This is a genomic window from Micromonospora sp. CNZ322 (assembly GCF_007827755.1).
The window spans coordinates 57672-115342 of the sequence record NZ_VITD01000020.1 but is presented as its reverse complement, the minus strand read 5'-3'; the positions used below and the strand labels follow the sequence as shown (position 1 = coordinate 115342).

The window sequence follows — 57671 nt, the reverse complement described above, 5'->3', positions numbered from 1 at the left end:
GTCAACGGCGTGCTCACCGGTCGCCGGGTGGCGGTGTTCCACAACCGTACGGTCCTGTCGTCGCCGGCAGTGGCCAGCAGCCTGCCGTCCGGGCTGAACGCCACGGCGGTCACCGCAGCCGTATGTCCGGTGAGCGGAGCGCCAACAGCCTGACGTGTGCTCGGATTCCACAATCGGACCGTCCCGTCCGCTCCGGCGGACGCGAGCAGTTTCCCGTCAGGACCGAACGCCACAGTGGTCGCTTCGTTCGTATGGCCGGTGAGCGGAGCACCAACAGCCTCGCGCGTGACCGGATCCCACAGCTGGACGGCCCCGTCCGCTGTCGAGGACGCCAACAGTTTGCTGTCAGGGCTGAATGTCACCGACAAGATCGGCTCGAGGCGATTGGGCAAGGGTATGTCCGCTGGATCCGCACCGGTCAGGGAGGTCAGATGCAAGCTTCTACTCCTCGCCACGACCAGGAGCTTCCGATCAGGACTGAACGCGATCGGGACGGAATCGTCGATTCCCGGCGGCAGCTGGGTAGGCTTGCCGATCCGCATTCCGGTAGCGGTGTCGAACACCTGAGCTTTCTCGTTTGCCACGATGGCCAGCAGGAGACCATCGGGGCTGAAAGCTGTTCTATCTACCTCATTCGTCAGGACCCAATCCGGGCGGAGCGCGGTTTCATAGTCACTAGTGTCTCCGGTCCGCTGTCCACGGAGGCGGTCGCCGCTCAACGGACGCCGGAGCCGCACCGCCTCCTTGCCCAGATCAACGCTTAGAAGCTTCCCGTCAAGGCTGAAGCCCAGGGATCTGACACCGTGCGAGGTGTTGGTCAGCGGGCCAGCGGCTGGATCGAGGGTGGCGGGGTTCCACAACCGCACGGTCTCATCATCGCTTGCTGTCGCCAAGAGCGCACCGTCGGGGCTGAACGCTGCCGCCCTGATGGTGTCCGTATGGCCCGACAGGGAACCATCCACAGGAGCCCGGGTGGTGGTGTCCCACAGTTGCGCCGAGTTGCCGCTGGCGGTTGTCACCAGGAGTTTGCCATCCGAACTCAGTGCTATCAGAGGGTACTGGTTTCCCTGAGAGCTGAACGGCTCGCCGATACGCTCTTTCTTCAGCAAGTCCCACAGTTGCACGTGGCCTTCGCCAGCAACAACGGCGAGGCGGTCGCCTCTTGGGCTGAACCATGCTGATTGGTATTCCTCATCCGAGCGCGTAACGATCTCATCACGCGGCTCCTTCGTGCGGTCTCGGACCGAGACAAGGAGTTTTCCACCGCCGCGCGGAACGGCCAACAATCTTCCGTCAGAGCCGAACATCATCGCGACGTACGCCGACTCTTCCATTGACACCCAACGGAAGCGACCGGTGGACACGTCCCAAAGTTGGCTCCGGGAACTGCTGGTGGTCGCCAGAAGCCTGCCGTCCCGGCTGAACGACATCGTGGTGATCCGTCCCCCGTCGGGAGCGCCTGGAGGAATATCAGCTACATCACCGGTGGCGAGGTTCCACAACTTGGTGTCGCCCTGAAAACCTGCGGCGGTGGCCAGAAATCTTCCATCTGGACTGAACGCCATGGCGTAGATCCGCTCCCGGTGACCAGTCAGTGGTGCGCCAACGGGACGGCGTGTGGCGACGTCCCACAGTCGAATCGTGCCGTCGCGCCCGCCTGCGGCTACCTGCCTGCCATCAGGGCTGAACACCACGGAATAGACCGGCGAGACGTGACCGATGAGGGCGGATCTCTGCTCGGTGATGAGTGAGCTCATGCTGCTGCGAGCCTCGTCCGTCGGAGCGACGGCCCACGCCGACAAGGCGAGTCGCCGGGCTGTCACCGGATCGTCCTGGCGGATGCTCTGACTCTGCGCCGCGAGCTGGCGGGACAGTGCAACAGCGCGTTGACGGTCGGCGTTCACACCGTAGGTGACCGAGGCGACAGCTCCGATGCAGGCAGCCAGGGCGAGAGTGACCAGGCCGGCTGTGATGGAATGCCGAATCCTGCTGCTCCGTCTTGCCTGGCGGTCGCTGGCGGCGAGGAAGTCCTGCTCCGCCAGAGTCAGGGCAAGGTGCGGGCCGTTACCACCGCTCCAATCGGCGGCGGCACTGTGCACCATGGCGAGTTGGGCCCCGCGATAGAGGAATGAGGCATCGTGGTCGCGTTCCTGCCAGGTGGCCGCATCCTGTCGGAGCTGGGCGTGGATGAGCCGCTCGTTGCGATCGCCCTCCAGCCACTCGCGCAACCGCGGCCAGGCGAGCAACACCACGTCGTGGGCGATTTCGATCGACTCGTCGTTGGTGACGACGAGCCGCTTCGCCGTGAAGGCGTCGAGTACTGCCTCCACCCGCCCACGGTGCTGTGCGTCGCCTACGTCGACGAACAGGTCCGCGCGGGCAAGCTGTCGTCGGGCCGGCGACCCGTCGGCACCCACCGTAATCATTCGCTCCAACAGCCGCCGAGCGATGTCCCGCTCCGGTTCGGTCAGACGGCTGAATGCGTCTTCCGCACTTGTCGCGATGACCTCACTCACTCCCCCGGTGGCGCCGTAGTCGCGGCGAGTGAGCCGATTGGACTCACCTCGTTGCCAGGTCAGCAGCATGGTCTGGGACAGCAGTGGCAATGCTCCGGTGGAAAACTGAGCGGCGTCGGGCAGGGTGCGCAACTCCGCCAGGATCTCCTCGGGCAGACCGTCCTCGATCTGAACTCCGCACGCCACGGCCGGACCGGTGATCGCACGTCGCAACTCCGGCATGCTCATCGGCCCGACCACGAACTGGCCGTCCTGCAACACCGGAACCAGGTCGGGATACACGGCGCACCGGTCGAGGAAATCACCACGGACGGCCAGCAGTACCAGACCGGGTGGTTGGCCGGTCGCGGAGTCCGCCGTGGCAATGGCGACCAGGGCATCGATGTACACCTGCCGGCACGCCTGCGCGTCGTCTGGGTCGTCGGTGAGCGTGAACAGCTCTTCGAACTGGTCCACGACCAGCACGAGCCGGCCACCTGCCCGGCATGCCTCCCGGCGCTCGACCGGCAATCGGGCCGCGTGCGCAAGCACCGCCTGTCGGGCCAGTAGCCGCGCCTCCGTCGGCCGTTGCCCGATCGTAGAGCGAAGCGACGCGGCGTCCACCCCGGCGAGCGTGGCCACCTGGGTCACCAGTTCGTCGATCGCCGCAGCGCCGGGCGTGACGACCAGACGGGGCCAGTCCGTCGAGCCCGGTAAGGCCAGCTGACCCCGGGCGATCGCGGGCAGCAGTCCGGCACGTACGAGGGAGGACTTTCCCGCACCGGAGGCACCTGTCACCACGAGCATCCCGACACCGGACAGTCGTTGCTCCACTCGCCCGGTCAGCTCGGCGGTCAGGCGCTCCCGCCCGTAGAACACGCCCGCCTGGTCCTCCTGGAAGGGCCACAGACCACGGTACGGGGCCTGATCCCCGTCGCAGACGCGATCAGTGTTCTGCTGAGGGCGGGTCCGCTGCTCGATGACCTGCAGCCCATCCCGGATCAGCCGCAACTGCGCGGCGTGCCGGAGGTGGTGGTCGCGGTCATCACGGCGATCGGCAGCCTGCTGATGGAGGTCACGTTGCAGCCGAGTGGTGATTGCGCGTACATCGCCGACCATGAGACCGAACTCCGCCAGGTCCTTGGCCAGACCCTCCAGACCGGCGACAAACTCCGCGTGCTGATCGCGACCGAAGCCGACCGCCGTGGCCGCCACGCCCTGAAGAGCGGTGATCTCGCGCAGCGCCGCGGCGGTCAAACCCTCATCCCGCCCGTTCGTGTCGCCGCCGACGCCTCCCGTTGCCGTCGAGGGATCACGCCGGGTGCCGGTGGTCGCGTCTCCATGACGACCCCGCACGTTCTGGGCGCCCGCTTGCAGCCTGGCATCCGTGATCCGCTCCCACGCCTCAGCCCACGGGCGTACCTGTGCTGGGTCGACCCCCAGGGCGACCACCAGGCGATCCAGCACGTCGGCCGGCATCACCGTCCGTCCGGTCAGATAGTTCGCCAGACTGCTCTTCGGTACGCCGCTGACCACCTCGAGATCCTGCAACGAAAGACGTACCTTGCCACGATGGCGAGCGGCGGTGATACGCAGCCGGTTCAGTTCGTCCAGGAGATCCTGCTGAGTACGCATCGCAGCAAGGTCACGCGGCACAGTCTCATCGTCAGTCACGAATGCAAGCCTCGTCCACGAATCCTTGCGGGGCCTAGGTTTCTGTCGACCATTCACCACGGCGTGACGTTTGTGGCCGGAGCACATCATCGACACGGGGTTACCCGACGGCAGTGCCCTGTCGCGGCAGAGGCGAGCTCGCGGGACGCGGTGCGGCGGCAGGATGGTTTACCCGGGACCTGCCCGCGCCGAAGATCGCACGGAGGACCCGGATGGGTTCATGCGGTGGCGAGATCGGACGACGTCTCCGCCTGTCGCATGCCGATAAATGCCAGTCGCGCAACCAGTCCCAGGTGAGGCAGTGTTCGAGGGCCGACGCCCCGAGGTTGGGCGTCCATGGACGTCCAGGTTTCGGTGTGACGGCTTCTGCGCCTGGCATGGTCGTGACATCGCTTGGAACGTGAAGGACGGCACCCGTCCTCATGTGGAGACGGACTCGACACGGGGATCGAGGTGAATCGCAAGGATTGATTTCTGAACGATCGCTCATGGCGGAATCGTTGTTGACTGCCCGATTACCCCGCTCACGAAAGGAAGGTACTGCTCTTGAAACAGAACACTTTCCGACGCATCGCTACCGGCATGCTCGCCGTCGCCTTGACTGCCGCGCTCCTCTCCACCGTCACCAGCGCGCCCGCGTCAGCTAGCCCGTCGACACCCTTTTTCGGGCCCACGATCGATCCCTATGCCGTCTATGACGGACAGGACACATGCGACCCGACAGCCAAGCCCGGCGTCGTCGATTTCAAGGACATGCTTGTCGATACGTACGGAAGCGAGGCCTGGGGAATCAGTCGCAGCTGCAGCGACGGTGGCACCAGTGAGCACAAGGAAGGCAGAGCGCTGGACTACGGCTTCGACTACAACGACACCGGAGATCGGGCCGATGCCACCGACCTGCTCAACTGGCTACTCGCTACGGACCGCTACGGCAACAGGCACGCCATGGCCCGCAGGCTGGGACTGATGTACATCATCTGGAACCGGCAACAGTGGAAATCGTACGAGGCGTCATCGGGGTGGCAGCCGTACAGTTGCGACGGCACTCCGAACGACTGCCACACCAACCACATCCACTTCAGCTTCAGTTGGGCCGGAGCACAGCGGCAAACGACCTGGTGGACTGACGGCAGTGCTCCGGAAAGCCCACTTCTGGTTCGCGACATGGGTTCACCAACGACCGTCCTTCACCGCTGGCGCTCCACCGGAGCGTCCTTCACCGGCCGCTCCACCGCTACGTACTCCCCCCTCGACATGGCCAACGTGAATGGCCGAGTCGCGGCGGGTGACGTCAACCTCGACGGCAAGGACGACACCGTCATGGCCCACCAGAACAGCGACGGCAAGTTCTCGTTCAAAGTCCTCCTCAACGGCACCATCGCACCCACCAACTGGCACACCACCCCCGGGCCATTCGATCTCGAGCCATCCGTAGGAAACCGGCTCATCGTCGGAGACTTCATTGGCGACGGCAGGGCCGAACCCCTCCTGGTTCGCGATGTTGGCTCATCCACGATCGTGCTCTACCGCTGGGGTTCCAACGGCAGCTCTTTCACCGGCCCGAGCACGGCCACGTACTATTCGCTCAACCTGGCCAACGTCGGAGACAGAGTCGCAGCCGGTGACGTCAACGGCGACGGCAAGGACGACACCGTCATGGCCTACCAACACAGCGACGGCAAGTTCTCGTTCAAAGTCTTCCTCAACGGCACCATCGCTCCTGTCGACTGGCACACCACTCCCGGACCGTTCGACCTCGATCCGTCGGTAGGAGGTCGGCTCATCGTCGGAGACTTCAACGGCGACGGCAGGGCTGAACCCCTCCTGGTTCGCGATGTCGGCTCATCCACTGTCGTCCTCTACCGCTGGTTCTCCAACGGCTCATCCTTCACCGGCCCCAGCACGGCCACGTACTACTCCCTCGACCTGGCCAACGTCGGAGACAGAGTCGCGGCCGGGGACGTCAACCGTGACGGCATCGACGACACCGTCATGGCCTACCAGAACAGCGACGGGACCTTCACCTACAAAGTCTTCCTCAACGGCACCATCGCACCCACCAACTGGTACACCTCCGGCGCATTCAGCCTCGATCCGTCGGTAGGAGGTCGACTCATCCTCGGGTCATGGTTCTGACCTAACAGCCAGCGCGCGCAGGGCGACCCGTTCGGGTCGCCCTGTTGCCGTTTCGCCCCTGCCGAAGCCCCCGGGTCCCACCTCTGCGTGTCCTGGGATCGTGGGCAGAACTCGGTGACCTGGGTCAGCCTGTCGCCCATGTCGCAGAACCGGTCCCGCATGCTCCGGGTCCCACCGTTCTGCATGGCGTGCTGACAACTGCCGGACTACGACTGCACCTTCGCCGAGCCACCCTCACCGATTTCGAGGCGGCCAACCATCTGCACCGCTGGGAATGCTCCGCCGAGAGCCGCAGGGCCCGCTACCAGGGCTGATCGGTCTCGCCCACCTGTTGCTGCAGGACTGCGGACCGCCCGAGATCGCTCTGTTGATCGCCGACGCATGGCAGGGCCCTCGAGTCGGCACCGCGGTGGCCCGGCACGTGGCCGGTCTCGCCGCCGCGCACGGCCACCCCGTTCAACAAGCCCGGATCATGTCGGGGAATGTTCGGGCCGCCCGCCTGGCGAGTCGCCTTCGCGCCATCGTCGACGATGCGGCCTGACACGCGGCGGCAGTCGTGGTGGGTGGAGCCGCCGCGTTCCCTGGCAGCGAAGAGTTCCTCCACTGCGCGACGCTAACGCCTTCGTCAGGCCCTGCCGTCACGCAACGGACAGGAGCCGATCGTCACGGCCGCCACTGGTCATCGCGACCGCACGCAGTAGCTGGCGCGCATTCCGTCGGCCGTCCCAGATCCCCGGCGTGGCCCCGCCTCCCTCCAGCGGCGGGGCCACGCCGGTGTCCGATCAGGGCTCGGGAGTGCCTGATGACGGCGCTCGCGCCCGGCGGGAAGACCAGGCGCAGGACGGCCTCCACGCCTTCTGCAACCGCGCCATCGCGGACGGCTGCGGGCGACGGGCGGCACGTCGGGCTGGTGTCGCGCTCGTTCACGGACGGATCTATGCCGGCTCGCGCACGCCACCGGCGTTCCCGCCGTCGTCCGGCATCGGTTCGGCCGGGGCTTCTGGCAGTTCGTCCGGCGTGCCGGGCAGCCAGGGCTGGCCCGAGCGCTACCGCCCGCTTGCCTCTGCCCTTGGGTGACTTCTCGACCACCCCATTGCTGGTCGTGGTGCGCTGCCAGTGCAACAGCAGCACTCCGCGATCCAGATCCACGCGGGGCCACTTCAGACCGGCCAACTCCCCACGCCGGGTGCCAACGACAATCGCCAGCACCCAGGCGGCACGTAGCCGGTGATCGGCGTGGTACTTGAGGAACTTCGCCGACTGCGCCGGCGTCCACACACCCTTGCGGCCCATCGTCTCCCGCTCGGCCTGCCGAGGTTGCCGCACACCATCGACGTTGACCCCGAGGTCGCTCAACGCTTTCATCATGACCCGGTGCACGATCCGGACGGTGGTCGACGACAGCGGGCCGCCGTTCTTACCGCCACCCTTCAGCAGCTTCTTGTACAGCTCGTGGATCACTCGCTTGTCGAGGGCGTAGAGCTGCCGCGCACCGATGTGCGGAACCACGTAGCAGCGCATGATGTCCCGATAGTTGCCGAGCGTCGTCTCCTGGACATCCGGTTCGCGCTCGTTGAGCCAGCTCTCCAACTCGGCAGCGACGCTACCGTCGGCGCCGAGGTCCGCTCTACCGTAGGCAGCGCGTGCGTCTTCCTCAGCCTTGAGGGCAGCGGCCTGATTGGGGAACCCCTGCCGCTTGTGCTGATGGCGCCGCCCGTTCGCATCGGGCGGGAGGTCGATGATGAAGAACCAGCGGGTCTGGCCGTTGGCGAGGCGGTAGTTGTAGACAGCCATGAGGCTGCACCTCCGAGGTAACGGGATCGAGGGATGCAGCCCACGTTAAGCGATCTCCGTTACCGCCAGATCACACATGATCTTCTGTATCCGCTGGTGAATACCAGTCGGGACGGCCGGATTCGAACCGACGACCCCTTGTTACCAACAGTAATCGAAACAAGCTTGTCATTGATTGCCGAAAGTGGTCGCTGAGCTGCGGAGACACCGTCAGGCGCTCATCATCCCTTGTCACCCTTCGTCAACGATCCGGCGGGGTTTTCGGGGGGTAAATGGGGTCCCACACCGAACGCCGCCAGGTCTGACCGCCCCCGCTAGCCCTACCACCGTGTCGCGCCCGCCTCACGGCATGGGTGCTGACCGAATCTGTGGCAGCCCTTCTTCGGTCAGCGCAACCGTCAGAGGAACCTCACGCGACGGTGCGCTCTCGATGCTGTCCCGCAACGACCGGTGCACAGGGTTCCAGCCCGTCGTCGAGGTACCGACCGAACTGGACCCAGCCCGCCGCGTTGTCACGCTCGTCGGTCCGATCGCTGACTGACCACTGGTGTCGTACCTGGTCGGCCGGACGCCCTCTGGATGCACCCGAACGTTACCGACCTGACCTGCTCGCACTCCCCCGACAGGGGCGTTATGGCTGTCCGGCGCGGTTCAGTGCGGCGATGACCTTTCTGAGCGCCGGTTGTTCGAGCCCCTTGCTTACACTGCGGAAACGTAGTGGCTGCAGGTGAGTTCCGCCGCCGGGCCGCCGCGAGATCGATCCGTCAGTTCGGCGGTTGGGGTCGGGAAGGCTTTCGATGAGGCCGAAGGCGGCGAGCTGGCGGTGGCTTTCGTAGACGTCGCGGCTGATGCCGTACCAGCCGAGGCGGTTGGGATCGGTGACGAAGACGCCCCGTTGAGAAGCCCGCGGGTATCGCGTTTCCAGGTCGCGGATCATCAGGTAGGTCACGATCTCAGCCGCTGACAGGACGTGTACCCAGCCGTTGAGGAAGAAGAACGCGGGCAACCGTAGCGCCTCTGTCTGACCGTCCTTGGCAGCCGGCGCACCGAAGGGGTCATCCACATCGGTGTCGTCTGCTGCGGGGATCGTGTAGCGGCCCGGTGTCCATTCCCCCGAGCGCCAAGCGTTGAAGGCTGTGCCGGCTTCGTTACGTAGCTGGAAGCCTTCATATCGGTTGCGTATGCCGGCCCGGCCTCTGAGTTCGACCAGGTGATAGTGGACCAGCTGGGTCAGTGCTCTGGTCAGTTGTCGTCGCATGCCGGCCGTGGTGTCGGCGGTGACGGTTGCCGCAGGCAGCAAATCCACCCATCCGCGCTGCTCATTAGTGGTGTAGAGCGGTCTGGTATTACGTATCTCGCTGCCGACCGTGCTGCGCGTCTGCGCTTCAAAGAGGGCGATGAGGTAAAGCGGCAGCGCCGAGCCCTTCTGGGTGATCCAGGCTGACGCAGGTGAAAATTTCGCGTCCTGGACGGTCTCTGCGTTTGTGCGGCGTTGAACGAAGCTGCGTCGGATCAAGAAGCGTGATCCGCTTCTTTTGCCCTCGCTGTGAACTTGGTGCAGCGCCAGCCGAGCAGCGCGGTATCGCTCGGCGTGGCGCCGTAGCTTCGTTGCTCGCTGCTGCTGTCGCCCGAGGTCTCGCGTGCCCATGGTTTTCCACATCTGCTGATGACAGCGACCAAGCGCAAAATATCGTGACCGATCCGCCCGCACAAGAAGTCCTGATAGGGGCTAGAGATACGGGCAGAGTCGGAGCGCTCGAGGTCACAGGCTCGACGGGTGAGGCTTCGGTGCGGGCGGATCGGTCATCGCACGGCCTGACCACGGCAGAACCGGCGTGTGAATGTAGTCGGCGTCGGAGCACAGTGCCTCGACCATTCGCCAAGGAAGGTTCTCGCAGTGATCTCGCAACCGATCGTCGCCCTGTGGATTCTCGTCATCGTCATCGTCGCGTTCCTCATCGGCACTGGAGCTGGCCTGCTGTCATGGCTCGACAGTCGCCGGACAGCCCGGGCGATCCTCGTGGGCGGTTCGGCCGCTGGCGGAACGGTAGCGATCGCTGCGGCAGTCGCAACCGTCTTCATCTGAGCTCCGGTCCGCACCGGAGTCCCCTTGGATCGTGGTCTTGGTAAGGGATGCCTCGTAACCCTGGCGTCTGTCTATTGAGGATAGCCGGGCAGGATGCCGGGGTGCAGGTGATCACGGCAGCTCGCTCGGAGTGGATCTTTCCGTTCACCGGGTTGCAGCCCGCTCAGTTCCGCAAGCTAGTCCGGCTGATCGCCGAGCGTGGCGGTGAGGGCATCGCTGATGGCCGGCCGGGCCGGCAGTGGGCTCTTGACCTCGCCGATCGGGTGTTGCTCGTCGCCGCGTACTGGCGAACGAACCTGACGATGCGCCAGATCGGTCCGCTGTTCGGGGTGTCGCACTCCGCGGCGCATCGGGTCATCGACACCCTCGCGCCGCTGTTGGCCCTGGCGCCGGTGCGCAAGCGGCCGGTCGAGCAAATCGCGATCGTCGACGGGACTCTGGTCCCGACCCGCGATCACCGACTGGCCGCCCGGAGCAAGAACTACCGGTCCTCGACGAACCTGCAGGTCGCCATCGACGCCAGCACCCGCCTGGTCATCGCCGTCGGCGACCCGCAGCCGGGCAACCGCAACGACACGATCGTCTACCGCACCTCGGGCATCGCCGAGACGTTGGACGGGCGGCCGGTGATGGCCGACGGCGGCTACCGGGGCAACCCGGAGGTGATCGTGCCGTACCGCAAGCCCTCCGACGGCAGCTCGCTGCCGGACTGGAAGGAAGCCCTCAACGTCGAGCACCGCACCGTTCGAGCAGGGGTAGAATACGCCCTGGCCAGGATGAAGAACTGGAAGATCCTGCGCGACTACCGCCGCGCCGGCCACACATTGGCCGACGCCGCTTCCGGCATCGCCAACCTCCACAACATCATCCTCGTCGGCTGACCACCGGCCCGGCCCAGGGCAACGCCTTCACCCAGTTACGAGACGTCCCTTAGAGGTGGTCGCGGTGCTGGTGGTGGCCTTCAACACCCAGCTTCGTGAGCTCTACACGCGCACAGACCGGGTCAGGGACCGCTCTGATTCGGTCCAGTTCCAGAAGCAGGGCCGCCCCGACGAGGTGGAGGGCGGTGCTGGCCCCTGACGACCGAACAAACAGGACAAGGTCGCCGTTGCGGACCGTCCGGTCCGCAAACATTCAAGGTCAACGACGACAAATAGGTTCCCGAACGGCTGACGTTTCTCTCCGCCCACGGCATGCAATCGGATTGGCTCATGGCCGTCGTCCAATTCTTGTTCTCCTACCGAAACTGATCGGGCCGACGGACTTGTGGGCGCTCGCTTTCGGCGGTGGCCAGGTAGTCGCGCAGATGGACGTGCCGGAACTGGTAGACGGCACCTTCCTGACGCAGTACGCCGCGTCGGTTGGCGTCTGCCAGGAAGGCGAGCAAGCGGACGGGCTGACGGCGCGTTAGCGTCAACGGGACACGTACGAAGATCAGCCAGCGACCCCAGGGTCGGGTTAGCAGCGCGTACGCGAGACCGTAGCCGACGCCGACCATGCATCCTCGCCAGAACGCCAGACCGACCGACGGGAATCCGGGGGTGACAGCCGCAATCCCAGCCGCGAAGAATCCGACGACCGAACCGGTAACGCACGCCACCAGTATCGACTCACAGATGGTGATCCACCGGTCGACGGCGAGCACTCGGACGGCGGACCTGGCGCTCCGGCGACCGTCCACGCGTAACCGCGCACGCTCACGGAACACGCGTGCGCCGAAGATCCACCCGATGACCAGAACTCCCACGAGGCTGAACGAGAGCAGCCGAGACTGGGCTGGGAGCGACCACGGGGTCGAGCCGCCCATGCTCACCGCACCAGCAAAAAGTGCCGAGGCGAAGCCTATCCCGCAGGCCAGGAAGCTGCCGACCCCCCATTGCTTCAGGAAGGCCCGGAGTTGGCGCAGGTCGGAGGTCGGTGGGCCGCTCATGAACCCACGCGACGGTTCGGTCAACTGCGTACCGGTGCCCGCGCCCAGCAGGCCGCCGACGATCAGGACCACGGCGATCTCGACCCCGCTGAGGAGATATCCGATGGCGATGACCGGCAGCAGTCCGCAGACCAGACCGAGTATGGCGGCGCCACCGAAGAATCGGACGGCCAGGTTGGTCACCGTCTCGAGCTGCCACCAGGCGAGGTCCGATCCTTCGGTTCGTTGAAGATGCCGGGCAAGGAATCCCAGCCACGCCTCAATCCGGACGACTGGATGACCGCCCCTACTCTTACGCCCGAACCAGGTGCGGCGGCGGGCATCGGATCGGTAGAGGGAGGGTAGGTACGCGTCGAGCAGGTGGCGCTCCACTTCCACTCGGGTGGTGAACTGTCGCAGTGCGTCCGGGTCGGTGTCGACGGTGGCGTAGGCGGTCCGGGCCAGATAAATCATCAGCGGCGTGGACAAGGCCTGGACCAATGGGCCGTCGTCGTCGGACTTTAGGTCCGCGACGACGCTGGCCCAGCGGTTCGCCGCGTTCAGCTGCCCGGCGGGCAGGTATCGGGCGGCGAGCCGTCGGTTGACCGGTTGCAGCTCGACCACGGCTGCCCGGGGCAGTGGTAGGCCAACGGTGGCGATCGACTGCTCGTACTCAGCGGTGGTGCAGGCCACCACCATGGGCCGCTTTCCCGACTCCTCCGAGAGTACTCGCAACGCCTCCGGCCGCAGCTCCGCGCCCATCTCGTCGAGGCCGTCCAGCAGCGGAAGGATCCTGCCGTTCTCGATGAGCCGTTCGGCCAACGCCCGTCCGGCGCCCTGCCGATCCAGCACCTCGGGGAACTGGCCCGACAACTCGTCGGCAAGCCACTCGTCGAACGGCTGGTGCGGGTTCCACCGGGGGAGCGCGAACAGCACCGGCACCGGCTCGTCCTCCTCCTGCGGCTCCAACATTTGAGCGATCAGCAGGACCAGGGCCGACGTTTTGCCGGACTCGCGCTCACCGAGGATGACCAGCCGTCCGAAGGGCAACTGCCGGAACAGCCCGGCGAGATCGGCGACATCACCGGGCGGAGGCAGATCAGAGTGGCTGCCATCAAGGATCTCAGACACCTCGGCAACGATCGGCCGCCGCGTGTACGCCAGCGGGATCCTCAGCGGTTCCGGCCTGGTGAGCCCTCGATTGTCTGCTTCGCGCTGCCACTGTGCCCGTAGACGACGCCTGAGATCGGCGCTCACCTGCTCGGGAACAGACCCGTCGTCGTTAGCCCGTACGCGCTGGATGGTGACGATGCCGGCCATCAACGCCAGCACCACCGCGACGATGAAGTAGCTCCAGCGCCAACGGCCATCGTCGATCACGAGGTTGATGACCACGCCGGTAGTGACCGTCAGAACCGCGCCGCCCAGTGCCTGCCGGGCATTGCTCAGCCGCATCCGGCCACTATTTCATCGTCGGCGTACGCCGACGGGTTCGTGGAGCGGGCGGAAGTGTCGCGCTTTAGACAAAGACTCACCATGCCGCTGGTACGGAGCAGCGACCCCGCCGGGGCCAAAGGCCGGCAGCGGATGCCGGTTCAGGCCGCCCGTTCCGCGATCACCTCCAGGGCACACAGGATGCCTACGGTGCCGGCTATAGCCACGTTGGACCGCTGTCAACGACTTCCTCGACGAGTGGCTGACAACCGCCACAAGGGACGTAAAGAAGGCCACCGCCGCCAATTACCGCGATGCGCTGCTGTCGGTCCGCACCCGCCTTGGCAGCAAGCCACTCCAGGACGTCACCGAGGCCGACATCGAGGATCTCATCGACTGGATGCTGACGGAGGGCCGTGCCACCCTGCCTGGGACCGAGGAGACTTGAACCCACAACAACCTCTTGTGAAGTGACCCCTATCGGCCGGACACCTCGATATCTGTCAGGGACTCTCGGTGGATCTTCTCGTAGATGTCGGGGCTGACGTTACCCAGACGGCGGTGCCGACGCCGAGGGGTGTAGAAGCCCTTGATGTAGGAGAACACCTCCAGCTCCAGTTCGTCACGGGACGGCCAGGCGCGGGTGTAGACCAGTTCAGTTTTGAGGGGCGATGGATGAGCTGGTCCCGGGCCGGTCGGCGGTGCTGGATAGCCATGCCGACGGCGTCGAGGATCAACTCGGTGCGTAGGTGGTCGGCCATTGCCCAGCCGACGACGCGGCGGGGAGTAGGCGTCGACCACGACGGCGAGGTAGAAGAACCCTTCCCGGTGCGCAGATGGGAGATCGGCGACCCACAACCGGTTCGGTGCGGTCGCGGTGAACTGCCGCTGGACCAAGTCCGGCGCGGTCGTGGTCGACGCCTTGCGGCGAGGCTTACCGCGCCGCCGGCGGTGGGCGCCCTCGATACCGGCCAGCCGCATCAGTCGGGCCAACGCCTTGCGGTTCCACCGGTGACCACGTTCATGCAACTCGGCGGTGAGCCACCGGGCGCCGTAGACACCACGGTGCTCCGACCAAGCCCGCTGGGTGACCTCGGCACGTGCCTGGTCGTGGCGTTTCCGCCCAGCGGCGCGCTGCCGGCTGGCGCGCAGCCTGTCGTAGGGACGCTATGGCCGACGCCGAGGAGCCGGCAGAGCAGACGGACCGGGTAGGTGGTCTTCTCCGCATCGATGAACCGGTAGACGTCGGTCCGGTTCACCGCTCCGTCTCGCGTGCGAAGAAAGACCGCGGCTCTTTCAGGATCTCTTTCTCCAGCTCCAGCTGGGCGACCTGCCGCCGCAGCCGCACCAGCTCGGCCCGCTCGTCCACGGCCAGGTCGTTGGGCCGGCCGCCGTCGCGATCCTGCCGCATCCGGTCGCCCCAGTTGCGCAGCGTCTCGTGGTTGACACCCAGCTCCCGGCCCACGTCACGGATCGTGCGACCGGAGTAGAGCACCAACGCCGCGGCCTGGCGCCGGAACTCCTCGGGGTACTTGCTCTGTCCAGCCATAGCGTTTCCTCCTCCTCGGCAGGATGCCAAGTCAGGAGGTGTCCGGTCTCAGGGGGTCACTTCACCCGCACGCGCCGGAAACCCCCAGCCGATCGGCTGGGGGTTTCCGGCCTCGGCAGCCGGCACGGCGCGCCGACCGATTCCCGACTCATCCCGGAGCCCGAGCCCGGACCCCGCGTCGCGCCGGCTTGCTAGCGTGGAAATGCCTCGATTCCTTCGGATGAGGAGGAGAACGTGGATCTCGGTTGGCTGGCGGGGTTGGGCGCGTCCGCGGCGGCGGTCCTGGTGCAGGCGGCCGCGACGGACGTGTGGCAGGGGGCACGCTCCGGGTTCGCCCGGCTCCTCGGCCGCGGTGACCCGCGACGGGAGACCGCCGCGGTCCGGCGGCTGGACGCCCTGGCCGCGGAGGTGGAACAAGCCCCGCCCGCCCAGCGTGACCAGGTACGCGCACGGCTGTTGCCGGCCTGGCAGACGCGGCTGTCAGACCTGGTCGAGGAAGACCCGGTCACCGCCGACGGCGTGCGTGACCTGCGTGACGAGTTGGTGACCCGGCTACCCACCGCGCAGCAGCAGTGGATCCAGCACATCACCGCGACCGCCTCCGGCGCGACCGCTCAGGGAGTGATGTTCGGCAGCATAGTCAACCACCCCACCCCGCCGGAAGCTGACCCGAGCGGCCCGGTGCCCGACCCGGGTCAGCCCCGATGACCGTCGACCCCCTCCTCGTCCAGCAGCAGGTTTCCGCCGTCGCCGGCACCGCGTACGGGGTGATCGGCGGCGACCTGCACGTCTTCGGTGACGGGACGCCGCTGTATCTGTTGGAGGAGCACCGCCGGCCCGACCCGCCGGACTGGAGCTGGCTGCGCGAGATGCCCTCCCGGATGCTCAACGCTCACGCCCGCGTGGTCCCGTTCACCGGCCGCGAGTCCGAACGGGACGAGCTGCGCACCTGGCGGGAGACCGGGCCGCGACTGGCGGTGCGCTGGCTGCACGCCCCGGGCGGTCGGGGCAAGACCCGGCTGGCCGGCCACCTCGCCGCCCAGGCCGCCGACGAGGGCTGGAAGGTCGTCACGGCGGTGCCCCACGTGGGCACGCCCAGCGCCCTGCTGGGCAGCCAGGATCTGCGGCTGGACCGCCACCGGGGAGTGCTGCTGATCGTCGACTACGCCGACCGGTACCCGCTGTCCAGCCTGCTCTGGCTGCTGCGCAACGCCCTGCTCCACCGGGCCGACAAACCGGCACGGGTGTTGATGGTGGCACGCAGCGCGTCCACGTGGCCGGCACTGCGCGCCAACCTGGACGATCCCCGCGTCCAGGCCGGCACGTCCGAGCAGTACCTGGCCCCGCTGCCCGACGACGAGGACGCTCGGCGGGCCATGTTCACCGCCGCCCACGACAGCTTCGCCGCCGTCTACGGTCTCTCCGGTCCGGACGCCGTCCCCCGACTCCCCAACCTGGGTCATCCGGAGTTCGGGCTCACCCTCACCGTGCACGTCGCCGCGCTGGTCGCCGTCGACACCCGCGCGACCGGCGCCCAGCCGCCCACCCAGGTCACGTTGCTGACCCGCTACCTGCTCGACCGCGAACGTCAACACTGGACCCGGCTGTACGAGGGCCGCGCCCGCGGGCTGAACCACGGCACGCCCGACGATGTCATGGCCCGTACCGTCTTCACCGCCGCCCTCGCCGGCCCGCTCCCGCACCCCGAGGCCGCCGGGCTCATGCGCCGCGTCGAGCGGGAACTGCCCGCCGAACGGATCATCAGCGACCACAGCCACTGCTACCCGGCCGCCGACCCCCATCGGGCCACCGTGCTCGAACCGCTGTACCCGGACCGGCTGGCCGAGGACTTCATCGCTCACACCCTGCCCGGCTCCGATCACCCGGCCGACCCGTGGGCCCCCACCCGGCTGCACGACCTGCTGCACGAGCAACCGTCACCAGCCTCGGGCCGCCCCCGGCCGCCGGCGACAGCCGCGACGTACACCGCGCGGGCGGTCACCTTCCTGACCGCCGCCGCGGCCCGCTGGCCCCACCTCGGGCCCGCCCACCTGTTCCCACTCCTGCGCGACCGGCCACAGCTCGCGATCATCGCCGGCAGCGCCACCCTCAGCACCCTGGCCGGCATGACCGACGTCGACGTCACCGCGCTGGAAGCGGTCGAGGCGCTGCTGCCCGGCGACCGACACGTCGACCTCGACGTCGGCGCCGCCGCGGTCGTTGACGTCCTCATCACGCGCCGGCTCACCAAGTCCGACGATCCGGCGGAACAGGCCCGCCTGCACGCCACCCGCTCCTGGCGACTGGCCAACGCGGGCCGCTACGCCGACGCCCTGGCACCCATCTCCGAAGCCGTGGCGATCCGCCGGCGACTGGCCGACGCCGACCCCGCCACCCACCTGCCCGCCCTGGCGAGATCGCTGCACAACCTCGGGCAGGTGCTGTCGGAACTGGGCCGGCCGGAAGAGGCCCTCGCCCACAGCCAGGAAGCCGGGGACACATATCGCCGGCTGGCCCGGTCCGATCCCGCCACCTACCTGTCGCACCTGTCGAGAACCCTGCACAACCTCGGCACGGTGCAGGGCAGCCTGGGCCGGTGGGACGAGGCCCTGGACCACGCCCAGGAGGCGGTGACCATCGGCCGGCTGTTGGCCGACATCGACCCGACCGGCTACCTACCCGACCTCCCCGGGCTGTTGAACAACGCCATCAAGCTCCTGGCGGAGCTTGGCCGCCACGCGGCGACACTCGCGCTCGCCGAGGAGGCCGTGACCATCGGCCGCCGTCTGACCGACCGCGCCGCCCACGGGCCCGAACTCGCCCGATCGTTGCAGAACCTCGGGAACAGCCTGGTCCACCTGCATCGGCCCGAGGAGGCCCTCGCCCACAGCCAGGAAGCCGCGGACACGTTCCGACAACTGGCCGACGCCAACCCGACCGCGTACCTGCCTGAACTCGCCAGGTCGTTGACCGCGCTCGGCAACACCCTGGTCGAACTGGGCCGGCCGACGGCGGCCCTCGCCCCCAGCCAGGAAGCCGCGGAGGTGTTCCGACAACTGGCCGACACCAAACCGACCGCGTACCTGCCCGAACTCGCCAGGTCGCTGAACGCCCTCGGTCAGGTCCACGCCGCGCTGGGTCGGTGGACGGAGGCCCTCGCACTCTGCGGGGAAGCCGCGGCCATCGGCCGACGGCTGGTCGAGGCCGGGGCCGGCGCCTACCTGGGGCACTTCGCGAGGCAGGTGGGCAACCTCGGTCTGGCGCAGACGGAGCTGGGCCGGCAGGCGCAGGCCCTCGTCCACCTTCAGGAAGCCGTGGACGCGCACCGACGGCTCGCCGCGGCCAGCCCCACCGCGCACCGGGGAGACCTCGGCAAGGCGCTGCACAACCTCGGCCTGGTGTGGGACAGGCTGGGCCAGCCGGAGCGGGCCCTGGCCTGCGCCGAGGAAGCCGTGTCCATCGCCCGGCAACTGGCCCGGGCCGAGCCCGCCAGCCACCTGCCCGACCTAGCCCAGTCGCTGAACAACCTCGCCGGCTTCCTGGCCCTGGTGGGGCGCGGCGAGGAGGCCATCGGGTTCGCCGAGGAAGCCGTGGCCGTCACCCGAAAGCTGGCCGGCGCACCTCCCACCGCGTACCTACCCGAACTGGCGCAGTCACTGAACAACGTGGGTGTCTACCTGTCGATGGTGGACCGGCACGAAGACGCTCTCGCCGCCTGCCGGCAAGCCGCGGACCTGTACCGGCACCTGGCCGAAGCCGACCCGGCCGTCTACCTGCCCGCCACCGCGCAGGCGCTGTGCAACCTCAGTCTCCGGCTGACCGAGCTGGGACGGCGCACGGAGGCCCTGGCTCCGGCCGAGGAGTCGGTCGGCATCTACCGGGAGTTGGCCGGCACGAATCCGGCGATCCAGCGGGATCGCCGGTTCTCGATGGCGCTGATGGCGTACGCCCGGGCGAGGAGCGGAGCCCGGCCCGGATGACCTCCCCGCACACCACCGTCCGCCGCGCAAACCTCCGTCATCCGCCGGCAACCGCGGCGGACGGCCGGAATTTCCTGGCCAACCCGGACCTGCCCCGCCGGTGGGAGATCGGCGCGCCGCTGAACGAGCCGGACCAGAGCACCTTCTACACGCCGGGCCCGCGTGGCTACACCGACTACCCGACGCTGGAGCAGTAGGCCCGGCGGCGAACCGTCCGGGCCGGCCGGTGACCGCCGGCCCGGACGGTTCGCCGCGCGGTGGCCGAGGCACCCTGCCCGGCCCGGCTGGCGGTCGATCACGGCGACGTGGCGGGCCTGGCCTTCTGCGGGTGTATCGTCTCCTGCCGGGCGAGCATCGCGACGAACTCGCCGATCTTCCGCTGGCGGGTCTCCGCCCGTTTGACGGCGGGCAGGAAAGCTAGTACTCCCAGCAGGACATCCGTTCTGACCTGCTGTGGCGGTGTGGTTTTGTCCGTGGGCATGGAGCAGCCACCGCTGAGTCTCGTGGTTGTGTGGGCCAAAGATACGGCGGTGGCCAGCCTCAACCACCTTCGAAGACGACCCACCGAGATTGCTCGCTACGTCGGCAGTACAGCACCTGAACCGCCTCCCGGCGGCCCATCTAAGCTGGGCTGCGGGGTTCGCTCGCTGCAGTGCGCTGCGGCCAAGCTCATCGCGACGCGCCTTCCGCGGCGCCGACCCGGCATCAAGCGCTCAGGGAAACGAGTGACTTGAACCCAAGACAACCTCTTGTCGAGCCTCGTCAGGGCTTGTCATTGCTTGTCAAAACCCCTTGTTACCGACAGTGATCGGCCGAAGCTTGTCATTGTCTGCCGAAAGTGAGCGCTGAGCTGCGGAGACAGCGACGGACGTTCATCGCCCCTTGTCACCCTTCGTCAACGACTGGGCGGGGTTTTCGGGGGGTAAACCGGGGGTCCCCACACTGAATCCCGCCAAGGTCTGATCGCTTCCTCTGGTCCTGTCACCGTGTCGCGCCCGCCTCACGGCATGGGTGCTGACCGAATCTGTGGCAGCCCTTCCGCCGTCAGCGCGACCGTCACCGGAACCTCACGTGGCAGCGCGTTCTCGATGCTGTCCCGCAACGACCGGTGCACAGGGCATTCGCACGACGACTGCAGCGGATCCGAACACCGGGCAAGAGCAGCCGTCAACCGTTGAACCCCGTCGGCGGCGACCGGCCACGACCAGTCCATGTCCCACGGCTCCTCCCACGGCTGATGGAAGCAATCGTGATCGAAGTACACGAGAAGACCAGCCCCACACTGCGGGCAGGCGAATAGGCTCCTCCAGCGGTAGTTGACCTGGTGCCCGGGAGCACCGTGCGGCACGCCCCAACTGCCGATACGAACAACGGTGCGCTGGTCCGCTCGACACCCGACGCAGATGCGCATGGCTAACCCTCCTCCACCATCCGGCGACTTCCACCGCAGAGATCGACGCAATCACCAGCGCCGTCAACCAGCAGCGCACAGCGTGTCAAGAAAGGCAAGACATCGACGCGATCATGCACCGATACGGGTACCAGTAGCGGGTAGTCGCGAGGATGGCTACCCCGCCTCGATCACGTAAGTCCTGTTCACCTTTCGGGAGAGTCGGGCTTCGACTCCGTGACCGCCTTGCCGGGGGTGGTAAGCACGGCTCACGCTGACGCATCGTCAACAGTTTTGTTGATGGCCCGCCCATGTGGACCCGGCCCTGACACGCTCGGCCCCCAGCACAGCCGTGACGGTCCTCTGATCTCGGGTCGAACCCAGACCGGAAGCGGGGTGCGGCTCCTCGATCCCAACGCGGTGGTGCTCATGTCGAAGAAGGTGCGTCCGCGTTCCGGCGTTGAGGTGCGATTAACCGATATCCCAGGACGCGAGGTAGGTCCCGCATCGCAGGCATTGGAACAGATACGCGGTGGGCTCACCATGGCGGTCGAGCCGGTGCAGGAACTCCTCGGTTTCCTCGGGTGAACAGCCGAGTTGCCGGTGTCCTGCGCGGAGCATGTTCAGTGCGTCCGGATGAGGTTCGAGATCGGGATAGCCGGCCGGGCCGAAGAAGGCCGCGCCATCGTCGCAGTGATAGAGCCACGACTGCTGCTGCCAACCGGTGAAGCCGGGGGTGCGGCGAGTGATCTCCTCAATCACATGCTGCGGCACACTGTCAGGCACGTCGACTGCGTCGCTGAACTCGGCAGGCATCTCCAGATTGTCACTGCCATCCGTGGTGGCAGCAACACTGCCGAGTGCCCTGGAAGCCGCACCGGAGTAGATACAGTGCAAGCATAGGCTCTCGGTCTGCCTGCCGTAGATCGGTCCCTTGTAGCGGGTTTGCCGAAGCTGACCGCAGACGCTGCATTCGTGCTCGATTCGCACCGCCGAGCCCGTTGCCAAGGGATCAGGGTGGTAACGAAATACCGGCTCGGTCACCGGCCCATCATGCCAACTGATGGCCGGCCCCGACGACGACTGTTGCTTCCTACCGCCTCTCGCTCGCCCTCAGGCAGAACTGGAGCACGGTCGATCCGATGAGTGCGATGCCCCTCGGCTCGATCGGTTGCTACTGCCGAATCCCTTAGAAGGCGCGTTTCACATCTGTGTTAGTCGGGCGGGTTGAAGGTGCGGCGTTGTTGGCAGGTGGCGGATGCGCCTCGGGTGAGGCGGTGCAGCATGCCGCCGATGACGGCCAGCGGATCATTGCCTCTGACGTGCCGGGATGGGTTTCGTAGTCGCGGGCCAGGCGGCGGTGGGCGGTGAGCCAGACCAGGGTCCGCTCCACGACCCAGCGGCGGGGGTGCACGACGAAGCCTCGCTGGTTAGCGGGTTTGCGGACGATCTTCAGGGTGGTGCGCAGCAGGTCCCGGGTCCAGTCCACCAGGCGGCCGGCGAAGCCGGTGTCGGCGATGATGTGCCGGATCGGGGTGGCCGCGTAGGTAGCGAGCAGGGCTCCTTTGGCGCCGTCGCGGTCCTGCCAGGAGGCGGCCAGGACCCAGACGGTGACCAGCAGGCCGAGGGTGTCGGTGACGATGAACCGCTTGCGGCCGTTGATCTTCTTGCCGGCGTCGTAGCCGCGGGTGGCGCGGGGCACGGTGTCCGCACCCTTGACGCTCTGCGAGTCGATGATCCCCGCCGTCGGCTCCGGCTGCGGGCCATGCGCCAAGCGCACCTGCTCGCGCAACTCGGTCAGGATCCGCTCGGTCACACCCCGTCGTTCAGCCGCTTGAAGTGCGCGTACACCGCCTGTGCATGATCAGCTCGCGACAGGTTTCGATGCGTTTCGGTAACAAGCTGAGCTACATCAGTATGAAGAACATGGAGCTCACCCGGCTGCTGATCTAGCCGGCGAGGATCCGGGCGACGGCGGTGCTCAGCACGCGTACGCCGCGGGTCGAGCCCGCCTCCAGCCCGGTCAGGTCGCGCACCCGGGTCAGCCGGTAGTCGAGCGTGCGCGGGTGGATGCACAGCGCGGCCGCGGTGTCGAGCCGGTTCATGTCGTGCTGGTAGTAGGCGTCCAGTGTGGCGACCAGGTTGGGGCCGGCGTCGAGTTGCGCCGCCACCACCTGGAGCCACTGCCCGACCTCCGCCAGCCGGGCGGCGCCCAGCTCGGCGAAGACGTCGGTGACCGTGTACGCGTGGCGCGGCACGGCCCGCACCGGTGCGACCTCGCTGACCTGCCGGGCCAGCGCCACGGCGTCGCCGAACGCGCGCACCCGCCCAGGCGCGGTGCCGGCCGCGCACGGCCGGCCGGTCATCGAGGCCACGTCGCGGGCCAGCGCGAGCCCGCGCTCGACCGCCGGCTGCCGGCCGCCCGGCGAACTGGGGATCAGCGCGACCACCTCGTGCGGCTCCGGCCAGCTCAGCGGCATCCAGTGCGTCTTCAGCAGCGCGCTGGCGAACTCGTCCCGCGCCGCCTGGTCCGGCCCGGACGACCCGCCGGCCACCCGGACCACCGTCGCGACGACGTGGTCGGGGACCGGCATGTGCAGGCCGCGCGCCAGGTCGGTCGCGCTGTCGTCGCCGGCCAGCAGCATCACCGTCAGCAGCCGCACCTGGGCGACGGTCGCCAGCGTGCGCCGCTGCCCCTCGATCCAGCCCCGGGTGTACGCGCCCTGCGCGGCCAGTCCCGCGGGAGCCAGCCAGGCGAGCGTGTGCATCGTCGCGGCGATGTCGTTCGGGCCGGCCGCCTCGTACACCTCGCGCAGCGTCAGCCGGGTGTGCACGAGCAGCACCTGCCGCTGCGCGGTCAGGGTGAGTCCCTTCTCGCCGCGCTGGCGGCCCATCGCGGCCATCAGGTCCAGATCCTGCACGTGGAACGGCGCGCTGTCCGCCGCGAGGTCGACCGTGCGCTGACGGAGGAAGACCGCGAAATCGAGCATCTCCGACCGCACCCGCGGCATGGCCGCGAGGTTGCGGTATTCCAGCAGCTCCTCCTGGTAGGCGTCCACTGCCCGGCGGGCGTTGTCGGCCACTCGCTGCCGCCAGAGGCTGAACAGACCGCCCATGCCGTCAACGGTAATCGATGCGTTCCGGCCACTCCGCCCGGTTGACGCGGACCGGACAGCCTTGCGGACATTCGCAAGAACCGTGGTACGCCGGCGACCCGGTTCTCGCAATATCACGAAGACCCGGCCACCGGCACCCTGGAACGCTTCGCCATGGACGTCAGACGACGGCCCGGCCGGGTCGGGTGCGACCAGGTACACGCCCCGGCATCCGCAGATCGCACAGCACTCGAGAGGTGGTTCTGGTTATGACATGGCGTAGTCGACCCTCCGCCGGAGCACGATCCGGCATTCTCCGCGCATCCAGTCTGCTGTTGGCCGCGACGGCGATGCTCGCCGCGTTCATGGCCGCACCGTCCGCGGCGGTCGCGGCACCCGCGCCGAGCGGCGACGCGGCTGTCGCCGCCATCGGAGCCGAGCGGGCATCGGCGAGCTCCGCCGGCACGTTGAGCGTCACGACGTCGACGGCGGCCGCCGCCTCACCGGCGAAGGGCGGCGGTTTCTCGGTGATGTCGGGCTCCTGCCCGTACGCCGGGCAGTACATCGACCCGTGGCTGATCGTGTTCCAGGGCTGCACCCTCACCGGCCAGCCGACGACCGCGGTCAGCGCCCGGTGCTCTAACGGGGCCACCCTGGGCCCCGTGCACGTGCCGCCCGGCGTCTACGACATCTATGTCGACTGCTACCCGGCGTTCTTCAGCTCGCTCACGTTCATCTGATCGGCCCACCCGGCACGGATCCCGTTGCGGGATCCGTGCCGGTGGTGCCGGTCTCAGGGCAGCGCGTCCAGGTGCGGGCCGACCGTGTTGGCGAAGCGGTTGCCGTTCGTCACGTCCCAGTTGACCGACCAGGTCATCGCGCCGCGCGGGCAGACGCGGCGGCCGACCTCGTCACGTGTGAAGGTCAACAACCGCTGTTTCCGCCGGTCGACCGGCGGCTCTCATTTGACACCCAGCCTGCGGGCGAGCTCCTGCCCCCTCGCGTTGGCTTCCGCAACGTGTGCGGCCAAGTGCTGCGGGGTACGTGACGGCAGCACGATCGAGCACCAAGCGGGTGGCACCGCCTGCAACTGCCAGCCCAGCTGGTCGGCGAGCTGGAGGGCCTCGGCGCGGACCCGGAGCAAGGAGGCGCCCATATCGCGGCGTACGCGGCGCTGCAGCGGCCTGTCGTAGAGGTCCTCACCTTGGTTAGGAAGATGGGCGTCGGATAGACCGACTTCCTTGACGCTCAACTCGTCGTGGAGTTTTTCTTCGGCCCAGAGCCGGTCCCAGGCAGTGGTGGGCGTGATAGCCGAAGGCTGAGAGGCCCGAGTGATGGCCGAAGGTTGAGGCGAAGCTGATGCCGAATTGTCCACCGAGGACATGACGGGTACGGCAGGGTGCTCCGCAGCCGAAGAGCTGCACGCGGTCAGGACTACCGCACAAACAAGCACGGCGGATCCGGTTTCGTGGTAGCGGGGCAGCTCATGTCTGGTCGCTCTTGTCTCTGCCCGTTCGTCTCGATGGCTCGGCGTACCCCACATTCAGCCAAGCTTCCTTGGTGATCGGTGAGCCGTAGCTGGAGCAGGGTTCCGGTGGCGTGAAAATCGCTATCCGCTGTTCGGTACGGACGTCTGCCATGGTGGCGCTGGGAGGCAGGCTGTCTAACGGTGGAAGCTCACGAATTTGCTGCTTGACGTCGGTGGAGGCAAGCAATGCCCTCACGACCGCATCGAGGACTCGCTCCGCCAACTCGTCGGATGTAACGTCTCCCGCGTCTCGGGCAGCGGTCACGGCGGCGGCCCGCATGGGTGCCAGCAGCCCTTCCTCGGTCAGCGCGACCGTCACCGGAACCGCACGCGACGGTGCACTCTCGACGCTCTCCCGCAACGACCGATGCACGGGGCACTCGCACGACGAATGCAGGCCTGTCCGTCGCGACTCGCCTACCCGGGCAAGGGGGTTCGTGTCGGTGGATCGCCACGGACTGATGCCCCACGTGGGATACGCCTATCAGCGCCATCCCGCCCAGCTGAAGATCAGCCCACCTTGACGGGTCCCGGGCCGGGCGTTCGGGACCCGTGTTTACGCACGAACGCCCCGATGATGCCGACTTCTGCGCCCGCATCAGCGGCCTTCTCGACCAGGGCGATCGGCTGTACGGCTCCCCGGCGCTGACCTTCAACGGTGAACGAGTCATCGCCGCTCAAGCGTTGGTGCTGCCGAACTCGGCCGGCCCCGAGGCGTCCGAGGGCAGCGCCAGATAGAGACGTACGCCCATGCCGCCACGAGCGCGCTGCCGGCGAACGCCGGCCGCGACTGAGGGCAGCAGGCGCGCTGCGTGTACGCCACTAGGGTCTGTTTCAGATGTAGCGGTAGCGTGAAAGCACCCGTCCTCGGCCAGTGCCTTGCACAATCGGGCCGTGGCCATCAGCGGGCCGGACCGCCCGTCGATGCGTGGGCGTCGCGCCTCGCCGTCAACGGCATACTGGTCAGCGTGCCGGAGCAGCAATCAGATCTTCGTGCCGTGGCGATGCCTCGGCTCCTGGTTCGTCACGTCGTTGAGGCGGACCGGCCACGTTTCGTAGAGCTTTTCTGCGACGAGGGCTTCATGACTTTCTCCAACGGTGTCCTGTCCCTCAGCGAGGCCAACGAGCGGTTCGATCGGATGATCTTGCGATGCGCGGAAGTCTCGTTCGCCAAGCAGGCGATCGTTGATCTGTCGTCCGGCGTTGTCGTCGGCTACACAGGAGTTGACTGGATCGATCTGGAGGGCCACCGATGGCTGGAGTGGGGCTACCGACTCGTTCCAGCGGCTCGCGGCAAGGGCTACGCCACTGAGGCAACCGCAGCGCTCTTGGTCAGAGCTGCCGGCGAGTACAGCGGCGACCTCCTCGCGATCATTCACCCGGATAACCACCCATCGCAGAACGTCAGCCGAAAGCTGGGATTCCGGTGGTGGAAAACGGCCGAAGTGAACGGGGAGCTACGCAACATCTACAGGATACGATTGCCGGCCGCAGGCAGCTAAACCCTCTTCACGGCTGCGGTCATAGCCATTCGTTGATTGCGACGACGTGAAGGGTGGCCTGGTAGCGCACGGCGAGCTTGTCGTATCGGGTGGCGAGGCCGCGGTGGCGTTTGAGCCGGTTGATGCCGCACTCGACGGCGTGGCGCTGCTTGTAGATCTCGGCGTCGAACGCTGGTGGTCGGCCGCCCTTCGAGCCCTTCTTACGACGGTTGGTCGCTTGGTCGGCCTTGATCGGGATGCATGCCGTGATGCCACGTCGGCGCAGGTGCTCGCGGTTGGCCTTCGAGCTATATGCCTTGTCGGCGAGGACTCGGTCGGGTCGGACCCGGGGTCGGCCGCCGCTGGGCCGAGGTACCCGCATCCAGGCCAGGATCGTGGTGAACTGCGGGCTGTCACCGCGCTGCCCGGCGGTAAGCAGCATCGCAAGAGGCTTAAGGCCCTGTTCACAGCCCAGGTGCAGCTTGGTGGTCCAGCCGCCGCGAGAGCGACCCAAGGCGTGATCGGTGGGCTCCGGCTCACCGCTACCGCCAGGTGGCTCCTTCTGCGCCTCGGGTTCGCGACGGGCGCCGGCAGCGTGTTGATGCGCCCGGGCGATAGTGGAGTCCACGCTTACGTCCCAGGCGATCAATCCGGCAGCGTCGGCGCGGGTCTGCAACCCGGTAACGATGCGCTGCCAGATACCGGCGCGCTGCCAGCGCCGGAACAGCCCGTAAACGGTCTGCCAGGGCCCGTAGCATTCCGGCACGTCGCGCCAGGGCGAGCCCACCCGCACCCGCCACCGAATACCGTCGATGAGTCGTCGTTTACTCCACTTCGGCGGTCGACCCGGCTTTTTACCCAGGGGCAGCAGCGGCGCCAGCGCCGCCCACTGCGCGTCGGTCAGGTCGAACCGCCTCGTCACCGCTACCCTGGCCACGAGGTCTCCGGACTGATGGTCTTCTTCGTCTATGAACCATCTACCGGAGACCTCGCCAGATCTCGGCCACCGACACACCAACCGTCGCGGCCCGCCAACGCTCAGCCGCGCCTATGAAACACGGCCTAGGCCAGGGCCTGTCTCGGCGGTTACGCTGCGCCGGTGGCAGAGTTGCCGGGGACGTGGAGCGTTCCGGTGGTGCGGGCGGACTTCACCGATGACGCCGACTGGAACCGGATCAGGGAGTGGATCGCGGAGCCGACCGAGGAGGGCTTCGGCGCGGACGTAGATTTCGTTGAGGACCGCGCGTTGAACGGCCTGGACGAAGAGACGATCGTGGCCGGCTACCCACCGAGCTACCCGCACGAGTACCGGCACCCGGTGCTGTTCGTGATCGACGCTGTCGCTGTGTCCACGCCAGACCACCCCGTGCTGGTCATCAACCTCAACGCCGGGGTCGACGCGCGACCGTTCCGGGCGCTGCCGCAGCAGGTGCAGGCGATCCAGAACAACCTGTCGCTTGCGAACATGGACTACATTGAGTTTGCGACTTCAGCGGGCGCGGATGGTGTCTTCCGAGGTTTCTGATTCAAGATCAGGAACACTCTCATGCCGCCAAGCGGGCGCGCGCTGTCTCAGCGCCGATCACGCTGAATACTGCTCGCCGCGTCTGCCGCAGTCATCTGACGCCTGCGGCTTCGAGTAGTGCTTGCGTCGCGGCGTGGTTGTTTCGGACGGCCCATTCGAAGGGCGACAGCCCGTTGCCGTGGTCTTCGCGGAGGTTCGGATCTGCGCCCCGGGCAAGGAGTTCACCGACGACCTCGGCATGCCCCCACGCTGCGGCTCCCGTCAAGGGTGTGCCCTCCTCGCCGCGCCCGCTCTCGATATTCGGGTCCGCACCGGCGTCGAGGAGGATCCGCACCGCCGCGCGCTTGTTCTGCAGCGCGGCCAGGTAGAGAGGCGTGGCGCCGTCACGATCCGCCGCGTTCGGGTCTGCCCCCGCGCGCAACAGCGCACGCACCGCCGGAAGATTGTCACGCAGCAGCGACACCATCAGACGGGCGGTGAGCTTCTTGCGCTGCCGGACGTTCACCAGCACCAGAATAGGCCGTCCGGTTCACCACGAGCAGTCCACCGCGCGGCTCCTAAACATCCGCTCATGCCGCGGCTCGCGCGTTGTTGGGAGTCGTGGCCAGCGGACGCGCGGTACGGGTGGGCGGATGCCGCTGGGGTCGGGCAGCGACGGTCAGGAGGGACCCGAACGGTTAGAGCAACTCGAGGATGATGCCGTCCTCGGATTCACTGCCGCCTGGGCCGTGTTCGTGGATGATCTCTACGATCATGTCGAACAACGTCTGCCCTTGGCGACGCTGCGCCTCGTTGAGCCTGGCCTTGATGCTCGCGCGGTGCGATGGGTGGCAGGTGAGGAGGGTCCGCTCCAGCCATCTGGCCGTCGCGTCATGACCGAGCGCGATGCGGGAGGAGTCAGAGTTGACCCACTTGAGTACCCAGCCAGTCTCGGGGGTGCCGAAGCCCCCGCGCAGGATGTCGTTGAAGGCATCGAGATTTCCGTTCCAGGTTCCGTGACAAAGTAGCTGCGAGAACTCGCGTATGAAGCCGGCGAAGTCGACGAATGCGACTCCGTCGATGACGAGCACGGGGAGGGCATCGCTCTGCTTGGTCACAGGGCAAGTATGGGCACGACCCCAGCATCCGGATCTGCCGCGATCCGGGTGCTGCCATCTCACGTCCACCAATTACTGGTTGTTGGCGGACATGGGTGGCCGATCCGCCGCCGTCGCGCCGTGCCCAGCGCCTGGCCGGCGGAACCTCTGCACATCTGGCGTATCTGCCTCTGCATGAAGTTGGCTCCGGCAAGATTCTCGTAGCCGGAGATCGCCACAGCGTCCTAACCCGGTGACGGGCTCAGACTTCCTTATTGTCGACCCAGCGACAGAACGGGTCCGTGGTGTCCTCGTCGCCCATCTCGGCGGGCTCCGCCACGATCTCCAGCCCGGTCGCCGGGGCGGTGACACCGAAGGTGCGGTGCAGCCAGTCCCGGTAGGGCGCATTGACGATCTCGTGGTCGGCGTCCCACGGCTCGGGCGGCGCGCTGAACTCCTCGTTCCAGCAGATCTCCCGGTAACCGATCGCCAGCAGCCGCAGAAAGTCGACCGCATCGTCGGCGAGCACACACGTCATCATCGAACCGCTGCCCGAACCGAGATGAACAATCCTGACCTGTCCCCGACCGTCGCGCCACAGCGCGGCCATCGAACCCTCGCCACCGGTCTGCGCGAACGGCCACAACCGTGCGGCCGCATTCGGGACCGACTCGTCGAACCAGGACCGTGCGTACGACAGGGTCTGCTCGGCGGTGTAGCCACGCAACTCGATCGAGGTGCCCACCCAGCCGTTGTCGCTCAACGAGCCGTACAGATCCCCGTCGTGCCCTTTCACCACGAAACCCTGCTCGTCGACCCAGGCGAAGAGCAGGCGCAGCGGCTTCGGCAGGTCGAATCCGTCCGGCACCCGGGCCAGCGTCGTCTTGAGGAAGTTACCCACGCCCGGCAGCGTACGAGATCACCTCGCCCTCCCACAGTCCCAGCCGCACTGCCCGGTCGCCGACGTGCAGGGTGCCGCCGACCAGCTGGCCGACCTCGTCGTGTTCCGGGTTCCAACCGCTCAGCACTCCCGCGATCACCGAGGCGAACGGCTCCTCGCCGGAGGCGTCCCGCCCGACCCAGCGGCCACCGTCGAAGTCGTAGTCGTAGGCCGACCGCCAGCTCTCGTCACTCGGAGCCGTCGGCACGATCGTCAGGGACCAGTCACTGCGCCCTTCGAACAGCAGGCCACGACCGTCGTCCACGACGAGGTGGACCGGCCCGATGGTGACATCGACCGGGTCACCGGGCCAGTGCCAGGCCAGCCGCGTGACTGCCGCCAGGCGGCAACCGATCAGCATGTCCATCAAAATGGTTTCGTCAGTTTCGTCCGTAGTAGTGACCGTTGGTGTCGTCGAACCGGCCTTGGCGCCGCAGCACCGGCGAAACCGCCGTTCGAGCCGTACAGGCGGGGATCGTTGCCCCGTGAAGGTCGCCCGCGCTCTCATCCCTCGGAGCCGTATCTGGCTGGGCGGGATCGACGGACACCACCCGGCCAGGCTCAGTCCCCGTGGTGCCGACCTCGGCTCGGATCCGGCCATCTTCGCCGAAAGTTGGGGTGTCGAAGAACTGCTTAGCCTCACCGAACGCTTGCGGCGACTTCCTCCGTCCCGATGGGAGATAGCTATCACCGGTCAGCGTCGCCACATCAGCTCGCAACCGTTGGTATAGGCCAGGCGTTGCATCGTCAGCCCCAGGTACCGCAGCAGTGACCAGTGACGGTGTGCCTCGTACAGGTCCGTCTGGTACTGCGGCTTCGTTGCTACTGCCAGCCGAAGCAGCACGTCCAACGGCCGCACCGTCGCCTCGCCATCGAGTGCGGGCACGTCCCGCACAGCAAGGTCATGATCGGCGTACGCCTGCACGTCAGTGCAGAGTTCGGCATCGCTGACGCCGACGTACGTCCAGGTCTGGGAAACGATGTCGAGCGCTCGCCGTAGATCCATCCTTGGCATTCTGCCCATCCCCGACAACACCTCGCTGCACGCCTCGCCTCGCTCGACCTCGGACGCCACCGCGCCCGGAATCGCAGTGGCGGGCTGTCCGGGGAAGCTGCCGAGGGAGCGGGTCAGGCCAACCCCGACTATCCCTCGTCTGGCTCGTGGATCTGGATCTGCCGGGGTAGCTGGCCCGTGTGCTCGGCGTCCCACTCGGCGAGGACTTTCGCGACGAGATGGTCGACGACAGGCCGGATCGCTTCCTCTGGGACATCGTCGATGTCGAGCCGGGCGATCAAGACTTTGTACATCGCTCGCAAATGCTTCTCTCGGTCATCCGGCGCATCATCGGGTCTGCAATGAGACAGGTATGCGCGCGTCTCCTCGACCTGCTTCAAGGTAGTGACGAGGTCAGCAAGGCGCAGCCTTGGTGCTATGCCCTTGCTGACGGTAACCAGCAACGGCGGAAGGACCCGCGTGGCGTGGCCCTCGCTGTAGCGGACGAACAACTCCGCCGGCTCCGCGACCTGGTTTGCGAGAGCCCCGGCCAGTAGGCCGACACAGGCGTCGGTCAGCCGAACTGGCGCCCGGCGAGCCCACGAGTTCGCGGGCTTGGCCGAGTAGCGGTATTCGGCCGTGACATGCCGCAGCAGTGCCGCGCCGCTCGCGTGGGTGAAGTACTGCGACGCCGGCCGATACGCCGTGTCATACAGGTGAATCGCGAGCGTAGCGCCGGTCTGGGAGTCGATCTGCTCGGTCATCGACCGCACGTCGGGGAGTTTGCGGGGCTGGCCGAGAGCACGTACCGCCTCTCGGATCACCGAGTCTGGGAGGATCCCGGCGCTCGACATGAAGGTCAGCAGCGACGGTACGACCTGGATCTCGGATTCGCGGAGCTTGCGGGCCGCATCGGGGTCATGCAGGCACCACAACCCGATGATGCAGGTTTCCATCGCGGTGCGCGCCAGCAACGGCGCCGATTCCCGCTGATGTGTCTGCACGGCGCGGCGCGTCGCGCGCTGCAATGCTAGGAGCCTCAGCAACGCCAACTGGGCGTATCCTTCGCCGGTGACTGCCGCTTCGTCACGCGGCCACGGCTCGCGGGTGGCGAGAACGCGGGCGCGGTGTCGGACCCGCACGCGCCGGGGCAGGTCAGGGTAAGGCAGCACACCACGAAGGGCGATTCGGGCGAGCATGACCAAGGCGGCTCTCACGGTCCGGAATCATCGCAGGTCTTCTCGCCCTGGACTTCGGGTTATCGGTGCCGCACGAGGCGTTCGAGCCCGACGGCGGCGCAAGGCGTCCCACGCTGACCGGTTGAGCAGTCGCTACATTCGGTCCGATCCCGCATCGAGATAGGCGGGTGTCCGCGTCCCAGGGGCCACGGCCGAGGCGGGTGTTGCGCAGGTGAACCTTCAGCGAGTCGAAGACAAGATCTCGCGACGTAGGAGGATGCGGCTGCCTCGGCACGGGGTAATCCTTGCTGGACACGGGCGCGCCGGTGGGGATCAGATGGTGGCGGGGAACCAGGGGTTGCCGGTGACAAGCTGAATGAGTGCGTCGAGCATCCCGCTGTCCGCCGGCCAGAGGCATGGTGTAGCAGCGAATCGCGATAGTAGTTCCCGTCGTCGCCGTAAAGCCGCTTCACAACTTTCGCTGATCTCTCAGTTTGAGCAGGGCAGCTACACGGATCAGGGGTGTGGCCAGATCGGGGATCTGACTCGGACTTTCGATTCGGCCAGGCTGGTAGGTCATCAACTCTGCCTGGTGCAGGGCCCAGAGTGGCACGGTGCCGGCGAGGTGTTCGGCTCGTAGAGCGGGCCCGATGAACTGCCCGGCTACCGGCTCACCGGCTACACGGTAGTGCTTGTCAAAGTTCTGGTCGCCGGTGGCGGGCACCGTGTCGCCGAACTGGACTTGACCAATTCGGGAGACGGTGGTATGCCGCTGTACAGCGATCGTCGGATGAGGTTCGTCGAGGTGGACCAGAACCACGACGTAGGGGTGGCTGTGACTGGACGTGGTGGTGGTCGTGCCGCCCATTCCGTCGCCGTTGGTGGAGATGTGGACGTCGGTGTAGGAGTATTCGGCAACGCTGACCCGGTAGCCACCAATCGCACCGAACAGGGCTAGGGAGACACCACGTCGGTTACGGCCCGGTAATCGGCTTCCCCAGTCGACGTTCGGTGACGGAACGAAGGCCCATCCGTGCTGCTTGGCCCACTGTTGGAGCACATCACGCCGGTCTCGCTCGCGCCTGCGGGTGACCGCGGTCAACCCCACGAGCGACCCCACAAGGGTGAGAAGCAGTGCGCCGCCGAGTACCGCGAGAACCGCTACACCCTCCATAGGTGAGTCAACGGCGGCGGGAGGCATGCAGGGACAGGGCCGCCAGGATCGGAGGCCCGAGCAGCAGGATTGCTGAGCCGAGCGTGATGAGCCCGACCGTTGGGTCAGAGCTGACCGAATAGAAGATGCCCGCTACGACCAGGGCAGCCGTGCCCGCTACGGTCAGAGCGACAGCGCCCCACAACAGACCGCGAGCTGCCCCACCGCCCGGCCTGGTCGTCGATAGCACGTTCGCCGCGAGCACAGCGAGCGAACCTACTAGCCCCACACCGCTCCCGGCTGCGAGAGGTACCAGCACGCTGGCCGCTTGGATTGTGGCCAGGTACGCCACAAACGCCAGCAACAGGAGGTATCCGCCAGCTAGCAGCCCGGCGAGTACGGTCAGGGCTGGCGTCCCACGCCGGGCGCTGGACAGACGTTCGGTGCCTGTCATGGCCGCAGCCGCCAGTCGGTGTCGTCCGGAACCCCGGGGTCGCGAAGCGTGCCGTCTTGCAGCTGATTGGCGACGGAGATCGGCCAACCCTGTCCCTGTCCCTGTCCCTGTCCCCCAAAGGCTCCCCATTCGGCGAGTTTGTCGCGCAGGTTCCCGTCTTGAACGGCGGTGACCCCCAGTAATGTGCCATGACCGGCAGCCAAAGCGGCCACGAAGGTCAGGCAAGCGGCGACTCCGATTACCAGCCCGGCGGGTGCGCCGACCAGGGTTCCGGTAGCCCCTGCAGCGGTGATCATGCCGCCGACCAGTGCCACGAGGGCAACGACGATCGACCCCCACCAGACGACGATAGCGGCGGCCGTTGCCGTCAGCGCGCTGTGGATGACGTCGGTGAAATCTTTCTTGATCGCCAGGATGGCCTTGTGCTGCGGGCCCAGGATCCGCTTGTAAGCCTCGGCGGCATCGCCTTTCCACTCGTTCAAAATGGGAGACAGATCTGCGTCGGCCGCCCCTGCCATGGCGCTGACCGGCGCTCCGACCCGGTCCGCCCAGTCGTTGCCGGTACTCAACAGCGTCGGGGGCCACCCCGGCTTGCCGATGTACTTGTTCAGCTCGTGGTAGATGCTGTTGAGTAACTCGAGGAGACGTTGAGTACTATTGCTAAGGCCTTGCCCGATAATTCCGGGCAATTGCCCGAGGATCCGGTTGACATTGTTCACGATCTCGTTCGATTTGTCGTGAACCCGTTTCAGGAGATCCTCGACCTTGGCGATCAGCTCGCGAAACTCCTGCTCACCGGGGCCCGGCGCCATCGCGCACCACCCTTCTGCTCGTCGGGCATTGTCAGTAAATTCCACGCATGCGGTGCACCGCATCAATCTCGTCTTGCTCGTAGCCGTTGGCCGCGATCTTCAGCGCTGCGCCGATCTCCTCGAAATTATGGGCCCCTTGGTGCAGAAGGGTCGCTACTTTTTCCTGCAGCAACGCGTACGTCTCCACCAGCCCTGTAATTGAGGCGTGCGCCGACAGCTCGAAGGGACCCAGGCTCTGCGCCGTCGCGGCTAACGATGCCGCTTGCATGACATCGGCGTTCTGCTGCCAGGTGGCGCCACCCTGCCGCAGCGTCTCGATCGCGACTTCTATTTCTTCCTTGCTTGGTGGTGGTGCCATGCCGCCTCCCCCGCGGTACGGATGTCTGCTATTGGCGGTGCAGGCCCAACCGGCGGGCCAACTCCAGCGGGTCACCGGCGAGGCGGTCCAGCGCAGCGATCCGGCTGTTCGGCAACAGCCCCTGCATTGTCTGCGCACCCGCGACTCGATAGGCCGCCTCAAACGCGTCACGCGTCTCCCGACCGATGTTGAACTCATGCGCCCCGCGCAGCCACCGCGACTCGTAGTCGACCCTGAGAACGGCCCCGTCACCGGCGACACGGACGGTGACGTGGCCACCGGTGCTGCGCCCCTCGTATGGCCGACTCTGCTGACCCGAGACTTGCCGAGCCAGCTCATCCAAGTCGGCGTCGACACCCTCCAACATGCTCACCAGTTCCCGTAGCGCCGCCACCGTGGACGCGCTGCTCGCCTGCGCAGACAACGACTCCACCAATTCGGTGATCGAACTGTCGCTGACATCAGCCCCGCTCGGCGAAGTGGCCGATCCTGCGGGCGGGACTTCATCGGAGTCCAACTGTTCCTTGAGGATCTCGTCCAGTCGCCGCAGCCGCTCCAGCACAGCGGCTTCTCGTGCTTCCTGCACTGCGACCGCTAACTGGGCTGCCCCGCCGACGCGCTGCCATCCCTGAGCGACAGCCACATCCCGAATCAAGCCGTTGCCGTCTAGCGTCACGGTGACCACCGCGTGGGTGTCGATCCCCTGGTAGCTTGCCGCCGGATCCTGAACCTTGGCCATCCGCCGCGCCAGATCATTTGCCTCGGCCTGCAATCGACCGACATCGGACGCACCCCCGTGCTCGTCCTGCATCGCCGTACCCCCGAAAGTCACGTTTCGGGGAGCCTAATGGATGCAGTTCGCCGGGTCTATCCGTCTCGAGCATTGCGGTCATGAATCTGACTTGTTGACCTACTGTCGGTGATGGCGATTTGAGACATCGTTTGTGGACATATCTGACGCCGATTTTATCGTGACAGCCTCGGCCTAGACAACGTTCATCGTCTCGGGTACTTCGAACTTGAGCAGGTTCGGGTGTCGCCTGACTGTGGTCAGGGCTCCGGCAAAGTCGTGAGGTGCTCGGCTTGAGGTGATTGGTGTAGATGCGGCCTTCTTGGCGGCGGCAGGGCGGGCGTGAACGGTTCAGAAGGTCATCGAGCTTGCCTGCGCCTTGTTGATCTGTTCGAAGTAAGGCATGTCCGCGCTGAACGGTTCCGCCAGTCCCGCGCGTCCACCGAGCCGATCCAGGCGGGGAACTCGTCCGCCGGTCGGATCAGCCGGCCCACGCTGCCGCGCAGCGCCACCGCCGCGATTTCCGGCGGTCCCACGTATCGGTAACGCCATCGTTGCCGGGCGCCGGCCGACCGTAGCGCCAATCTGCTCATGCCATCGTGCTTGACACTCGGCGTCAAGTACTTGACGATGGGTGTCAAGCAGCGGAGGGGGCAGCATGTCGCCAACCCACGAGGAACTGACCGAGCACCTCATACGGTTGATCGACATCCGCCTGCTCGACCCTCTCGAAATCCTGGTGGACGGCCACGACGCCATCGACCCGCTGCGCGCCGTCATCCGGGAGCGGACCCGATCCTGGGCCACCACGATCGTCAGCGGCGACGAGCGGGCCGCCGTCAGCGTGGTCATGCGCGCGATTTCCACCCTCTACCCGGGGGACGGACCGTTCGATCCACCCCTCAACTGGTGGCGCAGCCCTTTCGGCCAGGCCGTCGCGCGACGGGTCGGCCACCCGACCGCCGAATCCGTGTCGTACGCGGTGGCCGGCGCCATGCTCGGCATCACCCGCCAGGGCGTCCACGACCTGGTCTCCCGCAACAAGCTCGCCCGCCATCCCGAAGGCGGCGTGCGCTCCGCCTCCGTACGCGACCGACTGCTTAAGGAAGGAACCCGACGTGTCTGAGACCATCATCGACTCCGGGACCGTGCCCATCGCGATCCGCGACTTCGGCGGACGCGGACAACCGCTGCTGCTCCTTCACGGCGCTGGCGGCAACCTCGCCCAGATGACCACCCTCGCCGAGCACCTGCACCCGTCCCACCGGGTGGTCACCGTCGATCTGCGCGGTCACGGCCGGTCCGGAGACGGCCCGTGGCGCTGGGACGACGTACTGGCCGACCTGGCCGCCGTCACCGACCACCTCGGCCTCACCTCCCCAGCGGTGGTCGGCGTCTCCCTCGGCGGCATGCTCGCCACCCTCTGGGCGCAGCGTCACCCGGAGTGCCCCGGTGCCGTCAGCTTGGACGGCAATCCGCCGTTGAACCGTCCGGACCAGCTCGCCGGGCTGGATCCGGAGCAGGCCGAGACCGAGCTAGCCAAGCTGCGGGCCGTATTCGACGGGATGGCCGCGATGCTGGCCGAACCACTAACCGCCGAACAGGTGGCCGCCATGCTGGCGGAGCAGCGGGCCATGGCCCAGCGCTACGGCGCCGCACCCGACGACTGGGCGGCGGCCTTCGAACGCAACCTCGTGCCCGGCGACGACGGCCGCAGCCGGCTGCGGCCCGGCCCGGACCTCACCCGGCAGCTCCGGGACGCCATGGACTCCCTCGACCTGATGCCCGCCTACCGCGACGTCCGCTGCCCGCTGCTGCTCGTTCTCGCCACCGAGGACCTGCCCGAACAACAGCCGTTCCAACGCCTGTACGAGGCGTACCGCAAGGTCACCGCCGAACGGCTTGCCACTGTGGACAACCCGTCTCTACGGGTGTGGCACCTCGCCGGCGCCAGCCACGCGATGGTCGCCGAACGCCCACGAGAGCTCGCCACCCTCATCATCGACTTCCTCAGCCCTCACAACTGAGGGCGACCCGCAGCAGCCCGCCTCCTGACGAAGGTCGAAGCTGCCTGCAGTCATGAGGGCCATGGGAGAGACCGAGGTGCGGCGCACCGTCGAGACGGGGTTGCGGATGAAAGCCGGGCAGGTCGTCGTCGGCATCGCCGGGATCGTCCGCGACGGCGTACCGACCAACCCGGGGGCGTGGCTGGTCACCGTCAGCAGCGCCCGGCCGTCGATGCCCTCCGCCGCCGACCAACCCAGCAGCGCACGCTCGCCGAACTCAGCCAGGACCTCGACGAACAGGTCACATCCGACTTCGACGCCGCCGTCGAGCGCCAGGCTTGATGTGGTTGGTGTAGACGCCCCCTTGCTGGTGGTAGCAGGGCGGGCTGAGCACTCAGATAATCATCGGGGTTCTCTACGCCTTGTTGATCGTCCGAAGTAAGCCATGCCAGCCCTGCCATCATCGCTGATCTCGTCTATGTCCAGCGCACCGGCTGTCACTGTGCCCGAAACCGCCGCTGGGCTGCCCGCAGCACTGGCGGGTCTACCGGATCCCCGCGCTCGCCGCGGTGTCCGCCACCATCTGACGGTCGTGGTGACCGCGGCGGTCTATGCCGTGTTGGCCGGCTACCGCTCGTACACCGCGATCGCCGAGTGGGTCGCCGATGTCCCGGCCGCGACCGCGCTCGCGCTGGGCATCGCCCCGGACCGGCGCCCGTCGGAAGCGATGATCCGCCGGTTGTTACAGGCCTTGGACCCGGATCTGCTCACCGCGGCCATCAGCGGCTGGCTCACCAGCCGGTCCACAGCCACACCACCGGCCGGAAGGCGGGCGATCGCCGTGGACGGCAAGACACTACGCGGCTCCCGCACTACCGACACCGCCGCCCAACATGTTCTCGCAGCCTGCGACCAGGCCACCGGCGTGGTCCTAGCCAGCACCACCGTGGACGGCAAGACGAACGAGATCACCCGGTTCGGCCCGCTGCTCGACCAGATCGGCGACCTGCGCGGCACCGTGATCACCGCCGACGCGTTGCACTGCCAGCGCGACCACGTCACATACCTGGCCGAACGCGGCGCTCACTGGATCCTGACCGTCAAGGCCAATCAGCCCAGCCTGCACGCCCAACTCGCCGGCCTGCCCTGGCGGGCCGTCCCCGACGCCACCCGCGCCACCGACCGCGGACACGGCCGTCGCGAGATCCGCACATGCAAGATCCTGACCGTCCTCACCGGGATCGACTTCCCCCACGCCGCCCAGGCCCTGCAGATCCGCCGCCGCAGACGCCGCCTCGACCAGCCGAAACGCTTCACGACCGAGACCGTCTACGCAATCACCGATCTTTACGTCCATCAAGCCAAACCGGCGCAACTCGCCAGCTGGATCCGTGGCCACTGGTCGATCGAGAACAAGGTCCACTGGGTGCGGGACGTCACCTACGACGAAGACCGCTCCCAGATACGCACCGGCACCGGACCCCAAGTCATGGCCGCCCTCCGCAACGCCGCCATCGGCGCCCTACGCGCCGCAGGCATCACCAACATCGCCGCCGCCAACCGCCACCACGCCCGCGACAGCACCCGCCCACTCGCTCTACTCGGCATCCCCTGACGACTTTGCCGGGGCCCTGTGAATGTGGTACGGATGTTCGAGCGGTGGGTGCCGGTAGGTCATTGTTCAACGGCGGGGATTTGGCACAACGCTCAGCTGAGCGCCCGTACCATCTCCTACTCCCTGCAGGCGGGGGTGATCCCTGATCACGAAAAGGGCACGTAGGGAGCCGGTGCCTCGGCAGGCGGGGTTGCACCGAGGCCCGCAACCTTGGCCCGCGTTGTGGCCGCCGGTGGCGAGGAGATCCATCCAGCGCGAGTCGCCCGCCGCGCCGGATCTGGCGGTCACGGCACGTCGGGCTCGATCCTGCCTGGCACGGATGCTGGGACGTGGCGCTCGCCCGCGGTCCATGGTGGCCCCTTCCTAGCACCGCTGTGATGAGCGAACGACCCATCCTGCTCAGACTCGAACGGGGCTGCCTCCACATGGCGCTGGACCAGCTAGGCAATCGGCTGACGGTCACCATGTGTGGGCGAGCGAGGGCTCTTCATTCGCCCCGCGCGTTTCGGGTCGACGCGCGCGACGGATGATCGCAGAAGATCGTGACGATCATTTTGTTATCCACAAGCGCCGAGTTATCCACAGATGGCGCCGCTGCGGGTTGATCGGCCGAACTCTGCCTGCTGAAGTACCTCCGCAGGGACGACGAGACGTCCCTGCGACTGGTGAGGGAGAGCAGCCATGACCCGGGGTGGACGCAGCCGAGCACGACGCAGGCACTGGCAGAGGCCACCAGTCGACCTCGCCGGTGTTACTGGTCTCGTCGGCGCGGTGGCGGCTCTCATCGCGGCCGTCGCGGGGCTGCCGACGGCTGCAGCCGCGCTGCTGGTGGATCGCTGATGCCCGCGGTCGGGGCATGGCTGCTCGGTGGTCCGGCCGACGGCCGCATCACCCCGATCGAGGTCGATGAGAACGGGTTCCTCTCGCAGGTCATCATCCTGCCGCAGAGCGGCGCGTATCTCGGCGCCCGCGAGCACCCCAGCCCACCCGTGCAGTACCGCTATGTTCTTTGTGACAGCGAGGCCGATCCGCCAACCTTTCAGTACGATGGGCAACTCCCCCACGACGAGTGACATCGGCGCGGGCGGCCACCAGGCCGAAGGGTGCGGCCGTTTCTTTCGGACCACAGAACGGTCGGCATAGCCCCAACCGGGTCAGCCGGCTACCCCACACTGGCCATGATTCGAACGTGTGTACGATGCGGTGGTGGAGGACGTGGCCGGGCGCTGGTGGAACGGGATTGTGCGCCACGAGGCGCTATTGATCGAGTGGAGGTGGGAGACCTTCACCCGCTCGCTGTCGTAGCAGTGGGCGTGAAGCTGGAGGCAGCCTGACCGTGGGAACGCGCGGGAGGGTGGGAAGCAGCCTCGACAACGCCGGGATGGGTTGGCACTGCCAGACGGCCCAGGTTCGGCAAGCGAGACGGAAAGGTGTACGTGAGGAACCGACGTGTAAAGCCTCTTAATTCCACCACCGGCTCGAATCTGGTGGATATGGGCCGGGATCGCGGACGAACTACCCGGGCTGATGCTGTTCGGGTGGGCATCACGGCGGCGACAGTCTCGCTGTCCGTGGTGGCTGCGGGAAAGGTCTACGGCGTACCCGCAGCAGGCCGCAGGGGCAAAGTCGGGCACCTCCTCCGTCGATCGATCGGTAGTGAACGTGGGAACCGTCGGGTGCGGACCCGCCGTGACGCGGCCAGCGTGGCGGAGATGGGAGGGCGCGTTGTCCTGCCGGGGCATCCCGATGGGGCGGAGTCCGCGTAGTAGTCCGAGGGCGGGAAAGCCGTCCACATGGCGAAGGCGGGCAGCGGGCTCGCAGGGAGGGATTGTCATGCCAGGAGGTCGCTGGTGAATACCGGCGCGCCGTGGCCAAGTCTCGACGAGGCGTGGCGGCGGGTACTGGAGATTCAGACCAAACTGCATCGATGGGCAGGCGAGGATGGTTCTCGTCGGTTTGATGATCTGTTCAACCTTGTCACTGATCCCGCGTTCCTGATGGTGGCGTGGGATCGGGTGCGGAGCAACACCGGCTCGCGCAGCGCTGGTGTAGACGGCTTGACCGCCCATCACCTTCAGGCGCTGGTCGGTGCGGAACCCTTCATGGGCATGATCCGGGAGGCGGTGCGGTCGGGACAGTTCCGGCCGCTTCCGGTGCGGGAGCGAATGATCCCCAAGCCGGGCAGTCTCAAGAAGCGCCGGTTGGGGATCCCGACCGTCGCGGACCGGGTTGTGCAGGCGTCGCTGAAGCTGGTGCTGGAGCCGATCTTCGAGGCGGACTTCCATCCGTGCTCGTTCGGTTTCCGGCCTCGCCGACGCGCCCAGGACGCGATCGCCGACATCCACCTTCTGACATCCAAGTCATACGAATGGATCTTGGAGGCGGACATCGAGGCGTGCTTCGACTCGATCGACCACGCCGCGCTGATGGCGCGGGTGCGTCGGCGCATCGGGGACAAGCGCGTTCTGAGCCTGGTGAAAGCGTTCCTCAAGGCCGGGATCCTCAAGGAAGCCGGCTCCCGCGAGGAAACGCACACCGGCACTCCGCAAGGGGGCATCCTGTCTCCGCTGTTGGCCAACATCGCCCTGTCCGTGCTGGACGACTTCGCCCAGCACATGTGGCAGACGGCGATGTCAACGAAAGGTCTGCGGGCCAAACGCCGCCGGCACGGCCAGCCAAACTGGCGGCTCGTCCGCTACGCAGACGACTTCGTCATCCTCGTGCACGGCGACCGGCATGACGCCGAACAGCTACGCGACGAGGTGGCCGTGGTACTCGCCGGGATGGGCCTGCGCCTGTCTCCGCCGAAAACCATGGTGGTCCACATCGACGAGGGCTTCGACTTCCTCGGGTTCCGCATCCAGCGGCACCGGAAACGGGGCACGGGTAGGCGATGCGTGTACACGTACCCGTCCAAGAAAGCGGTCACCGCGATCAAGGACAAAGTCCGCGCGCTCACTCACAGCTCAGCACAAGCCGACCTGACCGCCCTGCTGGAACGCGTCAACGGCGTACTACGCGGGTGGAGCAACTACTTCAAGCACGGCGTGTCGAAGCGGACCTTCAGCTACCTCGGTGCCTTCACCTGGCGCCGAACAGCTATCTGGATCCGCAAACGACACAAGGGCCTGACGTGGAAGCACCTCCGACGGCGCTTCATGGCCGGCGGATGGACGATCACCGACGGACAGCTCACCCTGTTCAGCCCGGCTTCGGTCACCGTTGCTCGGTACCGACGCCGCAGCGTGATCCCCAACCCCTGGACGCCACCGACGCGTCGTCTGACCCAGCCGACGTGAGTCCGTGGAGAGCCGGATGCAGCGAGAGTTGCACGTCCGGTTCGGAGGGCGGGCCGAAGAAACGGACCAGACGAAAGTCCGGCACCGCGCTTCGGCCCGACCCCACTGGGGGCGCTTGGGCCGCCGAGATGTGTGGCTCGTCCGCGAGGTCCGGTGGAAGGTCATCGCCCGCGCCGGTGACAGCGAGACGGGCCGGGTGCTTCGGTGGGAGTTCGACGCCGAGGGCGAGGCGCTCGCCGTGGTCAAGCGGCTGCTCGCCGCCGACGCGGGCGGCCAGTGGCGCAAGCAGTCCGGCGACAGCCAGCCGCCACAGCAGACCTAGCACCCGGCTGGCGGTCCGCGCTTCGGGGCGCAGGCCGTCAGCTGGATCGCGCTCAGGAGCTACAGGTGTTGAGCATGCTTTGCAGGGCGGACTTCTCCGACGACTGCAGGGTCAGGCCCCAGCTGTACTTCACGGTGATCCACATCTTGCTGTAGGTGCATCGGTACGACGACAGGGGCGGCTGCCAGGTGGAGGGGTCCTGATCGCCCTTGGACTGGTTGACGTTGTCGGTGACCGCGATCAGCTGTGGGCGGGTGAGGTCGTTGGCGAAGCTCTGACGGCGGCTGGTCGTCCACGAGTTGGCCCCGGAGCGCCACGCCTCGGCCAAGGGAACGACGTGGTCGATGTCGACGTCGGAGGCCGCTGTCCAGGTCGCGCCGTCGTACGGGCTGTACCAGCGGCCGGAGGTGGCGGCGCAGGCGCTGTCGACGACGACGGAGGTGCCGTCGCGTTTGAGGACCTGCTCGCGGGTGTTGCAGCTCCCGCTGATCGTGATCCAGTGCGGGAACAGGTCACGGGAGTAGCCGCTCGTCGACCCCTGCGTCGCCACGGTCAGGGCGTTGAGCTGCGACTGCGCCGTCGCCTTCGACGGGATCCCGGGAGGTGCGGCGGACGCGGGCTGCGCGCTGACACCGACCAAGGCTGCGACGGCGGCGAAAATAACTGCGCCAGCGCGGCGCGAGACGGATGGATAACGGGCAGAGACTCGGGTTACCCGCATAGGGCCCTCCTCGGCACTGGGTGGACGGCAACCGTCCCTGGCGATCGTTGCCATCGAAGGACGTCCTTGTAAAGGGGTGCCGAAGCAACCAGGAACTTGAAGCGCTCTACCCACCGCCAGGCCAGACAGGAAATCCTCCCCGAGGGGCGTACGACACTCGATCTGCAGCCACCTCGACCTGACCGAACTAGCTGCACTTGGGCACGAAAGTCGACAGCGGGCCGTTTCCGGCGCGAGGTGCGCGAGAGACGAGAGCTGCGACACCCGATTTGCTCCAGGAGTGCGCGACCCCTTGCAAACCATCGCAATTCCTGCGCGGACCGGGTACTGGCGCACACCGCGCAGTGTCGCATGTCGGACGATTGACTTCTTGCGGCGACGTGGATGCCGTAGGTCCTGCATGTGGAACAAGCCCTCCAGGCCCGAAGCCTTCGCGACATCTACGCCCCGCTGCTCGGCCCCGACGACGGCCGCCCCGATGAGGTTCACGACGAGGCGGCCCGACTTTCTTTATCTGACATGCGGAGAGCACTCACTCTCAGGTACATGTCGGCTCCGTCGGTTCACCGCATCGAGCTGCGCGTGAGCGGTGTCGTTGTCGGCGTTACCACCCGAGCCCGCGTCTGTCGCGCCGCCGGGACGGCCGGCGATACTCCGGCGGGCGAGGGCGATCGATCTTCCCAGCCGGGAGACTCGACCCGGTACAGAGTCATCCATTTTGCTTGCGAGACTTGTGCCGAGGCCACAGTCATGTCCTTCTACGACGAGCGCCTCCTTCCAACCTGCGAAGCGGGACACGGCAGAATGGAGCTGCGCCGGTGAGCCTGAGCACGGTAGCGACTGCCCCAAAGGGCTTCGATTCCGGAAGGCTGGTCCGAGTCGTCTATCTACCCACCTATGCGGTGCTGCTCTTCCTACTGGTCCTGGTCTGGGCCGGAGCGCCGGGCGACAAGCTGAACTTCGGCACCGCCTGGCGCACCGCCGCAGGCCTGGGCGCGGCGGAGATTACCCTGATCGGTTTAGCCGTCGTTGTCCTGGCGGCGTCACTGCACCCGCTGCAGCTGACGGTGATGCGCCTCCTGGAGAGCGGCCCGCCCCGCTGGCTTGGCTCCGGCTTACTGCGGGGGTGGCAGCTAGGCCGCAAGCGGCGACTCGAACAAAGAGCAACGCTGCCTGCCTCGCCCGGTCCATTGAGCGACGACCAAGTGCGCCAAGCCGGCCTTGCTGGATCAAAGCTGCGCCAACGCTTTCCGCTGCCTGAGCATCTCGTGCGTCCTACGGCGGTAGGCAACATCCTCGCTGCGATGGAGGATCTAGCCGGACGTAGCTATGGCATCGATGCGGTCATCGCTTGGCCCCGCCTCTACGCCGTACTCGGGGATCGTATGAAGGCCATCGTCGATGACCGACGTGACACGATGGACGCAGCCGCACAAATGACTGCCTCGGCCGCTATCGCGACGGTAGGCGCTGGTGCGCTGCTGTGGGGTGCTCGTGACTGGTTATGGCTGTTAACACTGGTGCCGTTCGCGCTGGGGGTCCTGTCATACGCGGGGACGGTCAAGGCCGCGACGGCATATGCCGAGTCCGTCCAGGTCGCGGTCGACCTGCACCGCTTCGACCTGCTCACGGCGCTGAAGGTAGCGCTGCCGGCCACTTTGGAAGAGGAACAGACGATCAATCGACAGCTAGGCGACCTGTGGCGGCAGGGAGTTCCGCCGGATCTCCGATATGTGAGTGAAAAGGAAGCTCCGTGACGATGTCGAAGTACCAGCGCGCGATCCTCCCGTATTCCTTCATCGTCGGCCAGGATGACCTGCGACTCGCCCTACGAATCTCTTATGTCGACCCGGGCATCGGCGTGCTGGCGACTGGGGGCCGGGGAACAGCAAAGTCGACCACGATCCGCGCGTTCTCCCTGATGGCATATGACGACCTGCCCGTCACGCTGCCGATCGGGGCCACGGAAGATCGGGTGCTGGGCGGGCTCAGCGTGGAAGCTCTGCTACGCGGCGAATCTGACTGGCAGGACGGCCTTCTGGAGCAAGCAAGCAAGTCTAAGGCGCGTTTGCTTTACATTGATGAGGTCAATCTTCTTGACGATCATCTGGTGAACATCATCCTCGACGCGGCCTCCACGGGAATCCTCGAGGTCCAGCGAGACCACGTGAACCAGCGCCCGATCCCTGTGAGCTTCGCGCTCGTCGGCTCGATGAACCCGGAAGAAGGAGGACTCCGCCCACAACTGCTTGACCGATTTGGTCTTGTCGTCACCATGCGCGCGGATAACGATGCGCAACATCGAGCAGCGGTACTACAGAATGTGCTCACCTTCGAGGAGGAGGCCACGAAACCGCAGTCTTCGGTCCTGGAGACCATTCGCCAACGGAACCTGCGAGAAGCCGTGGTGCTAGGGAAGGCACGCGATCGCCGGGCCTCGGTCACGATCAAGCACGCGATGGACGCTTGCGCAAAGGTGGCTGCCGAGTTCGAGCTGGTCGGACATCGCGGAGAGATCATGCTTCTCCGCGCGGCCAGGGCAATCGCCGCGTTGGAGGGCGACTCGGTGGTGGGCGACGACCACATTCGTGCCGCAGCCCGACTGGCGCTCGTCCATCGCAGGCACAGCGCTGAGTCGGGCACGCTCGTTTCCTGGTCGGAGGATGACGACGTCCGCGTCCAAAGGGCCCTCGACGACCGGCGAGCAATCTAGACATGAGCCAGGCCCAAGATCGGTTTCTCGAGCTGGTGCGCTGTCTGGCGGTGGCACCAAAGCTGCAGGGCACGCTCTTCCTTGACCTGGACCCGGCCCTTCTGCAGGCGGCCGGCCATTGGCTCGCCGACTGCATCGAGGCGAATCATGGGCGGCGGCCACGCGTTGTGACGCTCGGGTCGTGGCACACCGACGACGACCTGTGGACGAACATGCGGCTGACCGAGACCGGGCTGGAGACCGTACCGGGACTGCTGGTCGAAATGGAAGCCGAACCGCCACCGGTCTTCTTGGTGCCGGACCTGGCCACGGCGAGCCTCTCCGTACGCCGGGCCGTGGTGACTACAGCGGGTGCCGACGCGGCAAGCAGTCAACGGCACGGCTTTAGCGAGGTGTGGCATCCGCGCGCCCGATGGCTCGCCGCCGCCCGGCGAGATGCGGTGGCAACCATGTCCGCTCACCTGCTCGATAGATTTCCGATCAGATGCGACGGCGCGGACGTTCGTGGTCCGGAGCGGGCCAATGCTCTCGACGAGGACCCTGCCGGCTGGCTGAGGGCGGCTCTCGGCACGGTACCCATCGAGAAGGCAGCAAGTTTCGGCCCCCGCGGGCTCGAGCGAGTAGCTGAGCTCTCCTCCGAGGCCCCGGGCATGCGCCGGGACATCGCATTCGCCCGCCTCAGCCGGGCGGTCGCTGTTCGGCGTGGCAGCTCGACCGTCTCGGTACCCGACGTGGACCGAGCAGCCGCCCTGCTGGGGATGCTCAACGAGGCGAGTCCCGAGCCGGAGCCTAAGCATCTGACGGCATCGCCCGAGGTGCGGGGACCCGCCCTGTCCGAACCCCACGACGGCGAGCCGGAGCGAGACGGTCCTGAGCTAGAGGAAACGCTGGAGCATGAGCCCGTGTCGGCGACGTCAGGCAACGGCCCGGAAGTTCTCGGCGACATCGAGCACGCGAGCTCGGCCATGACGGAGGGCTTCTTCCCTGAGGACGACAATCAGATACTGGCCGAGCCGATGGCCCTGCGTGAATGGTGGCATCGGCGCGCCAGTGGTCAGGATCATCGCGGGCAGATCATCGGTACCCAACGCACGAGGTCCCTGCGCGACTTCGCCGTCATCGCCACGTTGCTCGAGGCGCACAAGTTCAAGGCCATCCGGCCGGGCAGGGGCCGGAAGCTCGTCATCGCGCACGGGGATTTGCGTCGATTTCGGAGACGACCGGAGCCGACGGCGGCCATGGTGCTAATCCTCGACCACAGCTGCCATCGGGGGTGGGACTGGTCGCCTGCGCTCGCCTCCTATCTACGCTGGGCGTACATCACGCGCGCTTTGGTGTGCGTCATCGAGTTCGGCTATCGCGGCGCACCGAACGAGTTGCGCGCGGACCGGTACAGGGCGCGTAGCCTGCTGGATCCGCGCATCGCCGTGTCACTCAGTCGGGACCCAGGCCGGGCCAGCCCGCTGGCCCATGCCGTCGACCTAGCCGCTGACGAGCTGCGGCATCTACTCCGGCGCAGGCACACCCCGGTGCACGAAGCGCTCCTGCTTGTGGTGACCGACGCGCGAGGCAATGTGCCGTTCTCGGACAGCGCCGGAGGCCGCATCTCGTCGGTGGTGGGCAGGCGCGGCGTGACAGACGCACTCGAGGCGGCCAAGGCAACGGCCGAACTTCGCGGCCTCCGCGCCGTCGTGCTAACCCCGGACGTCGCGCCCTATCCCCAGCTCCCCTTCGAACTCGCGGATGCCCTGGGTGCCATCGTGACTAGCCCGCTCCCAAGGGCACCGTCGGGACGCCTGCGATGACGCACGCCGAACGCATCGCTCGAGGAATCAAGGCGTTTACCGACGCCGATGGTGGTCTGCCCGCAATACGCGAGCAGACCCGGCCGGTGGACCGCTCACCCGATGTGAGCACGTCGCGAGAAGAGCCAACCGCCTTCGACCCAACCTACGTGGGCCTAACCGAAAACCTTCCGGAGCGCACGGCCCTGCTCTGTGTAACTGCTGACCACGACCGGCAATTGTTCAAGCTTCACTGGTTCTTCGACGGCAGGTCCGACGAATCGCGCCCTGCAGACGTCGACACGCAGTCGAGGCCACCGACCACTTTAGCCGAGATCCTTCGGACCAAGGAATGGGAGAGCGGCTATCACTGCCTTATAGCCTGGTGGTCCGGACTGAACCGGCTTGCTACATGGACTGAGGATCTGTTATCCGCACGGAGCGGCGATGAACGACTCCGTCTGATTATCTGGGACAACACAAGCTTCCAAATTCCATGGGAGACGATGTATTCAGACACATGCGGCCGGTGGGTTGGCGGAGAGGTCGAGGTAGTCAGGTGGACCTCGATCAACGACATCGGTCGCGTTGCGAGTTACACCGCAGAGCCCGCCATGTGCCGCGGTGGTGTGCTGGCTCTGGAGACGGAAGACATCTTCGGTCCAGCTGGCCCGTTGCTGGACGCCCCGCTCGCCCGCTATGGCGCCACCGCCAAACGCAACATGTGGCAGCTGCTCACTGCGCTCAATAGTTCCGAGCAGGAATTCGGCCTTGTGCTGGTGCGCTGCCACGGCGTTTACGGCGAGACGACGAGTGAGTTCGAGCTCGGAGGGATGAAGATGACGCACTACCACGAGTTCCGGATGACAGGGTTACAGACCTTTCCGGCGGTGGTGTTCCTCAACGCCTGCGATACGGCGTCCATGACGGCGCCTGGACGGCATTCGTTCGTGGCCACACGGAGCTTCGCGGAGCTCTTCTTGCGGCGGGGCGCCAACAGCGTACTGGCCACGCTCGGCCAAATTGACCACGACCACTCGCACGAATTCGCAGTTCGCTTGCTCGAGGCGGAGGGGGTGGAGCAGCGGCTCGCCGCCCTACTGCTAGAGCACCGGCGCCAGGCCGTACGCCGGGTGCGGCTGCGCCCGGACGATCTCCAGGCGGACTCGCGCGACGAGTTCGACTTCGAAAGCTTCTTCCAGAGCTTCGCCTACGTCTGCTTCGGTCATCCCGACACGGTGCTTCAACTCACCGCGAACTTAAGCGGCGGTCCCTCATGAACGTCAACCCGGCGGTCGGGATAAGGCCCGTCGTCACCTGGCCTCGCGAGGTATATCCCGGGCAGAACTATCTGATAACCGTAGATCTCGCCACCGAACTAATGGAGCAGTGGCCATACGAGCTGGAGGAGTACGCTGTCACCTGCCTGGTCGACAGTAGTCCTTGGTGCCAGGTTGAATCCCATGGCTCCAGTACACTGCTTTTGCACCGATTCGGCGGGACGTACGGCCCCATCCAATTCATCGCGCACGTAGGCCAGCCAGAGCGAGGTCCACTCAATCCGATCAGGCTCACGTTCGTGACCGCAGGCGGTCTTCCATTCCACACGGTCGAGCTGCCGCTAGTCGTCACGAACCAGTCCGACGCGACCGTCCAGCGCCGGCTCATGCGCCCGGCGCAGCCGCGCCCGGCGGCCTCCGGTGGCGACGGAAGCGCCACCGCGCAACCGAGCCGCATCGAGCGACTGAGCCCCGTCGCCGAGGAGACTGGCGAACTCATCCGGCGGCAAACTCTGATGCTGTTTGATCGCCTACGGCTGCCCCACGCCGACATCTCCAGGTCGGTCACGTTCGACGACCTCTACGTCGAACCATTGCTGCAAAATGGACCACTACGCGCCACATTGGACACTCTGACTCAGCAGGCTCCCCGGGTCGTCGTACTCGGCGACCCGGGGAGCGGAAAATCAACGGTGCTAACGCGGCTTGCATGCACTGCGGTGATGACAACGGAACAGATCCCGCTCGTCATCAGTCTGCGTGAGATCGGCCCTCAAGACGCGACGGTCGTCGACATGCTGGTATCCATATGCATCCGCTTATATGGCGTACACGTGCTACGGGAGACGCTTGAGGAAATCTTGACGGCGGGTCGCGCCCTACTGCTGCTCGACGGCTTGGACGAGATGGTGGATCCCGACGCGCGACGCAGTGCCGCCTCCCTCATCGACGCTGCGGCCGTCACCTATCCCAAGATAGGCATCGTAATAACCGCGAGGCGATTGGGGTATCGCGAGGTACCCTTGAACGACGACCTCTTCAGCGTCGCCGAACTGATTCCCTTCAACCATGCTCAAGTGGTCGAATATGCACGTAAATGGTTCCGCCTAGACGATGAGTCCCCCACCGGCGAACCGGAGCGAATGACGGCGATGTTCCTCCAGGAGATCGCCGCGGTTGGCGACCTAGCCCCAAATCCACTCATGCTTTCGCTGTTGTGCGCGCTGTATCGCTCCGACGGATTCATCCCAAGGAACCGGCCGGAGGTGATCGAGCGCTGCGCGCAAATGATGTTCGAGACGTGGGACCGCGCGCGCGGCATCGAGACGCTTTATATGTTTAATGCGCACTTACGGGGGGCCGTTCAGAGGCTGGCTTGGCGCATGTTCGAGGGCGACAAGAGCTGGCTAACACGGTCCCAGGCACTTAAAACGATTTCCGGATACCTGCACGAACGGCAGTTTGAGGACGAGGACGAAACGCTTGCCGCAGCTAACCAATTCCTCGACTACTGTGCGGGCCGCGCTTGGATCATCACCGACGTTGGCAGCTCCCGGAGCGAGCCGCTGTACGGCTTTACACATCGCACCTTCCTGGAGTTCTTCTGCGCGGAACACCTGGTACGGCAAAACCGGAACCCCGCCATCCTCTACCGGGCCATCGAACCCAGGCTAAATGACGCTCGCTGGCATTCGGTGACCGAAATCGCGGCCCAGCTGATCGACAGAGGAATTGAGGATGGTGCCAACACGCTGCTCGATGCGGCGCTCCGCAGCGTGATCGACCTGCCGACTAACCAACAGCTAGACACCCTCTCTTACTGCGCGCGGGTCCTCGACCTCGTCCCGATCGCGTCGCAGCTGGTCAACCGGATCGTGTTCGGCTGCGTCGCCGCCGCCGGACTCACACCCGCCCAACGAAAGCAAGCCAGCGGAAAGCTGGTATCGGGTCTTGCTGACCGACCGCTAGCCGACCTGCTGGCCTGCTCGCTGCCCGACAACAGTAGAAAGGTTTACGCCGGACTCGAGATCGTGCTGGAGCATGGCACCCCCGCCGAGCTAGCCACCCGGGCGTTTGCCCTGGTCAACCTGCACCGGCTTTTCCCCGAAGGAGATGAACGCTGGGCTGATCTACAACTCTCTATAGTTGCTCGAACTCGTAACATGCTTTCCCCTAACTCTAAATTGACAGCGCTTCAAACGTCGCTGATGCAACACGACCTGCGGCTCGCGGAGCCGCCGATCCTTCAGAACAACGTCTCCCCGCTGTTTGACAGCTATTTTTTCCTGGGACGAATCACACCGCCAGTCGCCTATGAACTGCTCGTGAATTCCTGGCCGAGCAACGACGTATGGCTGAGGAACCTTTCGAATGCGCTACTGGCCGCGCCGGCGCCGTGGACTGACGAGCATCTGAGGCCCTTTGCGCTCCAGGCCGCGCTCGATCTGGCGGAGACCTGGCCCAAACTACCCCGCATCGAACGTTCGATGAGGATCATGCTCTGCCTTCCCTTCCTCGAGGATCTCGCGAACCGGAACCTGGCCTCACAACTGGGCAACGACACGATAGGCGCGCTGGTCAGCATGCGTGCCTCGAGAACGATTCAAGGTCTAGGCGAGTTGTCGTTGGGAATGTCGCCCGATGAGGCCCATCTAATGACCCGATGGCTCACCGGGGAGATAACCCTCGTCAATGCACCTGGGCCTAGAAAAACCAGAACTAGCGGCCGCAGCGCACCATTGTTCTTCGTCAGCTACGCTCGCCCCAAGCAGCACTCGGCGACCGACGAGCATCCCCGGCGCGAGGTCGCCAGACTCTTCGAGGATCTATGCGATCACGTGCGGGAGCTTACCGGACACGACAACCCAGGTTTCATCGACCTGTCGATGGGGCTCGGGGATCCGTGGCGCATGGAGGTGCTGGATGCGTTGGGGAACTGCCAAGTATTTGTGGCGCTCCTGTCGCCAGCCCTGCTGAACGACGAGTGGTGTGGCCAGGAATGGGGTGGCTTCGCGCAACGGAGGACCACCCCACGAGAGGGGGTGGAGCGCTCGTCACGCAACGCGATCCTCCCGGTAGCATGGACGCCTCTGAATTCGCTCAGCCTGCCTGACGACGTACGCACGGTGCAAATCTTCCGTCCTCAAACGCCCGCTCGCGACTCCGTCAATTACTACCAGGAGGACGGTATCTACGGCCTGCTCAAGACTGGCCGGCAGGAGGCATATCAGAGTGCGGTTTGGCGGCTCGCCCGGGAGATCGTCCAGACCTCCAGGGCCGTGGAGGTGGGGCCGCAGGTCCTGCGCCCCGACACCATCCAAAACGCGTTCGAAAGCCGCAGCTGAATCCCCGGTAGAGAGCAGCAGCGCTGATGGCGTCGGCCCACAAACACCGTCGATCGTCCTAGCTGCCGTCCTCTGACTCTACGCGAACCTGATGGCCGCGAACCTGGCCGGCGCGTTCCTGTTCTGCGCCAAGACCGACGATGACACCCTTTTACCCATAGGGGGGTGGCCCGGCCGGCACCGTGTTAGGGCCGTCGGGAGGAAAGCCCGCTACATGCCCTCACCACGCTTCCCTGACTGGAGCGGTGCGGTAGCGGTGCGGCGGTGGTGGCTTCGCCAGCACTGTCTTGCTCATCCTCACCGTCGTCCGGTTAACCGGCGACGAACCGCACTAAGGCAGGGGGTACCTCGTGATTCGGTCCGCGAAGGCCTCATTCGAAGATCCGCCCCACCACGGCGGCTTGCTCTGTGACGCCCGCGCGGAAGTAGCGGGCGGTGGTGCCGAGCGAGGCGTGCGCAAGCAGGGCCTGGACTTGCGCGGAGTCGGCGCCGCCCTGGCATAGCCGGGTGGCGTAGGTGTGGCGCAGACGGCGTGGGCGCAGGCCGGGCAGGCCGGCGGCGTCGTCGACGGCGAGCACCGCCTGGGTGATGCCGGAGGTGATGAGCCGATCACGTTGCCCGGTCCACAGGTGTCCCGCCTCGCTGCCGCGCGGACATGCAGCTCGGCGATGCCGCCGGCAGCCGCTCCGTCCCCCATCCATAGTGGTCGCCCCCGCTCGGCGGATGTGATACGCCGTCCGGACGGGCGACAATGGCGAGATGTCAGCGTTGGGATACTGACCGTGATCGCGCCGTCGATCGCCGTAGAGGGCCCGGCCTGGGGCGAGCCGGGGCTGACGGCGCGTGCCGGCCGATACCCGTTGGCCGTGGAGGCGCCGGTCATGGCGGGCGTCGACATCCTGGTCCCCGGCGTCTCCACGCTGAGCCACTACGCCCGCTACTACGCCCTCTACTGGGCGCTGGCCGCCCACGCGGAGGCCACCGGCCTGGACGAACAGCGGTGCCGGCGGCTAATCCGGCGGACCGAGGTGGCGCTCGCGGTGATCTCCCGGGCCGCCGGCACGGACAGCCCGGATCCAGCGCCGGCGGGATCTACGGCGACCTCCTCGACAAGACGGGAATCGTGAAAAAGCGACCTTCGTCCCGGTGGTGGCAGACGCGCCACGTCCAGGCACCACCGCGGCGGTGAGCGGCACCGCAAGAGCCGCAACTGGCGCCGGCATGGTCACCGCTGCGGCATCCTTCGTTTTCCTCGCCGTCGCCACCGCCGCGAGCGTGTACGCCGAAGAGCAGCGGCGCAAGGCCATGGAGAAGGTCACCGAGCTTCTCGAGGAGCTGACCGCCGACGATCTCGACGCGGAGCGCGATCGCCTCAACGGCGCGACGACAGCCGTCGAGAGAGCGACCGCGCTCCTGCTCGACAAGGGTGAGGCCGGGCATTCCCCGGGCCTGGACGCCGCGGTGCATACCGTCGACACCGCCATCGCGCGGCCACACCCAGGGCCGGCGCATGGCAGGCGAAACTCGCTGTGTTCTCTCCAGATCGCTTCACGGCGGTGCTGCAGGACGAGCAGCGAAGCGTGGACGAACTCCAGGGCGAGCTGCAGGCGTTCCTTGTCGACTTGGCGGAACTCCGACTCCGGGCTCCCACCAGGAGCTTCACGGACCGCCTACTGACGCAAGGCGAAGTGAACAACCTGCTTGCCTGGCCAGCCCGTTTGCGGCAACTAACGAGCGAGGAGTCGGTAGCTGCCTCGGAACTTCCCGACGTCGAGATCGGCCTCGTCCAGCGGGCGGACGGCAAAGTACTGGTTTCTGCCCGCGAAGGCTCTGCCGCGACGATCAGGTCGCCTGAGTCGACTGTTGAGGTGACCCGCCAGCAAAACCTCAACCGGCCATGCAACGGCGATGACTACGCTTGCGCTGGCTCGGCGCTAGAGGTCGTAGGCCGAGTTGCAGCCTTTCATCGTGCCGGAACCTCTGTTGGCAGTTCACGAGACGCGAGCACGGAAGTGTAAGCGTCGATGTTCATGGCTGAGACCGTGCCCATCTGTTGCAGCCGAGCAAGGAGCCGCATCGCAAAGTAGGCTAGGCCGACCTCGGCGTCCGCAGTGACGAGGCCAGGATCTGCCGTGATGTTTCCGGGCAGCTCGAACGCGCCGTGTTCGAGGCCGCAGCCCAGATCGATGCGCTCGTCCTCGGTGAGATCATCTAAGCCTCTACGCAGAGCGCGGCCGAAGGGTGGATTCCAATCGCTCCGGCAGGCCAGTAGGCCGCCGAGGATTCGCGGCGGCGGCTTCGGATTGTTGACAGTGCCGCCTGCGTGCACGATGGGTGCGGTTGTGCGATGCAACCGGCGGACGCTGGCCACCTTTTCCCCGGCCTCACGTAGATATTCGCGGTTGAGTTCCTGCTTGGCCTCGAAGACGGCATAGACGCTCTCTGCGGGCAGGAAGAGGGCACCACCCATCTCCCAGAACAATGGGGTGAAGTGCCGGTCGAATACGACGACGTCGAGTTGGAGGCTTTGATGGCCGCAGCTGTCGACGACGAAGGCTTTGTCAACGGCGTATCGCCTCGGCAGAAAGTCGCGAAGCATCGTGATCCATTCGGCTTCGCTGCCGTCACCGATGGTCGGCATGTGACCGACGAGCTCCGGTGCGGCCTCCATGACGGCCCGAAGGCGTTTCGACTTCGCGGCGAAGGCGGAGCGCAGGTTAAATGGACGTTTGTCGTCGGATTCGGCGCTCAACAAGACTCCCTTGTCGTAAGGGCCGTGGCTTCGGCTTCCAGGCTGGCTGCCGGGTCCTCGGTGATCGCTACCTCAGCCTCGTCGATATGGACGGGGTTGATGGCTGCCACGGGCCAAAGATCTTGGCGGATCGCAGCGCGGCCGTGGACATGCGAGAGCCCTTGGGCTCGGTCGGCTAGGACAACGAGTGCTACAGGCCCTTGGGCAAGGCGGGCGATGGCTGCGAGGGCGCGCAGGTCGGTCCGGCTCGGGCCGATGTCAGCGGGATGGGTGTGCCATTCGCCGACGTATCCCACCACGGGCGGGGCATCACCGCGTCCGATGGTCATTCGCGCTTGCGCTTGGCGGTAGCACCGCAGGTAGCCGCGCCGGCTGCTCTGCGGATCTGCGACCGTGGCTGTACGGGTCACCACTATGAGGCGCGGTGTGCGGAAGCCGAGCAGAATGCCGCCGGTCTCGTTCGGAAGCGCCGCCATCCCGTCGGCGATCGTCGCGTCGAGTGCTTGCCGGGTGATGAGGATGTCAACCTTGTCCGCAGTCACTGATCCTTCCCTTCGGCGAGGGCACGTTGTTCGCCAGGCGTGGCGACACCGGGATTCAGCAGCAGACCGATGGCGTGGCGGACGGCAAGTGCGGCGGCCTCCCACACCGCCGCCGGTGGTGTCTGGCTGATGGGGCTGCCACACCCGGTTTCGTAGAGGTCGCTGCGGGGTGGCGGCAGTTGCGGGAGTGGCAGCGGTCGCTCGCCGTCACGGACGGGAGTGTGGTCGACTCGGATGGCGTAGCCGTCAGCGAGGACGCACACGGACAGCAGGTGCCCGGCGCCAGCTCGCGCCGCCGCAGTGAGCATTGCGGTGGCGGTGGAGTCAGCGGTGGCATCGACGACAACATCGTGACTGGCGAGCAGGGTGAGAGCGTCGGCAACCGATTGCAGCCGGTCGTCTCGCCACTGCAGGGCACCGAACTTGGGACGTCTCTTGCTCAGCGCTTCCGCGACTGCACGGGCCTTCGGCAACCCGATCGCATCGCCATCAAGTAGGTGGCGTGTCGTGTTGCCCGGCAGAAGGAGGTCACTGTCGATCAGCACCAGTTCCCCGACGCCGCTGCGATGTAGTAGGTCAGCGACTACAGATCCGATAGCGCCGACGCCCACGACGGCGACTCGTTTGCTGCCGAGATCCTCCGTTCGGGGATGAGCGCGGATGGTTCGCGTGGCGAGGTCATCGGGAGCCGTCTTCAAAGACTTCAAGGTCACCTTGGCCTCCTTGTTGGCGGCGAGGGCGAGTCCCAGTACTCCTCGAACGTCGCGGTGACGGTAGATCAATATCACCCTTCGCAGGCCTTCGTCGTAGGCACGGGTCAGAGCACGGGCACCGTCAGCGCCAACTGCGTTGCAGAGATCGTCCCAGTCCCGGATCGGGCCATCCAGCTCCTTGGCTTCCAGTATCAGCACAGTGTCGGATGGCCAGATTCGGCGGCCGCTGGCGCGGCCCTGCCGGCGAGCCGCCGCTACTGGGCCGACGCGAAGTACGCCGTGCCGTTTCCGGTGCAGCTGAAGCACTTTGCCCTCGTGTCCGGCCAAATTTCCGTACAGGATGAGGGCTCGTTCCTTCGAGGGGTGCAGGTACCGGTCGAGGTCCAACGCTGGTGCGTCTTCGCTCCACCCTGCCGCATCCTGCGCCAGCCAGGCACGGGCTTGGTTCAGCAACTGCTCGCCGTCGGTCCAAGGGATTCGGGTGTGATCTGCTTGTATGAAGAGGCACATCGCGCCGTCGGGGTCACGGTGCCAGCCGTTGCTGGCCTCGTAATAGTTGTCGGTGAAGGCTCGCCCGGTTACCTGCTCAGCCCAGCCACGGCTCAGCGGCATGACCTTCGGTGCGGTGAAGGGAAAGGCGTCCTCAAGAATGATCTCGACGAGCGTCGCTCGCGTCGACCCGTTGTCTCGATTGGCCGGCCGGAACGTCAAACCACCGCGCCAGCGGTCCGTTGGGCCGCCAACACGCC

General features: G+C 66.5%; 54 protein-coding genes and 2 pseudogenes (2 of these 56 cut by a window edge). 26 read left to right on the top strand and 30 right to left on the bottom strand.

Annotated features, from left to right (window positions below; all coding sequences use genetic code 11):
* Positions 1–4169 carry the 5' portion of an nSTAND1 domain-containing NTPase gene (locus tag FB453_RS31445; protein WP_186718681.1) on the bottom strand. It extends 208 nt beyond the left edge of the window, so only the first 4169 of its 4377 coding nucleotides appear in the window; it begins with the start codon at positions 4167–4169; its stop codon lies off the left edge, out of view.
* Positions 4170–4715: 546 nt separating this feature from the next.
* Between FB453_RS31445 and FB453_RS35225 the strand changes: the two genes are divergently transcribed.
* Positions 4716–6305: an FG-GAP repeat domain-containing protein gene (locus FB453_RS35225; protein ID WP_486480548.1), complete on the top strand. Its 1590-nt coding sequence runs from the start codon at positions 4716–4718 to the stop codon at positions 6303–6305.
* Between the two features lie 301 nt (positions 6306–6606).
* On the opposite strand, the gene FB453_RS31435 is transcribed toward FB453_RS35225, so the two are convergent.
* From FB453_RS31435 to FB453_RS31425, 3 genes are all read right to left on the bottom strand, one after another.
* Positions 6607–6909, bottom strand: a complete 303-nt coding sequence (locus tag FB453_RS31435; protein ID WP_145796092.1) for a hypothetical protein — start codon at positions 6907–6909, stop codon at positions 6607–6609.
* A 59-nt stretch (positions 6910–6968) separates the two neighbouring features.
* Positions 6969–8099: a tyrosine-type recombinase/integrase gene (locus tag FB453_RS31430; protein ID WP_486480547.1), complete on the bottom strand. Its 1131-nt coding sequence runs from the start codon at positions 8097–8099 to the stop codon at positions 6969–6971.
* A 631-nt stretch (positions 8100–8730) separates the two neighbouring features.
* Positions 8731–9759 carry a hypothetical protein gene (locus tag FB453_RS31425; RefSeq protein ID WP_486480546.1) on the bottom strand — a complete coding sequence of 343 codons (1029 nt, stop codon included), beginning with the start codon at positions 9757–9759 and terminating at the stop codon, positions 8731–8733.
* Between the two features lie 237 nt (positions 9760–9996).
* Between FB453_RS31425 and FB453_RS31420 the strand changes: the two genes are divergently transcribed.
* The 3 genes from FB453_RS31420 to FB453_RS35220 all read left to right on the top strand — a co-directional run bounded on the left by FB453_RS31420 (position 9997) and on the right by FB453_RS35220 (position 11265).
* Positions 9997–10185 carry a hypothetical protein gene (locus tag FB453_RS31420; RefSeq protein WP_145796090.1) on the top strand — a complete coding sequence of 63 codons (189 nt, stop codon included), beginning with the start codon at positions 9997–9999 and terminating at the stop codon, positions 10183–10185.
* A gap of 101 nt (positions 10186–10286) precedes the next feature.
* Complete coding sequence (locus FB453_RS31415; protein WP_145796123.1) at positions 10287–11066, top strand: transposase family protein; 780 nt, start codon at positions 10287–10289, stop codon at positions 11064–11066.
* Positions 11067–11130: 64 nt separating this feature from the next.
* Positions 11131–11265, top strand: coding sequence for a hypothetical protein (locus tag FB453_RS35220; RefSeq protein WP_486480545.1), 135 nt, complete (start codon positions 11131–11133; stop codon positions 11263–11265).
* 157 nt (positions 11266–11422) lie between these two features.
* On the opposite strand, the gene FB453_RS31410 is transcribed toward FB453_RS35220, so the two are convergent.
* Positions 11423–13549 carry an NACHT domain-containing protein gene (locus tag FB453_RS31410; RefSeq protein WP_145796088.1) on the bottom strand — a complete coding sequence of 709 codons (2127 nt, stop codon included), beginning with the start codon at positions 13547–13549 and terminating at the stop codon, positions 11423–11425.
* A 232-nt stretch (positions 13550–13781) separates the two neighbouring features.
* On the opposite strand from FB453_RS31410, the pseudogene FB453_RS31405 reads away from it, so the two are divergent.
* Positions 13782–13976 (top strand): annotated as a pseudogene (locus FB453_RS31405) (tyrosine-type recombinase/integrase); the annotation flags it as partial.
* A 29-nt stretch (positions 13977–14005) separates the two neighbouring features.
* Here FB453_RS31405 and FB453_RS31400 read toward each other — a convergent pair.
* Both FB453_RS31400 and FB453_RS31395 read right to left on the bottom strand, forming a co-directional pair.
* Entirely contained in the window at positions 14006–14680 is a 675-nt protein-coding gene (locus FB453_RS31400) for an IS3 family transposase (protein WP_486480553.1), read from the bottom strand.
* A 103-nt stretch (positions 14681–14783) separates the two neighbouring features.
* The gene (locus FB453_RS31395; protein ID WP_145796084.1) at positions 14784–15077 is read right to left on the bottom strand and encodes a transposase; all 294 of its coding nucleotides are present in this window, start codon (positions 15075–15077) and stop codon (positions 14784–14786) included.
* Between the two features lie 234 nt (positions 15078–15311).
* On the opposite strand from FB453_RS31395, the gene FB453_RS31390 reads away from it, so the two are divergent.
* The 3 genes from FB453_RS31390 to FB453_RS31380 are packed head-to-tail and all read left to right on the top strand — an operon-like array spanning position 15312 to position 19254.
* Positions 15312–15785, top strand: coding sequence for a hypothetical protein (locus FB453_RS31390; RefSeq protein WP_145796082.1), 474 nt, complete (start codon positions 15312–15314; stop codon positions 15783–15785).
* Entirely contained in the window at positions 15782–19057 is a 3276-nt protein-coding gene (locus FB453_RS31385) for a tetratricopeptide repeat protein (RefSeq protein ID WP_145796080.1), read from the top strand. The genes FB453_RS31390 and FB453_RS31385 overlap by 4 nt, the downstream gene beginning before the upstream one ends.
* Positions 19054–19254, top strand: a complete 201-nt coding sequence (locus tag FB453_RS31380; protein ID WP_145796078.1) for a beta/alpha barrel domain-containing protein — start codon at positions 19054–19056, stop codon at positions 19252–19254. The genes FB453_RS31385 and FB453_RS31380 overlap by 4 nt, the downstream gene beginning before the upstream one ends.
* A gap of 98 nt (positions 19255–19352) precedes the next feature.
* On the opposite strand, the pseudogene FB453_RS31375 reads toward FB453_RS31380, so the two are convergent.
* The 4 genes and pseudogenes from FB453_RS31375 to FB453_RS31360 all read right to left on the bottom strand — a co-directional run.
* A pseudogene (locus tag FB453_RS31375) lies at positions 19353–19517 on the bottom strand (YdeI/OmpD-associated family protein); the annotation flags it as partial.
* Positions 19518–20918: 1401 nt separating this feature from the next.
* Positions 20919–21491, bottom strand: a complete 573-nt coding sequence (locus FB453_RS31370) for a CbrC family protein (protein WP_486480544.1) — start codon at positions 21489–21491, stop codon at positions 20919–20921.
* Between the two features lie 145 nt (positions 21492–21636).
* Entirely contained in the window at positions 21637–22263 is a 627-nt protein-coding gene (locus tag FB453_RS31365) for a transposase (RefSeq protein WP_145796071.1), read from the bottom strand.
* Between the two features lie 133 nt (positions 22264–22396).
* Positions 22397–23563, bottom strand: coding sequence for a PucR family transcriptional regulator (locus FB453_RS31360; protein WP_145796069.1), 1167 nt, complete (start codon positions 23561–23563; stop codon positions 22397–22399).
* 248 nt (positions 23564–23811) lie between these two features.
* On the opposite strand from FB453_RS31360, the gene FB453_RS31355 reads away from it, so the two are divergent.
* A complete protein-coding gene (locus tag FB453_RS31355) occupies positions 23812–24282 on the top strand; it encodes a hypothetical protein (protein WP_145796067.1) in 471 nt (156 codons plus the stop codon).
* A gap of 53 nt (positions 24283–24335) precedes the next feature.
* On the opposite strand, the gene FB453_RS35215 is transcribed toward FB453_RS31355, so the two are convergent.
* From FB453_RS35215 to FB453_RS31345, 3 genes are all read right to left on the bottom strand, one after another.
* Complete coding sequence (locus FB453_RS35215) at positions 24336–24470, bottom strand: hypothetical protein (protein WP_269215519.1); 135 nt, start codon at positions 24468–24470, stop codon at positions 24336–24338.
* Positions 24471–24503: 33 nt separating this feature from the next.
* Positions 24504–24926, bottom strand: a complete 423-nt coding sequence (locus FB453_RS31350; protein ID WP_145796065.1) for a hypothetical protein — start codon at positions 24924–24926, stop codon at positions 24504–24506.
* Positions 24927–25026: 100 nt separating this feature from the next.
* A complete protein-coding gene (locus tag FB453_RS31345; protein ID WP_145796063.1) occupies positions 25027–25389 on the bottom strand; it encodes a hypothetical protein in 363 nt (120 codons plus the stop codon).
* Positions 25390–25622: 233 nt separating this feature from the next.
* Here FB453_RS31345 and FB453_RS31340 point away from each other — a divergent pair, with 233 nt between their 5' ends.
* Together FB453_RS31340 and FB453_RS31335 are read left to right on the top strand one after the other, a co-directional pair.
* A complete protein-coding gene (locus FB453_RS31340; protein WP_145796061.1) occupies positions 25623–25808 on the top strand; it encodes a DUF1737 domain-containing protein in 186 nt (61 codons plus the stop codon).
* A gap of 113 nt (positions 25809–25921) precedes the next feature.
* Positions 25922–26572 carry a GNAT family N-acetyltransferase gene (locus tag FB453_RS31335; protein ID WP_145796059.1) on the top strand — a complete coding sequence of 217 codons (651 nt, stop codon included), beginning with the start codon at positions 25922–25924 and terminating at the stop codon, positions 26570–26572.
* Positions 26573–26591: 19 nt separating this feature from the next.
* Here FB453_RS31335 and FB453_RS31330 read toward each other — a convergent pair whose 3' ends face one another.
* The gene (locus FB453_RS31330; protein WP_145796057.1) at positions 26592–27488 is read right to left on the bottom strand and encodes an IS5 family transposase; all 897 of its coding nucleotides are present in this window, start codon (positions 27486–27488) and stop codon (positions 26592–26594) included.
* Between the two features lie 162 nt (positions 27489–27650).
* Between FB453_RS31330 and FB453_RS31325 the strand changes: the two genes are divergently transcribed.
* Positions 27651–28076: a DUF6924 domain-containing protein gene (locus FB453_RS31325; protein ID WP_145796055.1), complete on the top strand. Its 426-nt coding sequence runs from the start codon at positions 27651–27653 to the stop codon at positions 28074–28076.
* A 91-nt stretch (positions 28077–28167) separates the two neighbouring features.
* Here the strand turns inward: FB453_RS31325 and FB453_RS31320 are convergent, their stop codons facing one another.
* The 10 genes from FB453_RS31320 to FB453_RS31270 form a co-directional block, all read right to left on the bottom strand.
* A complete protein-coding gene (locus FB453_RS31320; RefSeq protein ID WP_145796054.1) occupies positions 28168–28581 on the bottom strand; it encodes an ankyrin repeat domain-containing protein in 414 nt (137 codons plus the stop codon).
* Between the two features lie 172 nt (positions 28582–28753).
* Positions 28754–29173 carry a barstar family protein gene (locus FB453_RS31315; RefSeq protein WP_145796051.1) on the bottom strand — a complete coding sequence of 140 codons (420 nt, stop codon included), beginning with the start codon at positions 29171–29173 and terminating at the stop codon, positions 28754–28756.
* A gap of 241 nt (positions 29174–29414) precedes the next feature.
* Positions 29415–30053, bottom strand: a complete 639-nt coding sequence (locus tag FB453_RS31310; protein ID WP_145796049.1) for a hypothetical protein — start codon at positions 30051–30053, stop codon at positions 29415–29417.
* Positions 30046–30459 (bottom strand): hypothetical protein, encoded by a 414-nt coding sequence (locus tag FB453_RS31305; protein WP_145796046.1) that lies wholly within the window; start codon positions 30457–30459, stop codon positions 30046–30048. Before FB453_RS31305 ends, FB453_RS31310 begins: the two co-directional genes overlap by 8 nt.
* A 327-nt stretch (positions 30460–30786) precedes the next feature.
* Positions 30787–31098: a hypothetical protein gene (locus FB453_RS31300; protein WP_145796044.1), complete on the bottom strand. Its 312-nt coding sequence runs from the start codon at positions 31096–31098 to the stop codon at positions 30787–30789.
* A 137-nt stretch (positions 31099–31235) separates the two neighbouring features.
* Complete coding sequence (locus FB453_RS35210; RefSeq protein ID WP_486480543.1) at positions 31236–32303, bottom strand: hypothetical protein; 1068 nt, start codon at positions 32301–32303, stop codon at positions 31236–31238.
* Between the two features lie 430 nt (positions 32304–32733).
* Positions 32734–33372, bottom strand: coding sequence for a hypothetical protein (locus tag FB453_RS31285; protein WP_145796042.1), 639 nt, complete (start codon positions 33370–33372; stop codon positions 32734–32736).
* A gap of 495 nt (positions 33373–33867) precedes the next feature.
* Positions 33868–34683: a hypothetical protein gene (locus FB453_RS31280; RefSeq protein ID WP_145796040.1), complete on the bottom strand. Its 816-nt coding sequence runs from the start codon at positions 34681–34683 to the stop codon at positions 33868–33870.
* Positions 34684–34714: 31 nt separating this feature from the next.
* Complete coding sequence (locus FB453_RS31275; RefSeq protein ID WP_145796039.1) at positions 34715–35041, bottom strand: hypothetical protein; 327 nt, start codon at positions 35039–35041, stop codon at positions 34715–34717.
* 28 nt (positions 35042–35069) lie between these two features.
* On the bottom strand, positions 35070–35852 hold the full coding sequence (locus FB453_RS31270; RefSeq protein WP_145796036.1) for a hypothetical protein: 783 nt from the start codon (positions 35850–35852) through the stop codon (positions 35070–35072).
* A 637-nt stretch (positions 35853–36489) separates the two neighbouring features.
* On the opposite strand from FB453_RS31270, the gene FB453_RS31265 reads away from it, so the two are divergent.
* From FB453_RS31265 to FB453_RS31240, 7 genes are all read left to right on the top strand, one after another.
* The gene (locus FB453_RS31265) at positions 36490–36957 is read left to right on the top strand and encodes a hypothetical protein (protein WP_145796034.1); all 468 of its coding nucleotides are present in this window, start codon (positions 36490–36492) and stop codon (positions 36955–36957) included.
* Positions 36950–37858 carry an alpha/beta fold hydrolase gene (locus FB453_RS31260; RefSeq protein WP_145796032.1) on the top strand — a complete coding sequence of 303 codons (909 nt, stop codon included), beginning with the start codon at positions 36950–36952 and terminating at the stop codon, positions 37856–37858. Before FB453_RS31265 ends, FB453_RS31260 begins: the two co-directional genes overlap by 8 nt.
* Positions 37859–38035: 177 nt before the next feature.
* The gene (locus FB453_RS34530; protein ID WP_186718679.1) at positions 38036–38179 is read left to right on the top strand and encodes a hypothetical protein; all 144 of its coding nucleotides are present in this window, start codon (positions 38036–38038) and stop codon (positions 38177–38179) included.
* 250 nt (positions 38180–38429) lie between these two features.
* Positions 38430–39452, top strand: coding sequence for an ISAs1 family transposase (locus FB453_RS31255; protein ID WP_486480542.1), 1023 nt, complete (start codon positions 38430–38432; stop codon positions 39450–39452).
* A gap of 839 nt (positions 39453–40291) precedes the next feature.
* A complete protein-coding gene (locus FB453_RS31250) occupies positions 40292–40525 on the top strand; it encodes a hypothetical protein (RefSeq protein ID WP_145796030.1) in 234 nt (77 codons plus the stop codon).
* A 777-nt stretch (positions 40526–41302) separates the two neighbouring features.
* The gene (ltrA, locus tag FB453_RS31245; RefSeq protein ID WP_486480541.1) at positions 41303–42751 is read left to right on the top strand and encodes a group II intron reverse transcriptase/maturase; all 1449 of its coding nucleotides are present in this window, start codon (positions 41303–41305) and stop codon (positions 42749–42751) included.
* Positions 42752–42866: 115 nt separating this feature from the next.
* The gene (locus tag FB453_RS31240) at positions 42867–43073 is read left to right on the top strand and encodes a hypothetical protein (protein WP_145796026.1); all 207 of its coding nucleotides are present in this window, start codon (positions 42867–42869) and stop codon (positions 43071–43073) included.
* Positions 43074–43125: 52 nt separating this feature from the next.
* Here the strand turns inward: FB453_RS31240 and FB453_RS31235 are convergent, their stop codons facing one another.
* Complete coding sequence (locus FB453_RS31235) at positions 43126–43794, bottom strand: HNH endonuclease family protein (protein ID WP_145796024.1); 669 nt, start codon at positions 43792–43794, stop codon at positions 43126–43128.
* An 818-nt stretch (positions 43795–44612) separates the two neighbouring features.
* On the opposite strand from FB453_RS31235, the gene FB453_RS31230 reads away from it, so the two are divergent.
* From FB453_RS31230 to FB453_RS31210, 5 genes are read left to right on the top strand one after another with little or no spacing between them, the layout of a single operon-like run.
* On the top strand, positions 44613–45551 hold the full coding sequence (locus tag FB453_RS31230; RefSeq protein WP_145796022.1) for a hypothetical protein: 939 nt from the start codon (positions 44613–44615) through the stop codon (positions 45549–45551).
* Between the two features lie 2 nt (positions 45552–45553).
* Complete coding sequence (locus tag FB453_RS31225) at positions 45554–46507, top strand: AAA family ATPase (RefSeq protein ID WP_145796116.1); 954 nt, start codon at positions 45554–45556, stop codon at positions 46505–46507.
* Positions 46508–46509: 2 nt separating this feature from the next.
* On the top strand, positions 46510–48312 hold the full coding sequence (locus FB453_RS31220; RefSeq protein WP_145796020.1) for a hypothetical protein: 1803 nt from the start codon (positions 46510–46512) through the stop codon (positions 48310–48312).
* Positions 48309–49571: a CHAT domain-containing protein gene (locus tag FB453_RS31215; protein ID WP_145796017.1), complete on the top strand. Its 1263-nt coding sequence runs from the start codon at positions 48309–48311 to the stop codon at positions 49569–49571. The genes FB453_RS31220 and FB453_RS31215 overlap by 4 nt, the downstream gene beginning before the upstream one ends.
* Complete coding sequence (locus FB453_RS31210; RefSeq protein ID WP_145796015.1) at positions 49568–52915, top strand: TIR-like protein FxsC; 3348 nt, start codon at positions 49568–49570, stop codon at positions 52913–52915. Before FB453_RS31215 ends, FB453_RS31210 begins: the two co-directional genes overlap by 4 nt.
* Positions 52916–53286: 371 nt before the next feature.
* Here the strand turns inward: FB453_RS31210 and FB453_RS31205 are convergent, their stop codons facing one another.
* Positions 53287–53616, bottom strand: coding sequence for a tyrosine-type recombinase/integrase (locus tag FB453_RS31205; RefSeq protein ID WP_145796013.1), 330 nt, complete (start codon positions 53614–53616; stop codon positions 53287–53289).
* A gap of 81 nt (positions 53617–53697) precedes the next feature.
* Here FB453_RS31205 and FB453_RS34525 point away from each other — a divergent pair, with 81 nt between their 5' ends.
* Positions 53698–54042, top strand: a complete 345-nt coding sequence (locus FB453_RS34525; protein WP_186718677.1) for a hypothetical protein — start codon at positions 53698–53700, stop codon at positions 54040–54042.
* Positions 54043–54100: 58 nt separating this feature from the next.
* Complete coding sequence (locus FB453_RS35205; RefSeq protein WP_486480540.1) at positions 54101–54592, top strand: hypothetical protein; 492 nt, start codon at positions 54101–54103, stop codon at positions 54590–54592.
* A gap of 286 nt (positions 54593–54878) precedes the next feature.
* On the opposite strand, the gene FB453_RS31195 is transcribed toward FB453_RS35205, so the two are convergent.
* The 3 genes in view from FB453_RS31195 to FB453_RS31185 are tightly spaced (each overlapping or abutting the next) and all read right to left on the bottom strand, a layout consistent with a single transcriptional unit that may run on beyond the window.
* On the bottom strand, positions 54879–55667 hold the full coding sequence (locus FB453_RS31195) for a DUF6602 domain-containing protein (protein WP_145796011.1): 789 nt from the start codon (positions 55665–55667) through the stop codon (positions 54879–54881).
* Positions 55664–56209, bottom strand: a complete 546-nt coding sequence (locus FB453_RS31190) for a Mov34/MPN/PAD-1 family protein (protein WP_145796009.1) — start codon at positions 56207–56209, stop codon at positions 55664–55666. Before FB453_RS31190 ends, FB453_RS31195 begins: the two co-directional genes overlap by 4 nt.
* On the bottom strand, positions 56206–57671 hold the 3' portion of the coding sequence (locus tag FB453_RS31185; protein WP_145796007.1) for a ThiF family adenylyltransferase. It continues 100 nt past the right edge of the window; 1466 of the gene's 1566 nt are visible here — the last part of the coding sequence; the start codon falls outside the window, past its right edge; its stop codon occupies positions 56206–56208. The genes FB453_RS31190 and FB453_RS31185 overlap by 4 nt, the downstream gene beginning before the upstream one ends.

Coding starts and splice junctions, on each gene's coding strand:
- FB453_RS31410 (WP_145796088.1), bottom strand. CDS start 13,549: ATGCGGCTGAGCAATGCCCGGCAGGCACTGGGCGGCGCGGTTCTGACG.
- FB453_RS31235 (WP_145796024.1), bottom strand. CDS start 43,794: ATGCGGGTAACCCGAGTCTCTGCCCGTTATCCATCCGTCTCGCGCCGC.
- FB453_RS31275 (WP_145796039.1), bottom strand. CDS start 35,041: ATGGCACCACCACCAAGCAAGGAAGAAATAGAAGTCGCGATCGAGACG.
- FB453_RS31380 (WP_145796078.1), top strand. CDS start 19,054: ATGACCTCCCCGCACACCACCGTCCGCCGCGCAAACCTCCGTCATCCG.
- FB453_RS31265 (WP_145796034.1), top strand. CDS start 36,490: ATGTCGCCAACCCACGAGGAACTGACCGAGCACCTCATACGGTTGATC.
- FB453_RS31430 (WP_486480547.1), bottom strand. CDS start 8,099: ATGGCTGTCTACAACTACCGCCTCGCCAACGGCCAGACCCGCTGGTTC.
- FB453_RS31425 (WP_486480546.1), bottom strand. CDS start 9,759: ATGTGGAAAACCATGGGCACGCGAGACCTCGGGCGACAGCAGCAGCGA.
- FB453_RS31305 (WP_145796046.1), bottom strand. CDS start 30,459: ATGGACATGCTGATCGGTTGCCGCCTGGCGGCAGTCACGCGGCTGGCC.
- FB453_RS31300 (WP_145796044.1), bottom strand. CDS start 31,098: ATGGATCTACGGCGAGCGCTCGACATCGTTTCCCAGACCTGGACGTAC.
- FB453_RS31355 (WP_145796067.1), top strand. CDS start 23,812: ATGACATGGCGTAGTCGACCCTCCGCCGGAGCACGATCCGGCATTCTC.
- FB453_RS31350 (WP_145796065.1), bottom strand. CDS start 24,926: ATGTCCTCGGTGGACAATTCGGCATCAGCTTCGCCTCAACCTTCGGCC.
- FB453_RS31395 (WP_145796084.1), bottom strand. CDS start 15,077: ATGGCTGGACAGAGCAAGTACCCCGAGGAGTTCCGGCGCCAGGCCGCG.
- FB453_RS31270 (WP_145796036.1), bottom strand. CDS start 35,852: ATGCAGGACGAGCACGGGGGTGCGTCCGATGTCGGTCGATTGCAGGCC.
- FB453_RS31220 (WP_145796020.1), top strand. CDS start 46,510: ATGAGCCAGGCCCAAGATCGGTTTCTCGAGCTGGTGCGCTGTCTGGCG.
- FB453_RS31385 (WP_145796080.1), top strand. CDS start 15,782: ATGACCGTCGACCCCCTCCTCGTCCAGCAGCAGGTTTCCGCCGTCGCC.
- FB453_RS31225 (WP_145796116.1), top strand. CDS start 45,554: ATGTCGAAGTACCAGCGCGCGATCCTCCCGTATTCCTTCATCGTCGGC.
- FB453_RS31360 (WP_145796069.1), bottom strand. CDS start 23,563: ATGGGCGGTCTGTTCAGCCTCTGGCGGCAGCGAGTGGCCGACAACGCC.
- FB453_RS31210 (WP_145796015.1), top strand. CDS start 49,568: ATGAACGTCAACCCGGCGGTCGGGATAAGGCCCGTCGTCACCTGGCCT.
- FB453_RS31280 (WP_145796040.1), bottom strand. CDS start 34,683: ATGGCGCCGGGCCCCGGTGAGCAGGAGTTTCGCGAGCTGATCGCCAAG.
- FB453_RS31250 (WP_145796030.1), top strand. CDS start 40,292: ATGCCCGCGGTCGGGGCATGGCTGCTCGGTGGTCCGGCCGACGGCCGC.
- FB453_RS31215 (WP_145796017.1), top strand. CDS start 48,309: ATGACGCACGCCGAACGCATCGCTCGAGGAATCAAGGCGTTTACCGAC.
- FB453_RS31205 (WP_145796013.1), bottom strand. CDS start 53,616: ATGGATGGGGGACGGAGCGGCTGCCGGCGGCATCGCCGAGCTGCATGT.